Source organism: Bacillus mobilis, from assembly GCF_001884045.1.
Lineage (GTDB): Bacteria > Bacillota > Bacilli > Bacillales > Bacillaceae_G > Bacillus_A > Bacillus_A mobilis.
The window spans coordinates 57672-115342 of record NZ_MACF01000071.1 but is presented as its reverse complement, the minus strand read 5'-3'; the positions used below and the strand labels follow the sequence as shown (position 1 = coordinate 115342).

Genomic DNA, 57671 nt, shown 5'->3' with positions numbered 1-57671 from the left:
TGGCTTCATGCCGCACCTTTTTTATTCGTGCTTTAGAGTATCTTTTGTAATATAGGGATGCTTTTGTAGAGCACTTCGTTATGTGAAGCATGCACAACATATTTATTTCCCTCCAGAAGAAAAACGCTATGTAGAACAGCGTTACCATCACCATGTTTTGTCAGTATATCACCGACGACTTTGCCGTCTGTCCATTTCAGTTTGGAATATGAAGGGACAACTTGTAAATATTGAATGGTTTCCTCTCCATCCTCGGTAATGAGTATAGTTTCAATATTTCTTTTTTGTATCATAAATCTATTTTCATTTAATGCATCGAGGAAAGGTTTTTTCGTGTTCATCCTACTATAAGGAAGAAATGTAATCGAAGAGCCGAATCTTGTAAATAAATAATTTCCGTAATCTTTACACGGAATAACATCTTGTAATCCTGGAAAGTAAAGATGTATCGCCTCAACTGTATTCATGTTATGTAAGGTGCCTAAATAGTGAATGTATTGTTCCATATAAAAATGGACGATATTTATTTTAGAAGAGGCATGGACAGGAAGACTGCCCTCAGTCCAATAACTATAATTTGCTGGAGACCCAGCGTTTGGTGTACAGAGTATAATAAGCTGATTCACATCATTTTTATATTCGTCACTTTGAACGTAAGTACGTCCAAGAAGTCCGCCCATACTATGGCATATTAGATTTAGTTTATCGCAACCTGTAATTTTTTTCGCATAGGCAATCGTTTGTAATAAATATTTTTGTGTAGAAAAAACAATGCGCTGCTGCCAATCATAAAAACAGATGAACAAGTCTTTATTTCGTTTGTAACCCATACTTTCTAACATCATGATGAATGGCTCATAAACAAACGCAGCAAGTCCAAAGCCCCAATTACCGGTACCTGGAATAATATTATTACTCATAGAACCGAAAAGCCCTGGGATAAAAACAATAGGGATTTTTCCTTTTCTCATATTCTTCTCTCCTTTATCTGTGTAACATCGATAAAAAATTAAGAAATACATTTCGTATGAAAACATATTTAAATGAAACACTACGGAGTAGAAAGTAATTTGAGCGGAAGGAAATCAAAATGATAAAAAAAATATTGCGAGTTACTTCTATTATTATTGCGATTGTTATTTTTATATTAATTTGTATGCATATTGACGTTACGCTCGGAAGAAAAATGGAAGCCGGGAAAAACATGCCGACAGAGTATGCACCTCATCATAGTGACTTTCAATTATATGTAGAAGGGAAGTCATTTTATAAACAGTTATTTACTGATATAAAAGAAGCGAAACAATCTATTTACTCGTACTTTTTTATTTTGTCGGATGATAAAAGTAGTCATACTTTTTTAAACTTATTAAAAGAGAAGGCAAAAGAAGGAGTAAACGTTTATTTATCAGTTGATCGCATTAATGATTTATCATTCGAAAGAAAGGTGATAAATGAATTGCGGGAAAGTGGTGTACATTTTACATATAGTAGAAAACCTGAATTACCATTCGGATTTTATTCACTTCACCATCGCAATCATCGCCGTATTACGACGATTGATGGGGAGATTGGCTATACAGGTGGTTTTAATATAGGAGATGAGTACTTAGGAAAAGATAAGCGATTTGGATATTGGCGTGACTATCATGTGCGTCTTAAAGGAGAAGGAGCAAAAGATTTAGAAGAGCAATTCGCTTTAGATTGGAAACGAGATACGAAAGAACATATAAAAAGAAGTACGAATAAAGCGAGTAAAGGGAATACACTACATACGATGGTTAGCTACAATGGACATTACGTCGTTGAAAAATATATAGAGTTAATAACTCAGGCGAAGCATTCAATTGTCATTACAACACCTTATTTTATAGCGACAAATAAAGAATTAATGAATGCTTTAATGGAAGCGCAAAAACGTGGTGTTACAGTAAAAATACTTTGGTCATATAAACCAGATATTCCTCTTATTAAAGAGGCGGCGTATCCGTATATTCGTCAAGCTGTTAATAATGGAATTAAAGTATATGGTTATAAAAAAGGGATGTTTCATGGGAAGCTAATGTTAATTGATAATGAACTAACTGTTATCGGTACAACAAATTTTACTTCACGAAGTTTCAATATAAATGATGAAATGAACTTGTATATTCATGGTGGTTCAATTGTAGGGCAAGTTAATGAGGTGTTAACGGAGGATTTTCATGATTCAAAAGAAATGACGAAAGAATTTTTTGAGAAGTTATCGTTTTGGGAGCGTTGTAAGGAAAAGTTGGGGGGATTGGCTGATTTCTATTTATAAAGGTTAATGAAAAAGGTGTCTTTTATAGACACCTTTTTTTATGGTAAATAGTTAGTTTTCATGCACAAGCAATGAAGCATCATCATTAATCAAAGTCCCCACATGCTCACCTAAGCAAATTCGTTTCATTACTCCAGGTTCATCAAAGTTAAAGACGTGAGCGGGTAAATTATAATCCCGGGCAAGTAATAAAGCGGCTTGATCCATGACTTGAATGTTTTGCCTAACCACATCGTTATAGTTTAGTTTTCTGTACATTTTCGCTGATTTATTATGTTTTGGATCACTAGTAAAGACGCCATCTACGCCTTGTTTTGCGACTAATATTGCGTCACTATTCATTTCAATGGCTCTTTGAACACTTGGATAATCTGTCGTAACGAACGGTTGCCCGTTACCGCCGCCAAAAATGACAACATAACCGTTATCTAAATGATGTACTGCTCTGAGGCGAATATAAGGCTCTGCTACTGCATTAAACGGGATGGAAGTCATAACGCGTACTTCTCTATCTGTTTTACTTGTTAAAACGCCGCGAAGCATTAAGCTATTAATGATTGTACCTAACGTACCGATATTATCAGCTTCTACACGGTCAATTCCCCATTCTTCAGCTAGATGACCTCTGAAAATGTTACCGCCGCCGATGACAATGGATACTTCGATACCTAAGTCAATAATGGATATAATTTCGTTTGCGATATGTTCTAATCGTTTGGAGTTAAAGCTATTTCCGGATTGATCAGCAAGTGCGCCGCCGCTTAATTTAATTAAGACTCTTTTGTATGGCTTCATAACAATTCCCCCTATATAGATCGCAATAAAAAAGGAACAAAGGCAAATGCCTTTGTTCCTTTTTAAGAAAATGAAAAAGAAAAGAAGAAGATAGGTCGAATTTTTGTACATAATTTTTCATACCATCCACTCCTTTTCGCTTCGATTTGTTGTAAGTATATATCTTTTTGATTATACGAAACAATCTGATTACTTATCAAGTATATTTTATTTCTTTTTCATGAAAAGGTGTCAATGAAAAAGAGAAGAAAAATTTTTGAATTTTTTGTGACGAACTTGTAGGTTTTTGTATGATTTTGTAGGTTCGCCTATATGATGTGTGTGTAAGCTTTTATAAATACGAAATGAAAGCGTTCGCATAAAGGGGATGAACATAAATGAAAAAATTCGGATTGGCAACACAAATTTTTGTTGCACTTGTTTTAGGGATTGTAGTAGGGGCAATCTTCTATGGTAATAAAACGGCGATTTCTTATATCACACCAATTGGGGATATATTTATTCACTTAATTAAAATGATTGTAGTACCGATTGTTATTTCAGCATTAATTGTTGCGGTAGCTGGTGTAGGAGATATGAAGAAGCTTGGGAAACTGGGCGGGAAGACGATTCTTTATTTCGAAATCATTACGACGATTGCTATTTTAATGGGATTACTTGCAGCGAATATATTCCAGCCAGGTACTGGCGTTGATATGAGTAATTTACAGCAAAGTGATATTTCTTCTTATAAACAAACAGCAGATGCAACAGAGAAGAAAGGCTTTGCAGAAACGATTGTTCATATTGTACCGAAAAATGTATTTGAATCGATTTCACAAGGTGACTTATTACCGATTATTTTCTTCTCCGTATTATTCGGTTTAGGAGTTGCGGCAATTGGAGACAAAGGAAAGCCTGTCTTTAACTTCTTTGAAGGTGTACTCGAAGCGATGTTTTGGGTTACAAATCAAGTTATGAAATTTGCACCATTTGGTGTATTCGCATTAATTGCGGTTACGGTTGCAAAATTTGGTGTAGCAACACTACTTCCTTTAGGAAAACTAGTGCTAGCTGTATACGTAACTGTTATACTATTCGTTGTGATTGTATTAGGTATTAATGCACGAATGGTTGGCGTAAACATTTTTACATTAATGAGAATTTTAAAAGAAGAACTTATTCTTTCATTTACGACAGCAAGTTCAGAAGCTGTTTTACCTAATATAATGAGAAAAATGGAAGAGTTCGGTTGTCCAAAGGCAGTTGCCTCTTTCGTAATTCCGACAGGTTATACATTTAACTTGACTGGATCGGCTATTTATCAAGCGTTAGCGGCATTGTTTGTTGCACAAATGTACGGTGTGCACATGTCACTGACAGAGCAAATTACGTTATTATTCGTTCTCATGTTAACATCCAAGGGTATGGCGGGAGTTCCAGGTGCATCATTCGTTGTTGTATTAGCAACGTTAGGTTCAATGGGATTACCACTAGAAGGTATCGCGTTAATTGCGGGAATTGACCGCATTTTAGATATGATTCGCTCATCTGTCAATGTATTAGGAAATGCATTAGCGGCCATTGTTATGTCGAAGTGGGAAGGCGAATTCGATAATGAGAAAGCAAAACAATATGTAGAAACAGTCAAAGAAACAAAAGCAGCATAAGAAATCGTTAAGGAGTGAATAATCATGGCAACATTAACTGAAGTTAAAAATGGTGTTCGAATTGAAAAAGATTTTTTAGGTGAAAAAGAAGTACCAAACTATGCATACTATGGCGTACAGACTATGCGTGCAGTAGAAAACTTCCCAATTACAGGATACAAAATCCATGAAGGCTTAATTAAAGCATTCGCAATTGTAAAAAAAGCTGCAGCGCTTGCTAATACAGATGTAGGAAGATTGGAATTGAACAAGGGCGGCGCGATCGCAGAAGCCGCTCAAGAAATTCTTGATGGAAAATGGCATGATCATTTCATCGTAGATCCAATCCAAGGCGGAGCAGGTACTTCAATGAACATGAATGCAAATGAAGTTATGGCCAATCGTGCTCTTGAATTATTAGGAATGGAAAAGGGAGACTATCATTATATTAGTCCAAATAGTCATGTAAACATGGCGCAATCAACAAACGATGCATTTCCAACGGCGATTCATATTGCAACATTAAACGCATTAGAAGGTTTATTACAAACGATGGGTTATATGCACGATGTATTTGAATTAAAAGCAGAACAGTTCGATCATGTTATTAAAATGGGTCGTACACATTTACAAGACGCTGTGCCAATTCGTCTTGGTCAAGAATTTAAAGCATACTCTCGCGTACTTGAACGTGATATGAAACGTATCAAGCAATCACGTCAACATCTATATGAAGTAAATATGGGAGCAACTGCAGTTGGTACAGGATTAAATGCAGATCCAGAATATATTGAAGCAGTTGTAAAACATTTAGCTGCAATCAGTGAATTACCACTTGTTGGTGCAGAAGACTTAGTAGATGCAACGCAAAATACGGATGCATATACAGAAGTATCAGCAGCACTTAAAGTGTGTATGATGAATATGTCTAAAATTGCAAATGACCTTCGCTTAATGGCATCAGGTCCACGCGTTGGTTTAGCGGAAATTATGCTACCAGCTCGTCAACCAGGTTCATCAATTATGCCAGGGAAAGTAAATCCTGTTATGCCAGAAGTAATTAACCAAATTGCGTTCCAAGTAATTGGTAACGACCATACAATTTGCCTTGCTTCAGAAGCAGGACAACTAGAATTAAACGTTATGGAACCAGTACTTGTATTCAACTTACTTCAATCTATTAGCATTATGAATAACGGTTTCCGTGCCTTTACAGATAATTGCTTAAAAGGAATTGAAGCGAATGAAGATCGCCTAAAAGAGTATGTTGAGAAGAGTGTAGGAATTATTACAGCCGTGAACCCTCATATCGGTTATGAAGCAGCAGCTCGCGTTGCGAAAGAAGCAATCGCGACAGGGCAATCCGTTCGAGAACTTTGTGTGAAAAATGGTGTATTGTCGCAAGAAGATTTAGAGTTAATTCTAGATCCATTCGAAATGACACACCCAGGGATTGCAGGAGCAACTCTTTTAAAGAAAAATTAAAAGAAGAGGGGGGACAAGCCCCTCTTCTTTTGTTTACAATATAGAAATGCTATATATGAATAGAGGTAGGGATGTTATGAGTAAGTTTACAGTAGCTTCTAATGGTTCATTAGAAACGACATTAAGAGGAGTAGAAGTATTATCAACACCACTTTTAAATAAAGGGGTCGCTTTCACGCAAGAAGAGAGAGAAGAATTAGGTTTAAAAGGGTTATTACCGCCAGCAGTTTTAACATTAGAAGAACAAGCACGCCGAGCATACGAGCAATTTTGTTCTCAGCCGGATGATTTATTAAAGAATGTATACTTAACAGCGTTGCATGATCGAAATGAAGTATTATTTTATCGTATATTAACAAACCATTTACGTGAAATGTTACCGATCGTATATACACCAACTGTTGGTGTAGCGATTCAAAGATATAGTCATGAATACCGTAAACCACGTGGTGTGTATTTATCAATTAACGATCCGTCAGGTATTGAAGAAGCATTCGCAAATATCGGTGCAACAGCTGAAAACATTGATTTAGTCGTTGTAACAGATGGGGAAGGCATACTTGGAATTGGTGACTGGGGCGTTGGTGGTATTAACATCGCAATCGGAAAATTAGCTGTTTATACGGCCGCGGTTGGAATCGATCCTAGTCGTGTATTACCGGTAATTCTAGACGTAGGTACAAATCGTGAAGAACTATTAAACAATCCATTTTATATTGGAAATCGTCACCCTCGTATAACTGGTGAAGCTTACGATGAGTTTATTGATACGTTTGTACAAGCGGTAAATAAGCAATTCCCGAAAGCACTATTACATTGGGAAGATTTTAGTTCTCGAAATGCACGAAAAATTTTAGATAAATATCGTCATGATATTTGTACATTTAATGATGATATTCAAGGTACAGGTGCAGTTTCCCTTGCTGCTGTATTATCGGCAGTGAAAGCTTCAGGTGTACCGTTAAGTGAACACCGCGTTGTTGTATTTGGTGCTGGGACGGCTGGAATCGGTATCGCAGATCAAGTTAGAGATGCAATGGTCCGCGAAGGCGTATCAGAAGAAGAATCATATAAGCGTTTCTGGTGTATTGATCGTAACGGGTTAGTTACAGATGATATGGAAGATCTTCTTGATTTCCAAATGCCGTATGCACGAAAAGAAGCAGAAGTAAGTGAGTGGAAACAAAATGATGTGATCGGACTTGCTGAAGTTGTGAAACATGTAAAACCAACAATTTTAATCGGTACATCAACGGTTGCAGGCGCATTTAAAGAAGAGATTATTAAAGAAATGGCTTCTCACGTAGAAAGACCAATCATTTTACCAATGTCGAATCCGACGCCACTTGCTGAAGCAAAACCAGTAGATTTAATCGAGTGGACAGAAGGAAGAGCATTAGTAGCAACAGGAAGTCCATTTGAACCAGTTACATATAACGGTGTAACGTATGTAATTGGACAATCAAATAATGCACTTATTTTCCCAGGGCTTGGTCTTGGAACAATTGTTGTACGTGCAAGCGTCATGACGGATGGAATGTTCGCAGCAGCTGCTGAAGCAGTTGCAAGCATGGTAGACACAAGTCAGCCAGGAGCACCTATTTTGCCAGAAGTTGAAGAGTTACGTAATATCTCGGAAATGGTTGCAATTGAAGTAGCGAAAGTTGCCGTTGCAGAAGGTGTTGCCAGAGAGAATTTAAGTGATAACGATATTAAGATTGCAGTGAAAGAAGCAATCTGGGAACCAGAGTATCGCCAAATAAAAGCGGTAGAAAAGGTTAGAATATAGAAATAAAGCCCGTTTATTATATAAGCGGGCTTTCACTTTTACTACTGACAAAAAGTATAGGAAGTGGCATCTTTGAATTGGAATCAGTTATGGAAGAAAGATATATCCCTTTTAATTATATTAATGGTAGTTGTTCCGATTGCTGGAGAGCTTAATTTTCATCCTTTTAATGATACGTTTCGTGTTAGCTTTGGGACACCACTTTTCTTCTTTTTATTACTATTTTTAAGAAGAATCCCAGCAGCGGCTGCAGGTATTCTTGTCGGTATATGTGTCGTTTTATTCCGCGTATGTCTTGACTGGGTTATGCAAGGGTCATTTCATATGACAGAATCATTTTATTTGCGTTATCCTGTGTTCTTTTATTATTTTATTTATGGAAGTCTTTTTTCATTTTGTAGGGTGAATAAGTTTCATCAGAAACCAATCGTTATTGGTTGCCTTGGAATTACAATTGAAATTATCGCAAGTATGTCAGAACTAGCGATTTATCATATGGTCGTGCTCGGTACAACGATAACAGTTTCTGAAGTAAATAAACTTATCATTATTGCTATTTTCCGCAGTTTCTTTGCACTAGGCTTTTTAAATATGATGATTTTATATGAAACGAAATTAAAAGAATCGCAAGTTCGAAAAGAAAATGAAAAAATGTTCATGCACCTTTCAAATTTATATGTAGAATCAGTTCATTTGAAGAAAACGTTACAAAATGCAGAATTGATTACACAAGAAGCATATCAACTATATCGAAATTTACAGGAGAAAAATGATTCTAGCAGTAAAACAGCATTGAAAATAGCAGGAGAAGTGCACGAAATAAAAAAGGATAATCAAAGAATTTTTGCAGGATTATCCAAACTGTTATTAGATAAAAATGTGGCGGAGTATGTAGAAGGTCATGAGCTTACAGAAATGATTGTAAGAATAAATGAAAAGTACGCTGGAATGCTAGAGAAAGATATATGTTTTTCTAAACATATAGAAGGTGAACACGCTGCATATCACGTGTATACAGTGCTATCAATCTTTAATAATTTAGTTGCCAATGCAGTGGAAGCAATTGAAGATAGAGGTCTCATTCATATTAAGTTATATAAACATGATCAACATGTAATCTTTGAAGTAATTGATGATGGCCCTGGTATAGCACAAAAGTATAAGAAATTAGTATTTAAGCCCGGGTTTACTTCCAAGTATGATCAAACAGGAACACCGTCAACAGGTATTGGACTTTCTTACATACACGAAATGGTAACAGAGCTCGGCGGAGAAGTAAGGTTAGAAGACAATGAAAATGAAAAAGGATGTAAGTTTATCGTTTGTTTACCGGAGGGCAGTTTAAAGTGGGAAGGGGAATAGGTTTGTTTTATTCTATTGTAGATGATGATGAAGTTTTCCGTTCGATGCTTTCGCAAATTATTGAGGATGGCGATCTTGGGGAAGTAATTGGAGAATCGGAAGATGGAGCTTTTGTAGAAGTAGAACAGCTAAATTATAAAAAAGTGGATATTTTGTTTATTGATTTACTCATGCCAATGAGAGATGGCATTGAAACAGTTCGCCATATAGCGCCTTCATTCAACGGGAAAATTATTATGATTTCCCAAGTTGAATCGAAACAGCTCATTGGTGAGGCATATACACTTGGTGTGGAATATTATATTACGAAACCACTAAACAAAATTGAAGTTGAATCTGTCGTACGAAAAGTAATGGAACGGATTCGCTTGGAGCGTTCCATACATGATATTCAAAAATCATTGAATAACGTGTTTCAGTGGGAGCAGCCGCAAATGCGCAATGAACCGGTGCAAGAAGCAAAAAAGATAGCAGATTCCGGACGCTTCTTACTAGCAGAACTCGGTATTGCGGGAGAGAACGGAAGTAAAGATTTACTTAGTATGCTGGAATATTTATACGGACAAGAAAAGGCGCAAACATTTGAATTTGGATTTCCTGCGTTAAAAGACATTTTTCACCAAATTACATTAAAAAAATTAGATCATATAGCTTCAGATGTAGATATAGATAAGGAGAGAAAAGCATCTGAACAACGTGTAAGAAGAGCGATTTATCAATCATTGAATCATTTAGCTTCACTCGGACTAACAGACTTTTCAAATCCAAAATTTGAAAGCTATGCCCCGAAATTTTTTGATTTCACTGTAGTGAGAAAACGAATGACAGAAATGACAAAGGATGAAATAGCGACTTCTGGACATATACGAATTAATACGAAAAAATTTATTCAAGTGTTGTATTTTGAGGCGAAAAGGTTGATGGAGATAGAGTGAAGAAGGTGCTTATAAATAAGCATCTTTTTTGTTCAATCAACATTTTATATTTTCTCGTTAAGCATGTAAAATGTTAAGTAAGAGAAAATGGTTTTACATTAAGGAAGTGTCAAAACAATGAGTTTTACATTAAATAAATCGATTATTAAAGAAGTGTGCGGAGAGACCTCGTATAAAAGAGGCGAAGCTTATTATAAATCAAATAAAGTAATCGTGAATCATTATGATGAAACGAAAGAAATTTGTGAGGCAACGGTAAAAGGGAACGAAGATTTCCATGTTACAGTAGAAAAGGCTCAAAAAGGTGATGTAGTTGCGAGATGTAGTTGTCCTTCGTTAGCGTCTTTTCAAACGTACTGTCAACATGTTGCAGCCGTACTAATACAAATAAATTATAACCAGCAAACGGGCGGCATGGTCTCTGTTAGTAATGAAAATATGAGCGGAAATGATCAATTAACGAGCGGGATGTTTCAGTTGTTTGCAGACAAACCACTGCGGCCAAAAAGTAAACAACACCGTTTTGATACACGTGAAATATTAGATGTTGCGTTTATATGTTCACCAGTGGCTACGAAAAGCGGTGGGGCCCTTCTTGGAATTCAGTTAAAACTTGCGAAAACATACTTTATAAAGCATATTAGAGACTTTCTTTCTAAAGTGGAGAAAAGAGAGACTTTTCATTGTTCTAATGAATTTACATACACACCAGATGTACATAGCTTCAGGCAAGAAACGGATGCGGTTATTCAGCAGCTGATTAAAATGTATCATAATGAAAAAATGTATGAAGATGCGCTAGAAGTACATACGAAACAAGATGAAAGTATGATATTCATACCGCCAGCTTCGTGGAAAGATATGCTCTCTTCACTTACTAAAGTTGAGTATGTACAGCTGAAACAAAATGAGCAGCTGTTTCATGGCTTGCAAATGTCAAACGGTTTATTGCCATTACATTTTGAATTTACGAAAGGAAATAATGGTGGATTCACACTTCGTATAGACGGCTTAAATCGTGTTCAAGTTATGGACATGTATAACAACGCTCTTTATGATGGGAAACTATATCATTTGCCTATGGAAGATTGTATGCGACTTATCGAACTACAAAAGATGATGAGTCGCTCAAATAGTAATCAGTTTTATATTCCTGAAAATAAGATGGAACATTTTGTAGCGAAAGTTGTACCAGGATTAATGAAACTTGGAACGGTACGCATTGATGAAGTCATATCAGATCGTGTTGAAACACCGTCGCTAAAAGCAAAACTATATTTAGATCGAGTGAAAAATCGCTTGTTAGCAGGTCTTGAATTTCATTATGGCAATGTTGTGATCAATCCGCTAGAAGAAGACGGGCAGCCGTCTGTTTTTAATCGGGATGAGAAAAAGGAAAAAGAGATTTTAGATATTATGAGTGAAAGTGCCTTCGCGAAAACAGAAGGTGGATACTTTATGCATAATGAAGAAGCGGAGTATAACTTTTTATATCATATCGTTCCAACGTTAAAAGGTTTAGTTGATATTTACGCGACAACAGCAATCAAATTACGCATTCATAAAGGGGATACAGCTCCTCTTATTAGGGTAAGAAGAAAAGAAAGAATTGATTGGTTATCATTTCGTTTTGATATAAAAGGAATACCGGAAGCGGAAATTAAAGGTGTATTAGTCGCTCTTGAAGAGAAACGCAAATATTACCGATTAGCGAATGGTTCTTTATTATCACTAGAGAGCAAAGAGTTTAATGAAATTAATCAGTTTGTAAAAGAATCAGGTATTCGAAAAGAATTTTTACATGGGGAAGAAGTGAATGTTCCGCTTATTCGGAGTGTAAAATGGATGAACGGACTTCACGAGGGTCATGTTTTAAGTTTAGATGAGTCTGTTCAAGATTTAGTTGAAAGCATTCAAAATCCGAAAAAATTAAAGTTTACAGTACCACAAACTTTACATGCTGTAATGAGAGAGTATCAAGTATACGGATTCGAGTGGATGAAAACACTTGCCTATTATCGTTTTGGCGGTATTTTAGCAGACGATATGGGACTTGGGAAAACGTTGCAAAGTATTGCTTTTATAGATTCTGTTTTGCCTGAAATTCGGGAGAAGAAGCTACCTATATTAGTCGTTTCACCGTCCTCGCTCGTCTACAATTGGTTTAGTGAATTGAAAAAATTCGCCCCGCATATTAGAGCGGTTATTGCAGATGGAACTCAAACAGAACGACGGGAAATTTTAAAGGACGTAGCGGAATTTGATGTCGTAATTACGTCATATCCGTTACTGAGAAGAGATATAAGATCGTATGCGAGGCCGTTTCATACACTATTTCTTGATGAAGCACAGGCGTTTAAAAATCCTACAACGCAAACCGCAAGAGCAGTGAAAACTATTCAAGCTGAGCATCGTTTCGGACTAACGGGAACGCCTGTAGAAAATTCATTAGAAGAGCTATGGTCGATCTTCCATGTCGTCTTTCCGGAATTATTACCGGGAAGAAAAGAATTCGGTGATTTAAGGCGAGAAGATATAGCAAAGCGCGTAAAACCTTTCGTATTAAGACGACTAAAAGAAGATGTATTACAGGAGCTTCCAGATAAAATAGAGCACTTACAGTCATCGGAGTTATTACCAGATCAAAAGAGACTATATGCTGCTTATTTAGCGAAATTAAGGGAAGAAACGTTAAAGCATTTAGATAAAGATACGTTACGTAAAAATAAAATTAGAATTTTAGCTGGCTTAACGAGATTACGACAAATTTGTAATCATCCCGCTTTATTCGTTGATGATTATAAGGGGAGTTCAGCTAAATTTGAGCAATTGCTAGAGATACTAGAGGAATGCAGAAGTACTGGTAAGAGAATTTTAATCTTTTCTCAATTTACGAAGATGCTGTCTATTATTGGTCGTGAGTTAAACCGTCAAGCTGTTCCATACTTTTATTTAGACGGAAATACACCTTCGCAAGAACGTGTAGAGCTATGTGACCGGTTTAACGAAGGAGAAGGGGATCTATTTCTCATTTCTTTAAAAGCTGGTGGTACGGGTCTTAATTTAACGGGTGCCGATACGGTTATATTGTACGATTTATGGTGGAATCCAGCTGTTGAACAACAAGCAGCAGATAGAGCATATCGAATGGGACAAAAAAATACGGTACAAGTTATTAAGTTAGTGGCTCATGGAACAATTGAGGAAAAAATGCATGAACTGCAAGAGAGTAAGAAAAATTTAATCGCTGAAGTGATTGAGCCGGGAGAAGAGAAATTGTCCTCAATTACTGAGGAAGAAATTCGAGATATTTTAATGATTTAATAAAGCTATGCCTTCAAATGTATGAGGGCATAGCTTTATTGTTGTAATAATTATATTTTGTTTTGTACAAAGTAAAGAAATCAAATGTTATTTAGATTACTTCTTTGTGCCTTTACTTTTGTATGGCTTGGCAGCTGCCTTTTTCTTTGCACTTGATTGCCAACGGTTCCACCCTTTACTTCCTGTACCTTGTCCTACACCTTTTTTTGGTTTTGCTTTCGTTTTACTCATATGATCACTCCGTTATATAAAAATCTTATTTGATAATAGTCAATGATTTAGAAAATACTCTTTATAAATGACTATGTTTACTTTAAGTAAAAATAAACTGCTTGAATGCTATAGTATAACATGAATTTGCAAGTAAACTGAAAGGAATTATAAAGAAAATGAAAATAATACGAAATACTGCGGATTCTATATTTCGAACGATTACATTACTTGTTGTGTATATGTTAGTCTCGCTTAGTGAAACATTTTTTGGATTGACGAGACAGAAAAAGTAAAGATGTTAAATTAGCAACAATCAATAAAGCCGTAAAATAAAGAATTGAAAAATATTTTTAAATTTTTGTTGACTTTCTTTATTTTTTGTATAGAATAATCATTAATAAAATGTTTCAGAGATGTGACAACAAAACGACTATGAAAGGACGAGTAGTAGTAGGATGTAGTCTAAGCGAGTCAGGGGTGGTGTGAGCCTGATACGAAGCCTATTATGAAGAACCTCCTGGAGTTGCTAACCGAAATCCTTTACAGGAAAGTAGACTTAGCCGGGTACTTCGCCGTTACAAGAAGAACAGTATCGAGATATTTCATCTCCGTATTGTATAAGTGAGCAACCTCTGTTGCTAATTTGGGTGGTACCGCGGAACCAAAGCCTTTCGTCCCAGTTTTTTGGGAAAGAAGGGCTTTTTTTGTTGGCTTCTTTTCACAACATCCAAACATTTTAGGAGGAAACCACCATGTATCAATCATTAATGACAGTAAGAGAGACTCAAATCGCAATTAAGGAAGTTAAAACATTTTTCGAGGATCAATTAGCAAAACGCCTTGAACTATTCCGCGTATCTGCACCATTATTCGTAACGAAAAAATCAGGATTAAATGATCATCTAAACGGTGTAGAACGTCCAATTGAATTTGATATGTTACACTCAGGAGAAGAATTAGAAATTGTTCATTCACTAGCGAAATGGAAAAGATTTGCATTACATGAATATGGATATGAAGCTGGTGAAGGTTTATATACAAACATGAACGCGATTCGTCGTGATGAAGAACTTGATGCAACACATTCCATTTACGTTGACCAATGGGATTGGGAAAAAATCGTTCAAAAAGAATGGCGTACTGTAGATTACTTACAAAAAACAGTACAAACAATTTATGGAATATTCAAAGATTTAGAATACCACTTATTTGAAAAGTATCCGTTCCTTGGAAAGTATTTACCAGAAGAAATTGTTTTCATCACTTCCCAAGAACTAGAAGATAAATATCCAGAATTAACACCGAAAGATCGTGAACATGCAATTGCAAAGGAACACGGTGCAGTCTTCATTATCGGAATTGGTGATGCACTTCGTTCAGGTGAAAAGCATGATGGGCGCGCAGCTGATTATGATGATTGGAAATTAAACGGTGACATTTTATTCTGGCACCCAGTATTACAATCTTCATTCGAATTATCATCAATGGGAATTCGTGTTGATAGCAAATCACTTGATGAGCAATTAACGAAAACAGGTGAAGATTTCAAACGTGAGTACGATTTCCATAAAGGTATTTTAGAAGACGTACTACCATTAACAATTGGCGGTGGTATTGGACAATCAAGAATGTGCATGTACTTCTTACGAAAAGCACATATCGGTGAAGTTCAATCTTCTGTATGGCCTGACGATTTACGTGAAGCTTGCAAGAAAGAAAACATTCATCTGTTTTAATAGAAGAGAGAGGATAACTCAAAGAGTTATTCTCTCTTTTTTATTGTGTAAACGAATGGTTTACAGTGGATTGTACCAATAGTTTCTTTCTTTTTTATCTCCTATTATGTCATAATTTGTTAAAGGAGGGGACGTTATGAGCTTAGGACAACAACTTAAAAGATTACGAGAGTCAAAAGGGTTTTCACAAGAAGATGTTGCTAAAAAGATTGGTGTTACGAGGCAGGCGGTGTATAAATGGGAAAATGATAAAAGTTACCCTGATATTGAAAATTTGATTTTATTGAGCGAAATGTATAATGTTACGCTCGATGAGTTAATAAAAGGGAACCAAAATTTAAAAGAGAAAATACATATTGATGAAGATGAAGATTTTGAGAAAGAGAATGTGTTTGGTTTTTATATTGGGTTTGGTTTGCTAATTGTGAGTGCTTTCGTTGATTATGAAGGAATGCAAGAGATCTTATTAGGAATTGCACTATTCATGATGGTTTTTTATTCTGACGTAAAGAAAGTTATGTTGAATGAGTTCAAATCGTTTTTCAAAAGAAAAGATATATATGATAAGAAGTGAGAAGAGTCAGTTATATTTCCTAGGAAAGATTATAACATGCAATTGAATTGTTTTATAATAATTTTAAGATGTTAATAGTATGTTAAAAAGTCCAAATAAGCATAACCCCGTTCTAAAGCTAGGACGGGGTTCAAAATCTAATTTCTATTAAGCGTAAAGTTCTTTCAAATATTTTTAATTCAGTAAAACATTACTTATTTGTTACCGAGTTCTTCCGCTAAACCAATTAAAATTCCTTCAGTTCCACGAATGTAGCAAAGTCGATACGAATTCTCGTACTGAACTACTTCACCAACGAGCTGAGCACCATGCTTCTTAGTAAGTCTAGATACCATTTCGTCAATGTCTTCAACGGTGAACATGACGCGCAAATAACCGAGGGCATTTACAGGAGCTGTCCGGTGATCTGCAATAGTAGGTGGTGTGAGAAATCGCGAAAGTTCAATTCGGCTATGGCCATCTGGGGTTACCATCATAGCAATCTCCACGCACTGAGAACCGAGTCCGGTTACGCGACCAGCCCATTCCCCTTCGACGGTAGCGCGCCCTTCGAGTTTTAATCCAATCTCTTCGAAGAAAGAGATTGCGTTATCAAGAGATTCTACAACGATGCTGACATTGTCCATTCTTAGTAACTTGTTGTTTGGCATAGTCTTTATCTCCTTATATGTATAATTTTATTTGTTAATTCTCCTCATAATTATACTAAAATCTCTTCTAAACAAAAAACTCATTGTTAATACACAATTATTCGTAAACCCTATATTATTGAAATATACGTGAACTATATTTCGTCAATTTGCTATTTGATAAAAGAAGTTTGACTTTCCTACAAAATATTCCTATCCTAAACGCTATTATCTAGAATGAAGTATATTGAACTAACAGCATAAATTTAAATAAATCAGCTTAAATTAACAATATTTTAACTTTAAATTCAAAACAAAAAGGGGATCTCTGTTAATATATAACAAAAGGGAGGGACTACCAAGGTGACTAGAAATGAAAAGGGAATTTTATTACTGAATAGTGACAAAAACTTTAATTCATTACTTGAAATAATTGAATCCGTACCTAGTAGAAAAAGGGACATTTCCATTGAAAATCAAGAAAGGGATAAGAGTTTCCGTGATGTATTAATGCATCTGTATGAATGGCATGCAATGCTGGAGAGATGGTATAGAGAAGGAATGAATGGGGATAATCCATTTATACCAGCACCTGGTTATAAATGGCGTACTATAGGGTTACTCAATATGCGAATTTGGGAAAACTATCAAAATGTAACATTAAATCAAGCAATAAAAAAATTGAAGTTAAGTCATGAACGAGTGATGGAACTAATTAAATCACATACCAATGAACAAATCATGACAAAAAAACAATATAAATGGACAAAAACAAGTAATTTATATAGCTATTTTGCAGCGAACACTTCTAATCATTACATTTGGGCTATAAAAAAATGTGAAATTATTGCAAAGTCTATAAAAGAAGTGGAAGAGGAACAGAAACAGAAACAGTTTGTAAAATAATGTACTCAAACTAACTGTGTGTTTCTTTAATTACAATTTTCCACGATCGGACGCAATCTTTTAATAAGCAGTAAAGGAGTTATGCATATTATTCATGACTAATATGCATAACTCCTTATTTTTATGATTGATTTTTATAAGGTAACTTAAATAGCTTTCTATTAATATAGGAAGGAAATAGATTCATATAATTTGTTTTAAATTTTACTAGTGGAAATTAACTCATCTGCACTAAAGGCTCAATTTTCGCCATAAATGATTGATGCAGCGCCTCGACACCTGTTACTAAATGAAGGCGGTCAATAACGACAGACACTTTAATTTCTGATGTACTTACCATTTTAATATGAATATCTTCTTCTTTTAAAGTAGTGAACATATTCGCAGCAACACCCGGATTAGAGACCATACCAGATCCTACAATTGATACTTTTGCTAAATGATTTTCATATTCTACAGATTCATATTGTAACGTTTCTTGATGTTGTTCTAATACCTCTAATGTTTCTTTTAAATCATTAGAATGGATTGAGAAGGAGAGGTGAACAGTTCCTTCATTTGTAATACTTTGAATGATGATATCTACATTAATATGTGCCGCTGCTAATGTAGAGAAAACTGTTGAAAGTGAACCGTGTTCCAATCCTTTCATTGTGACGCGTGTAATATTATCTTCAAATGCAATACCTTTAACGATTGATTGTTGTTCCATGTTACATTCTCCTTTTACAATTGTTCCATTTTCTTTTTCCATACTTGAGCGAACTTCTAAAACTACATTATGATTTTTAGCAAACTCAACAGCACGCGGGTGTAATACACCAGCACCGAGGTTTGCAAGTTCTAACATTTCGTCATAAGAAATTTCATCTAATTTATAAGCGTTTTTTACAACTCGTGGATCCGTCGTATATACGCCGGTCACATCTGTGTAAATATCACATTTTTTTGCTTTCAGTGCAGCAGCTAATGCAACAGCTGTTGTATCAGAACCACCGCGTCCAAGCGTTGTAATTTCATGGTTGTCACTAACTCCTTGGAAGCCAGCTACAATAACAATCGTACCTTCAGTAAGATAAGATTGAATTCGATCTGTATGAATGTCAGTAATCCGTGCACTACTATGTACAGATTCTGTCGTAATACCAGCTTGCCATCCTGTTAATGAAATCGCGTTATAACCTTTTGCTTGTAGTGCCATCGTTAATAATGAAATAGTTACTTGTTCTCCTGTAGATAGAAGCATATCCATTTCGCGTTTACTCGGATTTTCTGAAATCGCGTTAGCGAGTGCGACAAGTTCATCTGTGCTTTTTCCCATTGCTGAAACGACAGAGACGATACTATGTCCTTGTTCATATTCTTCAATAATTAAATTTGCTACATGTTGAATACGCTCAACACTTCCGACAGAAGTGCCACCAAATTTTTGTACAATCGTTTCCATTACGAATTCCTTCTTTCATCCATTTTTAAGAATAGATTAGGACATATATAAATCCCAATATTCCTGTAGTTACCAGAGAAAAACAAAAAACACCATCTCAAATAAGTGAGGATGGTGCTGTTACAGGAAAAGGGAAACAGAAAACGGAGCTAATAAAAAAACCGCCAAAAAAGGAATATCATAAGAATGATATCTCTTTTTTGTAGATAGCTCTTCATACATACACTTCTGTACATATGACAGTTCTGTTTCTATTCGAAAACAGCCCCAATCGATAAATGCAGAGAAAATTATCGATTTCGGCAATACTTCCTTTCATCTAATTTCATAGACATCTCTGTGTCTCCATTAGAATAATCATAAGTATCGCAACCTCTATCTCACGTTTTAGGCGAGAGTGTTTGATTTATGAAGTTGTTGGTAACATTTGTTTTATAATAATTTAAATTTTTCGGGGAATCAAGTGTTTTGTATAAATTTTAAAAATTCTTTCTTTCTACAGGGAAGTTTGTGAAAAATGTAGCAAAATGAATTCGTTGCATGTACATTAAAAGTATAGTGCATTGGAGGTAGAAGAATGAAGGGAAAAAAGCCTATTTATGTTTCGGCAGAAATGAACACAACAATGGAGAAATTATGGGAATATACGCAAGAACCAGATATACATACAGAATGGGATGCTCGCTTTACTGAAATTTCGTATTTAGAGAAAAAAGAAGGAGAACCGCAGAAGTTTTTATATAAAACAAAAATCGGATTTGGACTTGAAATAGCTGGTGAAGGGGAATCGATAGGTGAAATAAGAAAAGAAACAGGTGAACGGATTTCTTCTTTAAAATTTTGGACAGACAATCAATTATCAATTATTCAAATAGGGCGTGGTTATTGGAAGTATACACCGTGTGAAGAACACATTCATTTTGAGACACAATATGATTATGATACGAGGTTTGGTCGTATAGGGAATGTAATAGATGTCTATATGTTTCGGCCGTTATTGGGCTGGGCGACTGCATGGAGTTTTGATGCTTTAAAATTATGGTTAGAAAAGGGATTGCACCCTAGATTACTAATTAGAAGAACAATGACATATTGGCTCGTATGTTTTTTAATTGCATTTGTATGGATGTATCAAGGAATAGTGCCGAAACTAGTGTTTACTCATTCAGAAGAAGTAAAAATGCTGTCTGTGATGATTGGTTCAACTGAACATAGTATTTTTGTACTTAAAATAATTGGATTACTAGAAATTATTTTTGGTGTCATATGGTTGTTGCCATTTCAAAAGCGAAAAGTATTTATCGTACATATTTTTATGTTAATAGCCTTAACGATAGCAGCAGGATTTACGAATATTGTAAGCTTTACAGAGCCGTTTAATCCAATTACATTAAACGTTTTACTAATGGGGTTATCAATTGTCGGTTATATAAATAGCACGAATTTACCAAGTGCAAAAAATTGCAAAAGGAAGAGAAAGGGATAATGTATGGCTAATATGTATGAAAGAATATTAGGGGATTCTTATAAAAAACTTCATCCGAAATTACAGAAACGCTATGAAATTACGGATGAAAATAGCTTTACTGGAGAAGGGAGGATGGATGAAATTTATGGAGGTTCTATTTTCGTGAAATTAATATTGAAAATAGCATCGAAGTTTAGAATGTTTTTCTCTGAGCGGGGGAAGGAAGTGCCATTTACAATACATAATACCGCTGAGCGAGATGAACATGGAAATGAACTTGTGCGGTGGAATCGTACTTTTTATTTTCATAATAAGAAAAGATACTTTAACGCTATTATGCAGATGGATGAAGAGAATAATGAAATTGTAGATTATTTTGGTGAGCCGCACATACTTGTTTCTACATTGAATTTTCATATTGATGAGGTGGGGGCAATGCATATTTCTTCAAAGAAACAATGGTTTTACATGTTTGGAAGAAAAGTCCCGTTACCTAGATTTTTATACGGAGAGGCCAAAATTGTAGAAAGTTATGATGAAACACTACAATGTTTTCGAATTCATGTACAAGTACGCAATCCGTTAATTGGTTCATTATTTTCATATAAGGGAACATTTGTGGAGAGGAAATAAATGATATGAAAAATATAATAGTTGGGCTTGCTTGTTATATTATTTTTTTAATATGTGAGTGGTCAAATATAAACCCAGTGGAAGCAATTATATTATTATCTATTTTGTTATGTATACCGATGTCATTTTGCATCATTGATAAGAAAACAAGAAATGGATCATATGTATCCTTTTATAAACTAGTATCACTTTTATATCCAATCGCAGCAATTAGTGCAATGCTAGCTTTCGTAACAAATCACTATTTCTTTGCGTTACTTTGGTTTGTATATACAGGAATTGTTGCGTTATTTGGGATAAGTAGATTACTAGAAAGAGGATGGAAACCGTTAGAGGAGACAGCTATCGATAGTGCGTTTATGTATTTGTTTTTAGGTGGTTTCTGGTTTTTTGCTTCTGTAGCAAAGCTTTCCATTATGCACTTTAGTTCCGACATTGTTTTGCTTACAGCTGCACACTTTCATTATTCGGCATTTCTATTGCCGTTATCAGCTGGTTTAATTGGGAGAAAAAGAGAAAAGAGAAGTAAAATATATGATGCTATTATGTTTATCATCGTCATTTCACCTATGACAGTTGCAATAGGAATTACGTACTCAAGAGTATTTGAATTTTTTGCAGTGTTCCTATATTTATGCGCTATTTATGGTTATGGGATCTATGTTTGGCGCACGAAATTTAATGCTATTAGTGCAAAGGTTCTCCTGGTCATATCGTCTAGCACGCTCATGGTAACAATTATGTTTTCACTTATATATTCATATGGGAATTTGAAACATGTAATGACGATTACAATTTCTCAAATGGTTTGGATTCACGGTGTGGTCAATGGAATTGGAGTAGCGTTACCAGCATTTGTTGGTTGGATGATTGAAAAGAGTGCTCCGAATTATAAATATTACGGGAAACCAATGAGCAGCTTAAGAGGAAATACGACAGTTGGAGAAGCGTTTTTACATAACAGGAATTTAATAGATAGCAAGGAATATAAAGGCTTAGTTGATAAAATGAATGAGTTTCATAGTGATGCATTTGACGTGAACAAGATTCCTTTAAGTATTATTCGTTTCTATGAAAATACAAAAGAGTATGAATTACAATCGCATATTAAGTGGGCTCGTTGGTTCCGCCCGGTTGCATTTTGCTATGAGAAAATGAGTCAGCGTGTAGGACAAATACATTTAGGAATGGGCGGCAAGTGGGAAACGATGCATGGCTCTATCATCGGGGTAATAGATGAGAAGGATGGAAGAGAGAATGTAAGGGCTTGGATAAGAAAAAATGAAGCAGAAGAATCTATTTTTGTAGCTCTTTACTCAAAACATACACATGAGAATGAGACATATATGAATATTGCATTGCCTTTACCATATTCGAATATGACGGGGGTTTTAAAATTATGTAATATGAGTAATGATTTAATCATTACTAGTAATCTGAGAAAAAATGGTAAGGGAGATGAGGGGATTTATTTACATACTCGCTACTTTACAATCCGTTTACCGTTAGCAGAGACATTTATTATTAAAGAGGGCGCAAATCAAATGTTAGAAGCTAACCATAAAATGTGGATATTCGGAATCAAGTTTTTAGAAATTGATTATGAGATTAAGAGATTAGAGGAGAAGTAAGAAAAGCTTGGAGAGATTCCAAGCTTTTTATGTATGGGTAATCGTCATAGTAACTTGTTTATTTAAGTCTCGGTCCCAAACACGTTGAATTTCAAACGTACCTTTTTCAAAAAATAATGGGAATCTTTCTTTAAACCAATCTTGCATAGGAAGATTTAGTGCTGTGCCGATTGGTACCCATAATAATTCGCCTTCAGGAGGATTCAAAAGGAGTTCACCTTCAAATGAATTTGTCCAATAGTTAAATACCATATATCGAACGTTTTCTTTCGGATTTACGTATTCATCTAGTCCCTTAAAAGTTAAATTTGACACAAGTAATCCAGTTTCTTCTTCTACTTCTCGCTGAGCAGCTTGAACGATACTTTCTGGAAAATCTACTTTTCCGCCAGGCGCTATGAAACCAGGGAAGCCTAGATGATCGGGGCGCTGTATTAGTAATACTTCGTTTTTTCGCTGAATCATACACATTGTATACATACGGTGCTCTATATCTTTCCAATTGTTGCTCATATGAATCTCTCCTCTTATAAAACCTTATAGTTTTTAACTATAGTTATATATGACAAAAAATACAATAATAATACAAAATTATACAAATTTCAATTGACTATTACTAATTTTCAGAACTATAATTAGTCTGTTATATAAATACATTGTACTTGAGAGGGGAATATATTCTATGAAAAATAGAATAATCGCAGCAGGAGTAATCGCAGCTAGTATATTATCTTATTCATCTAGTAGCTTCGCACAAACAAAAAAATTTCCAGATGTCATAGCTAAACATTGGGCAGAAGATTCTATTTACTATTTAGTAGAGAAAGGTGCAGTTACAGGTAACGATAAAGGAATGTTCGAGCCTGGAAAAGAAATCTCTCGTGCAGAAGCAGCTACAATGATGGCTAAAATCTTAAACTTACCAATCGATAAAAATGCTAAACCATCTTTCGGTGATTCTCAAAACGATTGGTACACTCCATTCATCGCAGCTGTAGAAAAAGCTGGTGTTGTTAAAGGGAAAGGTCCAGGCGTCTTTGACCCAACTGGGAAAATTGACCGAGTTTCAATGGCCTCTCTTCTTGTAGAAGCTTACAAATTAGATTCTAAAGTAAATGGTACTCCAGCAACTAAATTCAAAGATTTAGAAACATTAAACTGGGGTAAAGAAAAAGCTAACATCTTAGTTGAATTAGGCATCTCTCTTGGTACTGGTGAGAAGTGGGAGCCTAAGAAAACTGTAACGAAAGCAGAAGCAGCACAGTTTATTGCAAAGGCTGATTCACTTAAAGTAGGCAATCCTTTAGTAGAAAAGGTAGTTATTATTGATCCTGGTCATGGAGGATTTGATCCAGGGAATCCAGGGCAAGGTGTAGAGGAAAGTAAAATTGTATTTGATACATCTTTAAGATTACAGAAGTTGCTAGAAAAAAATACACCTTTAAGACCTTTGTTAACACGTGAAGAGAACGGAAATCCAGGAAGTAACAGGAATGAATCTCTTGCGAATCGAGTGAAATTTGGTCAAGAGAACAATGCAGATATATTTGTAAGCATTCATGCAAATTCTTCTGAAAATCATGATGGTCATGGAACGGAAACATATTATTATAAAAAATCCAAGCGTGGAGAAGAGACACAGATTGAAAAGGATAGTGAAGTATTAGCGAAGAAAATTCAAACACGAGTAGTAGAAGCACTACATACAAGAGATAGAACTATAAAAGACAATCACTCACTTTATGTAGTGAATAATAATACAGTACCAGCAGTTTTAACAGAGCTTGCCTTTATTGATAATGGTAAATTAGCTAATGAATCAGGAAGACAAATTGCTGCTGAGGCAGTTTATGCTGGGATTTTGGATTATTATGAGTGGAAAGGTTTCGATGTTTCAAAATATCGTTTAGCTAAATAAGAATGTTGATTGCTAAGTCCATCGTCTATATAGAGGTGGGCTTTTTGTGTAAAATTTTGTAATTTTATATCAGGATAAAAAGATATATCGTATTATGCTGATTATGAATAAAATAATGGTAGATTAGTTTATTTTTATCACGTATACTTTTACTGTTGACTAATTAAGAGTTTGTTAGTTTAATAGGGAAAATTATACGATAAAGGGAGGCAAGTTAACACGGGACAAGCATATAGAAAACGTGTTAAACAATTTATGAAAAAAGTTATTTCTAATGTGTTAGCAGTGACAGTCGCACTTCAAGTAGTGATGGCTCCAGCAACTTCGTTTGCATCTACAAAAGAATTTCCAGACGTTCCGAAAAATCATTGGGCACTTGAAGCGATTACTGATTTAGCGTCAAAAGGGGTTATTGCAGGTTACGATAATGGTAAATTTGGCTTTGGAGATGTTGTAACTCGTGAGCAAGTAGCAGCATTAATGTATCGTGCATTAAAACCAGAATTAAAGAGTGATTATAAAAATCCATACGCTGATATTAGCGCAGGAACGACGATGTTCCCAAAAGAAATTTTGGCATTAACAGATATGGGGATTTTCATAGGTGATGGTAAAGGGACGTTTAGACCGAAAGAATCATTAACTCGTGCTGAAATGTCTGTTATTTTGCAAAGAGCATTTAAATTAGAAGTAAAAGCACCACATACATTTAATGATATAGACGCAACATATTGGTGGGCAAAAGAAGCAATTAGTGCATTGCAATCAAATGGTGTATCAGTAGGGAATGGACTTGGAGGATTTGATCCATCAAGTGTATTAACACGTGAGAGCTATGCACAATTATTATATAAAGCGATGCAAATTAAAAAGGATGTTCCTGTTGAACAGCCTTCATATATTAATCTAGATGTTACGTTACCAGCGAACGTAACGGCACTAGAGATTGATAATTTTATTAAAAAATGGCATCCTGACAGTCCTCTTATTGGAACTGGAAAAGACTTTGTTCAAGCACAAAATGAGTATGGTGTGAGCGCGCTATATTTAGCTGCGCATGCAATCTTAGAATCTGCGTATGGTAAATCAGAAATTGCATATCGTAAACATAATTTATTTGGCTTAAGAGCATATGATCGCGACCCATTTGCATATGCAAAATATTTACCATCATATAAGGAAAGTATTTCGTACAATGCTGATTATGTAAGGAAGAACTACTTAGAAGAAGGTGCAAATTATTTCAGCGGTTACACATTACCTGCTATGAATGAAAAGTATGCAACAGATAAAGAATGGGCGGGCAAAATCGCTAATATAATGGAGCGTATTAAACCGTTTAACAAGAAAGATTATGAAAATGTAAAACGATTACCGAAAAATGCTAATACATTAAATGTAGAGGCATTAGGAAAAGAAATTCCATATAAAGATTATGCAAAAGATGCAACAGCTACTGTTCAATTAGTAGGCTCTTACTATCAAGTACCATATCCATTTGGTTATACAATTAAGAGTGTACCAAATGTTACACAAAATGAAGTTGGAAAATTAGAAAATGGTAAGAAAGTAAATGTATATCGTGAAGATCCAAACGGTTGGGTAGAATTTTCATTTGAAAATGCTCAAGAAAAGTATTGGACATTGAAGAAGAACTTAAAATTATAAAATAAAAAAGGTGTTTTCATTTATGAAAACACCTTTTTTATGTTTTTGCCAATAATTTAACAGTTTCATATATAATTAAAAGTATTGAAGATTGAATTTTCTGTTTTATATTTAGTGTTAACTTAATTTGAAAAGAGGAGAGAAGTATGCAAGGAGAAATACGAACAGAGAAACATGTAAGTTATGTCGGTAAATTGTTATTGCCAGTTAAAGCGTCACCACATTTTAAATTTTTATGGATTGGGCAATTACTTTCGACTTTAGGCAGTTCGATAACGATGGTTATTTTGCCAGTCGTTGTGTATTCATTAACTGGTTCAACAGTTGTAATGGGAATGACTATGGCAATGTACATGCTTCCTAATATTCTTGCGTTACCGTTTGCTGGATTAGTAGTAGATCGAATTGATCGAGTGAAATTAATGTTACTTACAGATATAATCCGTTGCACATTAATGCTATTATTTGCAATGCTTATATTTATGGATGTTTTAACAATTCCACTTCTATATGTACTCGTAGCATTATATGGGCTTATGGAAGGGATATTTCAGCCAGCATATGCGGCTGTAAGGGCGAAAGTATTTGTACCGGAAATTCGAAATGCAGCTAATGCATTAACGCAAATGAGTAATCAAGGTATACGACTAATTGGACCGGCTCTTGGAGGATTGATTGTTTCAGTTGCATCTGCCGGAATAGGATTTGGACTGGATGCAGTAACGTATTTGCTATCATTTTTATGTTTATTATTTTTAAGAGAAATAAAGTTTAAAAAAGTAAAACCCATTGAAAAGAGACAAATCGATTACAAACAAGAGTTTATGGAAGGTGTTTTCGTTTTAAAAAATCATCCGTGGCTATGGATTACAATTTTAGTTTTTTCTTTCATTAATATTTGTTATGCAGGAATTATCGTCGTATTAATTCCGTGGTTATTTAATGTTCATCATCATTTTGAAGCATACGTGTATGGATTAGGAATGGCATCTTCTGGTGTTGGAGCTGTAATTTCCGCGCTAATATTTGGCGGGAGGGAACGGTGGCATAAGCGGGGATTACTTGCCTATGGTGGTGTATTAATAAGTGGTTGTGCGCTTTTAATAATGCCGTTTATTGCTTGGGCACCTGCATTAATTGGATTAATGGCAATTGAAGGGTTCGGTATGATGATATTTGGACTCATTTGGGAAACAAGTTTACAAGAGCTTGTGCCAGAAGAAGCATTTGGAAGGGTGGCAAGCCTTGATATGCTAGGTTCATTTGCTTTATTGCCACTAGGTTATGTAGTTGTAGGATGGTTAGCTACTGTCATAGGTGGCGAGATAACGATTATAACACTAGCTATATTAGTACTTGTAACAATTGGAATAGCGTTATGTGTGCCAAGTATTCGACGATTTGATTGATGATATAAGGGAAAGGAGAATAACTTATATGATTATAGAAAACTTGAACGACATAGTAGCAAAGGAATTGGACAGCGAATACACTTTGCAGGAAAAGATCTTTGAAGCAAAAAATTTCACAGTCTATATCGTTATCCGTAGAGAACATACGCTAACATATAATCAACTAGTATTATTAAAACATCTTTGTAACGAAAAGCCTTCTGTACATATTTGGCATAAGAAAATTAGCACCGAAGCAACAGAACTGGAAATCACAAAAGAGGTAACAGAAGCGATTCAATATGGTTTTGTAAATGAAGAGTAAGCCATAATCAAATTAGGGCTTACTCTTCATGGAATACAAATGTTTGTTTCATTTGTTTCCCTTCATTTACCGGATGACCGTTGTAAGAGAAATTGTTTTCTTCCCAAGTGATGACGACTTTGAAATTATGGCTGTGAAAGTCTAAAGGGAATAAGATGTAGTCAAAGCTTGTCTGACTTTTTGAAACGTTGTTATGTAATGTAGTAGGGTTAAAAGTAGCTTTAGAGGTAGGGGTGTTATCAACGATTTCTACAGCTACGTTTGATACATCATTACCGATGTTTTTTACAAGTAAACGATATGTACCATATACACCTTGTTTTGGCTGCACTGCTTGCTTGTTTGCGTTATGGGATTTATCAATTTCGATATACCACTGTTTTGACTTTGATTCAATTGGTAGTGATTGAAATGTGTATGCACTAGCTTGTATTGGCAATGCTAAACAGATTAGTGCAAAGAGAGAAAATATTTTTCTTTTCATTTTTAGAGAGCCACCATTCTGTAACGGATTTATTTATTATTATCTTCTCTTTATGTGAGTATATACCATATAATGTAAGGTGATATTTGTGACAATCATGAATATAATTTATATTTTAAATGCAAAAATTGCTTTTAACATTCAGTTAAACACATCTTATATGGTAGGTGCGGGGGGAATACCGTTATATTAACGGCTGTATTCTTTATGAAAGCTGTGAAAAATAAAAATGAGAATATTGAAGTAGATGTGCAATTAGAGAAGGAAGCTGTGTAGAGATTTTTCTACACAGTTTTTTCTAATTTGAAAAAATTCCCAAAAATATGTTAAAATAACATTGTTATACAACAAGGGGGATTTGTTTTATGGAAAATGGACATCTTGCTAAAGTAGATGTAATGAAAAGAATTGAATCGAAATCTAAGTACAATAAGAAACTTGAAAAATATCAAAGGCGCTTATTAGCGTTACAGCAAATTGTAAAAGAAGAAAAAATTGCAGTTATGCTCGTTATGGAAGGCTGGGATGCTGCTGGAAAAGGTGGAGCGATTAAGCGAGTAACAGAGCACCTTGATCCACGCGGGTTCCAAGTAAATCCAATTGGAGCACCAGCGCCTCATGAAAAACGGTACCATTACTTGCAACGTTTCTGGCGGAAATTACCTCAGTACGGGCAAATTACTATTTTTGATCGCTCATGGTACGGCCGTGTGTTAGTTGAGCGTGTTGAAGGTTTTGCTACAAAGGAAGAGTGGACGAGAGCGTATGATGAGATTAATGATTTTGAAAAACTATTAACAGATGATCATTATATAATCGGGAAGTTCTTCTATCATATTAGTAAAGAGGAACAATTAAAGAGGTTTAAAGATAGAGAGAACAACCCTTTGAAAAAATGGAAAATTACAGACGAAGATTGGCGCAACCGTGAAAAATGGGATGAGTATGTTGAAGCGATGGAAGACATGTTTGAAAAAACAAATAAGCCAAATGCGAAATGGCAAATTATCGCGAGTAACGATAAATTATACGCTCGTTTGAAAACGTTGAAAGTGATTATTTCATTAATTGAGGATTACCTTTTAGAACATAATATAGAATTACCTTCGTATTATTATGAAATAAAAGAAGGTAAGACAGAAGGATTTGAGGCGAATCAAGATGTAGTTGTAAAATAGTACAAAGTTTACATATGAAATATAAAGTAGAGTTACCCTGTAATTTTAGATAACAAAATTACAGGGTATTTTTATTTAGAAACATTTTACAATTAACAAAAAAAGTTATATAATCAATAATCATATTAACATTGTTAATATGATTATTGATTATATAATATGTGGGGGTCTTATTTTGAAGGGAAGAGATGTTGTTTTAGGTTTGTTAATGGGAAAAGAAATGTCTGGTTATGATATTAAAATTGTGTTTGAAGACGTATTTACTCACTTTTTTGATGGGAGTTTTGGAATGATTTATCCAACGTTACGACAGTTGGAAAAAGAGGGGAAAATAAAAAAAGAGGTTATTATGCAAGAAGGAAAACCGAATAAAAAAATGTACTTTATTACAGATGAAGGACGTGAAGAATTTTATCAATACATGCAAACAGATGTAGAGAAAGATGTTTTACGTTCAGATTTTTTAATGAGGATGTATTTCGGTAATTATAGCGATGACAAGGCGATAAAAAAATGGATTGAGGACGAGATTGAAAGGAAAGAGGTATACATTGCGGATCTTCGTTTGAAATATGAAAAGTGGAGAGAGGGTATTACTTTTGTTGAGGAAATTTCACTCGATGTAGGTATCGCATCGTATAGTGCTCAAGTAGAGATGTTGAAAAGAAAACTAGAGCAACTAGAAGCAAAAGAACACAATAAAATGGAAGAATGAAAAATCCGTTCATAATAAATAAAGGGGTAGATGAACATGGAGCAATCAAAGGGTATTAAGGTTGTCTTTTTAATGTGTCTAGGTATATTTCTTTGTATGATTGATACGACAATTATGAATATAGCTTTACCCGCGATACAAACGAGTGTAAATACGTCATTAGAAAAGATGTCTTGGGTATTAAATGTATATACGATGACGATTGCGGTACTCGCCATTCCGTTAGGGCGGATAGCTGATATTTTTGGGAAAGCAAAGATGTATATTCTTGGTTTGATAATTTTTGGCGGTGGATCCGTACTTTGTGCTTTTGCTAATACGGGCGATTTCCTTATCTTTTCTCGCTTTATACAAAGTGTAGGTGCAGCGATTTTATTTCCGACTAGTATGGTAATTGGTGTATCAGCAATGCCATTAGCTAAGAGGCATGTTGCACTTGCAATTTTAGGAGTATCACAAGGGTTATCAGCCGCGATGGGACCAGTAATAGGTGGAATTATTACACAAAATTTCGGTTGGAGATGGGTGTTCTTCGTTAATGTTCCAATTTGTATTCTTGGAGTCATTTTATGCTGCATTATGTTACAAATAAAAAATGAAGAACGTATTATTTCAAAAATAGATTGGGTAGGACTACTATTAAGTAGCGCAGCAATTTTTTCTTTTACTCTCATATTAGTAAAAGGCAATGCATGGGGATGGCAAAGTAATATAGCTTTGTCTTGTTATGCAATTAGCACTATTTCTCTTATTCTATTTGTTCTAGTGGAACGAAAGATTCATAATCCAATGGTAAATTTAAATTTATTTAAAGATCGTATATTTGTTGGAGCATCTATCGTTGTAATATTAAGTAATTTGTTTTTAATTGGAGTAACTGTATTACTTCCAACGTTCTTGACGAAAATACAAGGTCGAACGGAAATCGAAGCAGCTTTTTTAGTGACACCTATTTCAGCAATGATATTTTTTGTTTCACCAGTTGCAGCAACATTAATTAAAAAGCTTGGCAAAGTAACTATTATTTTGTCAGGCTTTCTTATTATGGGTGTATCTTATTATTGGTTGCAAATGATTGATGTTAATTCAACAAATATAGAAATAATTATTCCATGTATGATATTAGGTGTTGGGTATGGTTTAGTAGTAGGTCCAATTACAGTTTTAAGTGCTTCTTCGTTTGAAGGGGAATTATTAACTGCTTCTCAAAGTGTTGTCTCGATGTTACGACAAGTTGGAATTGTATTAGCAGTTGCAATATTTGTATCTAACTTAACGCACAACATAACTGTAAATAAAGAGAATGTATATCGTTATGCAGAAGAAAAAGTGCGTAATATTCATGTGAGTAGTGCCCAGCAAGCTGAGATATTGCAAATATCAAAAGGAAAAATAGAGAAACAAAGTATAGAAACAAATGCAGAAAAACATCAAAATGAAACATTTGTAGAGTTAAATAAAGAGAAAAAAGATGAATTAATCCGCCAAAAAGTGAATGAAGTATTAAATGATGTTCCGGTAGAATATAGAGATATAAAAAGAGAAGAAGTTATGAATCAAGTGACAAAGGAAGTTGAAAAACAAGAGGAAAGTATAAAAAAAGAAGTACTTGTATTTTCGAATGATGTAAATCACTATGCTCGAAATCAAATGGCTATGAGTTTTACAGATCTATATAAAGCAAGTGTGCCGATTATATTCATGTGTGCTTTAGTAAGTTTGTTATTTTTGGAAGGAAAGGCTTGGAGTAAAAGGAGAAGGGGAAGAGCGGTTGGGGGACTGTAAGGGAAATAAGTTAAAGATCAGTTATATTCAAATGATGGAACGCTAGTTATGAAAAAAATAGTATAGTTATTTTGGGAACTCTTCGGTAATGGTTGAAACATAAGCCGTAGGGTTCTTTACATGTATAAATAAATGTTCGTATTTTAAATTTGGGGATTTTGTTGTTCTATAGTACATTAACAAGAGGTATAAGTTTTATAGAAAGGGTGAGAAAATGATAGATACAGCAGATGCTTCAATAAGTAATCATATATATACAGAAGAAGAGCAACAAAAATTATACAAAAGAACATTAATAATCGTAAGTATTTCACAAATGTTCGGCGGAGCAGGGTTAGCTGCTGGCATTACAGTAGGTGCACTCCTTGCGCAGCAAATGCTTGGGACAGATGCATATGCAGGATTGCCGGCAGCTATGTTTACAATGGGATCTGCGGTAGCAGCTTTCTTTGTTGGGAAGTTATCACAAAAACATGGTCGCCGCATAGGACTTGCAGGAGGTTTTATAGTAGGTGGACTAGGGGCTATTGGAGTTGTGGTGGCAGCTTTAACAAATAGTATTATTCTTTTGCTAGTTTCTTTACTTATATATGGTGCGGGAACAGCTACGAATTTACAAGCGCGTTATGCTGGAACAGATTTAGCGAATAAGAAGCAAAGAGCAACTGCTATTAGTATTACGATGGTAATGACGACTTTTGGTGCAGTCGCAGGTCCAAATTTAGTAGGAGTAATGGGAAGATTCGCTCATTCAATTGAAATTCCTGAACTTGCTGGTCCGTTCATATTATCAGCAGCTGCATTTATACTGGCGGGTATTGTCCTATTTGTTATGCTTCGTCCGGATCCGTTACTTATTGCTAATATGATAGAAACATATAAACAAGAGCATACATATAAAGGGCAAGCAGTAACAGAAGAAGCGATAGAAAACAAACGAGGTATTACTGTTGGAGCTATCGTAATGATACTTACTCAAATCGTGATGGTTGCGATTATGACGATGACGCCAGTTCATATGGGGCATCACGGTCACGGTTTAAGTGCAGTAGGACTTGTGATTGGTTTTCATGTAGGTGCAATGTATCTTCCCTCTCTCGTTACGGGAATGTTAATTGATAAAATTGGCAGAACGACGATGAGTATAGCTGGTGGAGTAATTTTACTTGCAGCGGGTGTCATAGCTGCAATCGCGCCAAGTGATTCGTTAATACTATTAATTGTTGCTTTGTCTTTACTTGGATTAGGATGGAACCTTGGTTTAATAAGTGGTACGGCTCAAATTGTTGATGCAACTATACCTTCCACACGTGCAAAAACGCAAGGGAAGATAGATGTGTTAATTGCGCTAGCTGGAGCTTCAGGCGGAGCGATGTCAGGTATGGTAGTAGCAAATTCAAGTTATGCGGCATTGTCATTAGCTGGAGGAGTTTTAGCTTTCATGCTGATTCCTGTTGTGATATGGGCTCGGACAGGTAAAGTGAAACTTTAATTAGTGGGGGGGTTCTTCATCCCCCAACTAATTATTAGTTGAACCAATCGGACTTTTATGGGCAGTTGATCCACCACCTAAATTCGTTGCTTTCGCTGAATTTTGAGGTGGGGGTCTTACTGCCCATTAAAGCGGGATAAATAAAATTAAGATAATAAAAGCTGCGTTCAAAGGGAGGTAACCAATCTTTGAATGCAGCTTTTTTGTAGTTAGTTGTATAAAAGAAAAATGTTAGTTTAAATCCCACTTCACAATAAGGCCTAAATGCGTAAGACCACCGCCAAATCCGTATAGTAAAAGTGTGTCTCCGTTATTTAATTTTCGTTCTTTTCTAGCTAAATCTAGAGCGAGTGGAATAGAGACGGAAGACGTATTCCCCATATATTCCACGCTCGTTAATGTTTTTTGTGTTGGGATTTGAGATTTTTCACAAATAGATTCAATCATTCTTAAGTTAGCACTATGAGGAATAAACCAGTCTATATCATTTATTTTCATATTTGCGGTATGTAGTAGTTCTTTTATTCCTGCTGGTACTATGCGAGTTGCCCATTTATATACTTCTCTCCCATTTTGAACGATTTTTTCATTTGTTTGCAGTGGTGTACCATTCATAGTAGTAGATAAGTTTGTTCGGTATAGATGAATGCCACCGTGCCCATTTGTTCCCATATGAGCAGCAATAAAGCTCGGTTTGTTTTCATCTCTTTCTAATAAAATAGCTCCAGCACCATCGCCAAATAAAATGCAGGTCGTTCTATCGGTGTAATCAGTAACTTTAGATAATGTCTCTGTTGCTACGACTAGTACTTTTTCATGTGATCCAGAAGTAATCAAGTTATTCCCAACGTGCAATCCATATGTGAAACCAGCGCAAGTTGCATTTAAATCAAATGCAATTGTACGAGGTATGCTGAAGTATTGTTGTATTTGACATGCGACACTCGGAAAAACATAGTCAGCGGTTGTTGTAGCGACGATGATACAGTCTATATCTTCTAAATTCTTTTTAAAAGTTGTACATAAATTTTCAATTGCTTTAATGGCTAAGTGTGAGGAGTATTCGTCTTCGCTCGCGATTCGTCTTTCCTTCATTCCTGTTCTTTGTACAATCCATTCATCGTTCGTATCAATCATTTTTTCTAAATCGTTATTAGATAATATTTGATTTGGAACATAAGTACCAATTGCAGTAATACGAGATTTAGAATGCATAGGAACATCTCCTAACTTGTTTTTATAACCTGATACTAATATCAGGTTATAAAAATGTCAATAAAGACTTTTATTGTATTGAAACGAAAAAGCTTAACTTACTATGAAGGAGTTTGGCGAGTGTTGTAAAAAATAATATACGATAAGTTTTTAAAATTGATAATGAAGAGAGTTGGGCTCTTTGAAAAGAATTTTGTATATATTGCCTGTTGTCATTATTTGTAGCTTTATTCTTATTATTTTTCCAGGGAAATCTTATGCTTGTGATTGTATTAACGTATCAGCAGAAGATGCATTTCGAAAAAACGATGTAGTATTTGAGGGGAAGGTAATTGAGGTTGGAAGGAAAGAAGGGGTTGGGATTGAAGTATTATTTGAAGTGAAGGGAATTTGGAAAGGGACAACGTCTTCGCAAATTATTGTGTATACAAATGGTGGGGATTGTGTGTTTCACTTTGTAGAGGGAGGAGAGTACTTAGTATATTCTTCTCAAAGAGGATCTGAAAAACAATTACACACACATAGTTGCAGTAGAACGAAGAGATTAGATGAGGCAGGGGCGGACAAAGTGGCTTTAAGTCAAATTGCAAAAGAATCTGTTCCGACGAAGAAAGTCGATTTAAAAGATGACATGTTGAACGGTTTCAGTTGGTGGCAAGTTGTTACTCTTTCTGTAGGTCTGTTACTAATAGTAGTTCTTGTGATTTTTATTGTAAGAAGAACGCGCAAAAAATGACGATTAAAGTAAATATATAAGGATTTTCTTTCTGTTTCTATAGGTTGTTTAATCTTGTGAAAGCGAATTACTTATGCTACACTTTATGTAACTTAAAATGAACGGAGGGGCTTCCTTTGATCTTAATCAGATTACGTCTCAATACTTTGTGCCAATAATTGAATAGCGCTCAAAGGCTCTGTCTGTGTACAGAGTGAACGGGATTGGTCTGCCTATTTTAAAGGAACCCTTTATTAAGCTTATATGTGAAAAAGAGGGAGGGACGAATACGCCCTCTTTTTGTTTTGCCTTTATTAATAGAATGGGATCGTATAGGTGAACACTTATTGTGGATACGTATATGATCTTGGGACTTAATGACTATGAGATAGGATGAAAGTATAACTTTCTTCTATTTCTTTGGTGAACCCTTATCCGTTTACGAAAACACAGGCAGTGACCTGTGTTTTTTATTTTACGTAATCGAAATGGAGGAATAAATATATGGAAGAATTATTACAAAGAGCAGTTTTAGTTGGAGTAAATTTAGGTAATGAAGATGACTTTGCGTATTCGATGGAAGAGTTAACGAATCTTGCAGAAGCTTGTGATGTAGAGGTAATCGGGCAAGTGACGCAAAATTTACAACGAGTAAATCCGTCCCATTATATCGGAAAAGGAAAGATTGAAGAAGTAGCAGCCTATGTAAATGAAGTAGATGCGAATATGGTAATCTTTAATGATGAATTATCTCCTTCTCAAATTCGAAATTTAGAAGCGGATTTAGATTGCAAAGTAATTGACCGTACCATATTAATTTTAGATATTTTTGCGCAACGTGCGAAAACGAAAGAAGCGCAGTTGCAAGTTGAGGTAGCGCATCTTCAGTATATGATGCCTCGTTTAATCGGGCTTCGTGAATCATTAGGAAGACAGAGCGGCGGAGTTGGTACGAAAAATAAAGGTGTCGGTGAGAAGAAATTAGAGTTAGATCGTCGTAAAATTGAAGAACAGATTTCAGTTTTAAATAAAGACCTAGAAGCACTTGTTGCCCAGCGTCAAACGCAGCGAAAGCAGCGTAAGAAAAATGAAGTTCCTGTTGTAGCTTTAGTAGGTTATACGAACGCAGGAAAATCAACGACGATGAATGCGATGCTTGAAATTTATAATGGTACAGAAGAAAAACAAGTATTTGAAAAAGATATGTTATTCGCGACGTTAGAAACATCTGTACGAAATATTGATTTGCCAGATAACAAATCATTTTTATTAACAGATACAGTTGGATTTGTAAGCAAATTACCGCATCACCTTGTGAAAGCGTTCCGTTCAACGTTAGAAGAAGTAGCGGAAGCGGACTTACTTATTCACGTTGTAGATTACGCAAATCCAAATTATGAACAATTAATTGATATTACAAATGAAACGTTAAAGAAAATTGGAGTAGAAAATATTCCAACCATTTATGCTTATAACAAATCAGATATGGTAGATGTTGAAATTCCGAAAGTACAAGAAGAACGCGTTTATTTATCGGCGAAGAAACATATTGGAATAGAAGAGCTTGTCGAAATGATTCGCTCACACATTTATAAAGAGTATACGAAGTGTGAAATGTTAATTCCATATGACCAAGGGCAGGTAGTTTCCTATTTCAATAATCATGCGCACGTTTTATCTACGAGTTATGAAAACGAAGGTACGAAACTAGAAGTAGAATGTAAGACGAGTGATTACGAAAAGTATAAGCGTTTTGCGATTTAAGAAAAAGGCGATCCTAATATATGTTAGGATCGCCTTTTTCTTATTCTGTAATAGAAGCCCATTTATAAGAATAAATTCCTGCAAATGGACGAATAACAACACCTTTTACTGTTGGACGTTCTAAATATACAAGTCCTGATTGGAAGATTGGAGCGATAGCTGCATCATCTTCCAGTAATATTTTCTCAGCATCTTGGAACGCTTTCCAACGTGCTGGTAAATCAGTTGCTAAAGTAGAGCTAGTTTTCTCAATTAATTCGTCGTATTTTTTGTTTGAATAACTCATCTTATTAAACGGTCCGTCAGTGACAAACATATTTAAGAATGTTGTAGGATCAGGATAATCCGGTCCCCATGTAGAAAGTGAAATGTCATAGTCACCATTTCCTTCACGGTCTAAAAATGCTTTTACTGGAAGGGGCTGTAATGTGATTTTTAATCCTGGTAAGTTTTTCTCCAGTTCACCTTTTAAAAACTCACTAATTTTCTTATCGTTAGATTCATCAGTTGTTATGATTGAAAGAGAAGCGTTTTGTAAATTTGTTTCTTTTTTCGCAGTTTCCCATAGTGTTTTAGCTTCTTTCACATTTGTTTCTACTTTTACATTACTTGTACTACGAAAATCTTTATTATCAGGTCCTTTTACAAATCCTTTCGGAACGAATGCATTCGCAGGTATAGAACCATTATTTAAAATTGTTGTTGCGATTCCTTGTTTATCAAAAGCAAGCGAAATAGCTTTTCGAGCGTTTTTGTTTGCTAATAAAGGATTCTTTTGGCTAAATCGGAAAAATGTCATAGAAGGACGTTCCATTTTTTTTAAGCTCGGATCTTTTTGATATTTATCAACAAACTCTGAATTAATCGTAATTCGGTCTACTTGTTTGCTTTCAAATAAATTAACGGCTGTGGAAGTATCTTTTACGATATTTACATTAATTTCATTTAGCTTCACATTTTTATTATCCCAGTAGTTCGGATTTTTTGTCATTTTATAACTTGTATCATGTTTCCATTCACTTAATTGAAACGGCCCGTTATAAACAACATTTGCAGCTTCAAGTCCGTAATTTTTCCCTTGCGCTTCTACAACCTTTTGGTTTTGAGGATAAAATGTTGCAAATCCCATTAACCCTAAAAAGTATGGAACAGGGTGTTCTAACTGTACTTCAAGCGTTTTATTATCAATCGCTTTTACACCAAATGAATCAATTGGTAATTCTTTTTTATTTATTTTTTCTGCATTTTTAATATCGAACATAATATGTGCGTATTCAGAAGCAGTTTCTGGATTTACGGCACGTTTCCATGCATATTCAAAATCATGGGCAGTAACTGGATCACCATTTGACCATTTTGAATCGTGCAATGTAAACGTATATGTTTTTCCGTCTTCGCTCAGTTTGTATGATTCAGCTGCCGCAGGAACAGGTTTATTGTCAGGACCAGGCATATATAATCCTTCCATTACGTTGTTTAATGCAGCGTAAGAAAACCCATCGGTTGCGATAGACGAATCAAGTGTAGAAATTTCCCCAGCTTCTACTATATTTAATACTTGTTTTGAAGATTCTTTTTTCTTTTCCCCGGTAGTTGTTGCCTCTTGTTTTTGACCACATGCTGCTAAAAACATAGATAATGTGATTGAGAGTGCAACGATTCCTTTAGTTTTTTTCTTCATAGTTGTCATCCTTTCCTTCATCTCTGTCCTAGTATAAAAGAAAATATAGAAAATTTCTATAAATAAATCCGATAAAACGTATAGAAAAAATATATTATGTAAGAAGTGATATTTCTGGAAAAAGAAATGAAACCAGTATAGAATAGAAATGTTTCAAAAGTCAGAATTTATTACACCTACTGTAATAAATATATATTTTGTACAGGAAGGAGAGATTCATATATGCAGGCAGTTTCGAAAAAAAATACAATGGAAACACCGACGATATATCGAATACTATTTGCGATTAGTTTCGGTCATTTTTTAAATGACTCGATGCAAGCAGTTGTGCCGGCATTGTTTCCTATTTTGGAAAAAACGATGAATTTATCCTATATGCAAGTAGGATGGATTGCGTTTGCATTAAATATGACGTCATCGATTATGCAACCGGTTTTTGGTATGTATTCGGATAAGAAGCCATCACCATTTTTATTACCGCTCGGTATGTTTTCGAGTATGCTTGGGATGATTGGACTGGCGTTTGCACCGAATTTTATTATTGTTATTATTTCTGTTTTATTTATCGGATTAGGTTCCGCAGTCTTCCATCCAGAAGGTGCTCGTGTTGCTTATATGGCGGCAGGGGCAAAACGAGGTTTAGCACAAGCGATTTATCAAGTGGGAGGAAATACAGGGAATTCTCTAGCGCCTATTTTTACAGCGTTAATTTTCGTTCCGCTCGGCCAAATTGGCTCCTTAGGTTTTACAGCTTTTGCAGCGGTAGGAATTGTATTATTAATATTTGTATCAAATTGGTATAGGAATGAATTAGCTACTGGTGCTGTAAGAAGAAAGAAGAGGGCTGCGCTTGAGGCTGAAAATGCGATTGTAAGTACACATATTAAATTTGTTATTATACTTCTTGTTTTTCTTACTTTTGTACGTTCTTGGTACGGTGCTGGTATCGGGAATTTTTATCAATTTTACTTAATTGAGCACTACGGTTTATCGATAAAAAATGCCCAGTATTTCGTATTCGCATTTATGATTGCCGGTGTATTAGGAACTTTCTTTGGTGGACCGTTAGCAGATCGATTTGGAAAGAAAACAATTATTGTATTTTCAATGTTAGGTTCGGCGCCACTTGCCCTTTTATTACCTCACGTTTCGCTCGTGTGGGTCGTACCGCTATTTTTATGTATCGGTTTTATTAGTTCAAGTAGTTTTAGTGTAATTGTTGTTTATGCGCAAGAGCTTGTTCCTGGAAAAGTAGGGATGGTATCTGGATTAATTGTAGGGCTTGCGTTTGGACTCGGCGCTTTAGGTTCTGTAGTTCTTGGGAAATTGGCTGACATATATAGTCTACAATTCATTATGTTACTATGTAGTTGTCTACCATTAATTGGACTTACTTCTTGTTTACTACCAAGTGATAAGAAAACGATAGAATAGGGGATGCACTATGAAATTATGTGAAAATGTTACAGAATTAATAGGAGATACACCTGTCGTCCGATTATCTAAATTTATTCCAGAAGACGCAGCAGATGTGTATGTAAAACTAGAAATGTTTAATCCGTCACGCAGTGTGAAAGATCGTGCTGCCTATAATTTATTGCACGTTGCAGAAGAGAATGGTCTTATCAAACCAGGAGATACAATTATTGAGCCAACAAGTGGTAATACAGGAATCGGTTTAGCGATGAATGCAGCTGCTAAAGGATATAAAGCAATTTTAATTATGCCAGACAATATGTCAAAAGAGCGTATAAATTTATTGAAAGCATACGGCGCAGAAGTAGTTTTAACACCAGCAGAACAAAGAATGCCAGGAGCAATTGCGAAGGCGTTAGAACTGCAAAAGCAAATACCAAATAGTTTTATTCCGCAACAATTTGAAAATCCAGCAAACCCAAATATTCATCGTTATACGACTGCACTTGAAATTTATGAACAAATGGATGGTGAGCTGGATGCATTTGTAGCAACAGCTGGAACTGGTGGGACGATTACAGGGACTGGGGAAACGCTAAAAGAGAAACTACCAAACTTATATATTGCAGTAGTAGAACCGAAAGGATCTCCCGTTTTATCAGGTGGTGTTCCAGGTCCTCATAAACTAGTAGGAACAAGTCCAGGGTTTATCCCGAAAAACTTAAATACAGAAGTGTATAACGAAATTATTCAAATCGCAGACGAAGAGGCTTTAACGACAATGAGAAAATTAGCTAGACAAGAAGGATTATTAGTTGGGCCATCGTCTGGAGCATCTGTTTACGCAGCAATTATGATAGCGAAACGATTAGGCGTTGGTAAAAGAGTTTTATGTATTGCACCTGATACAGGTGAGCGTTATTTGAGTATGGGATTATTTGAATAAAAATGATAGAAACCCCTTAATGGTGAAATAGCGCTATTAAGGGGTTTGTTATAGGTTATTAAGAGAGGAGAAACACAATGAAACTATTAAAACCGACAAATGAATATAGCGAACTAATTATGGAGTATCGGGATGCATTTTTACATGCGGATGAGCAACCACATGGCAGTAGTTCTGTACAAAATTTTGATTCACTTGATGGATGGTTTGAAAAAGTGAGTATACAAGAAGTGGGAGAAAACTTACAAGGTAATCGAGTACCGTCTAGCCAATTTTTAAGTGTTGAAAAAGGGGAACTTATAGGTTTTGTGAATATTAGAAAACGATTAAACGAAGAATTATTGCGGGAAAGTGGTCATATTGGATATAGTGTTCATCCGAATAAACGTCGCCAAGGTTACGCGACGAAACAATTGAAACTCGCATTATATGAAGCGCAAAAGTTAGGGTTGCAGAAAGTGTTAATAACCTGCGATAAAGCTAATATTGCTTCGGCTAAAACGATTCAAAAGGTTGGCGGTGTTTTAGAAAATGAAGTAGTTTCTTCTCATACTGGGGAAATTGTTCAGCGTTATTGGGTAGAAATATGATGTAGTGGGAATTTGAAAAGGGAATGCAATGCGTAATATCGAAATAGATAAATGAAAAAGTAAGGATGTACTGCAATTGTAGGGGGGGAAATGAAGTGCGATTAAAAGAGAAAGCAATAGAAATGTCGGAGATTTATAGGAGAAACCCGAAGATCGAAGCTATTATTTTAGCAGGTTCAGTAGCTAGAAAGTTAGAAGATGAACATTCAGATATAGAATTACATATATTGTGGTCAACGCCACCAGAGGATAAGGATCGTAAAGGGCCTATTAATCATATTGGTGGAACAATTTTGTCATATCATCCTTACGAGGAAGAAGAATGGTCGGAAACATATTTGACAAAAGAGGGAATTAAATTAGAAATTAGTAACTTTTTAACAGAAACAGTAAAGAAAGTTATTTCGGATGTGGTGGATCAATATGATATAAGTTATGAAAAACAATGTATCGTATCATCCGTTCATGACGGTGCTAGTTTGTATGGAGACGAGAAAGTGAATGAATTAAAAGATAGAGTGGTACCATATCCAGAAGACCTTGCGAAACAGATGATTTCAGAAAATCTTTGGTTAAGCAATCGATGGCATAATCGAGAGGCGCTTTTAAAACGAAAAGACTGGCTTATGTTATATGATGTTATTTGTGAAGTACAAAGAAATATATTTGGGGTCTTATTTGGTTTAAACCGAATGTATGTGCATCACCCGGCGTTTAAATGGATGCCGAATAATGTGGAACGAATGAGTATTAAGCCTGAAAACTTATATGAGCGTATGGCGAATACGTTAATAGGGAAACCGGAGTATAGTGTACAGGAGTTAGAGGTGTTAATCGAAGAGTTATTACATTTAGTAGAACAACATGCTCCAGAATTACATATTGCTGAACAACAAAAACATATTCAATATGCGAAGTAGAAAAGAAGGGATGTAACAATGCGTTACATCCCTTCTTTTTATTTGACTAATTTACCTAGTACGGGTAATCGCTGAATCCTATCACCGAGAATATGTGAAGCAAGTCCGCTCGTTAGGACGAATAAAAGGTAAACAATTCCTCCTGCAGCGCCGCATATAACAACAATGAGAAGTGATTCCATATAAGATTGTCCAGGGATTAACCATTTTAAAATAGCTTTTAATGCAATTACAACAGCAGACATTGCTGCGGAGTAAATTGTAATAAGAAGTACTGTTTTTGCTGTTTCACTAATATTAAATTTCGCAAACTTAATGATGCAGTACAACATAATAACATTGGAAACGAGGTATCCAAGAATTGTTCCAAGTACAGCACCGTGTCCACCAAATAAATGTAAGAGCGGTGTATTTACTAAAACTTTAACGAGAATACCGACTGAGAAAGCAATCATCGTTTTTCTTTGATAATCGATTCCTTGTAAAATAGCTGCTGAAACTGTGAAAATCGCACTTAATATAGCAGAAGGTGCAAATGAAATTAAATATTGTGATCCACCAAGTGCAATTTCAGGATTTACATAAACCATACGGAATGCATCATAAGCAATACTAGCAAGACCGAATGCAGCTGGGATAGTGAAGAATAACAAGACTTGAAATATCTTTGCAATTTGTTCTTGTAATTCTTCTAGTTTCCCGCTTGTATAAGATTTCGTTATTGCCGGAATGATCGTTAACGAGAATCCAGTAGCAAGTGAAGCTGGAATCATAATTAACTTTTGGGCATAATTCGTTATATAAGCGAAAACTGCATTCGCTGTTTCTAAAGGCTCTCCCATCGCTCTAAGGACATCAGCTACAGTATATTGATCTACTAACGTATAGAGCGGAATTGCAATGCCGACAAATACAATTGGGATTGCATATCGTAGTAATTCCATATAAATATTTTTTAATGGGATATTCGATGCCCTTGACTTTAATTCTCCTTCGGGAGGCTTTAATCTATTATATTTTTTCCAGTACACCATTAAAATCGAAACGCTGGCAAGTGCTCCGATAACAGCGCCAAACGTAGCAACTGCAACAGAAGAGGCGACTGAACCTCCTAATAGTTTTGAGACGATAAAACTACCAACTAAAATGAAAACAACGCGCGCAATTTGTTCTACGACTTGAGAAACGGCACTTGGTTTCATATGTTGAAAACCTTGGAAATAACCACGTGTAACACTCATAGCTGGTACGATAATAAGTGCGAAACTTAATGCTCGCATCGTAAGTGTTACGTCAGCAATAAATTGTGGATCTGGCGTTTTTGAGCGAATAATAAATTGTGATATGTACGGTGCTCCAATAAATAAAGTTAAAAATCCTAAAAAGCCCATAAACAACATTAATTTTACGCTAGAGTTGTATAATTTTTTGCTTGTACTATAATCACCAAGCGCATTATGCTTTGCAACAAATTTGGAAACGGCAATAGGAATACCAGCTGTTGAGAAGCTTAATAAAATACCGTACCAAGAGTATGCATATCCATATAAAGCGACACCTTGTGTTCCGACTAATAGTTGAAAAGGGAAGAAGTATATAAAACCTAATATACGTGAAATCATTGTTGCACCACTTAATAAAGCAGTACCTTTTAAAACTTTTGAAGTAGACAAAATTCTTTCCTCCTACTCGTGCTGTCTTGCATGCATCGTATACTACTATAAACCCGTTAGCGAAGTTAATACAGTATAAACCATAAATGTTCTAATACTATTCATTTAAAAGTCATATTTCGAATTTTATAAAAGAAAGTACTCATAAAAATTCAAAATATAAGTTGACACTATTTTTAATGTGTGATAAAAATGATAGTAATCAATTCGGAAAATAATATTTGGGCAATGAAAGGGTATAGTAGTGAATATCTCCCTATTTCAGAGAGCTGATGGTTGGTGTGAATCAGTATATAGATTATTCATGAAGTTCGTCCTGGAGCATCTTTCATAAATCTCACATTATGAGGAAATGAAAGACGGTAGTTTATACCGTTATCAAATAAAGTGGTGAAGATTGTTTCACAACTAGGGTGGTACCGCGATATTTATCGTCCCTACGTATTTACGTAGGGACGTTTTTTATTTAGGTCCTAACTTTGTTGTGGCTTCATAACTAGGGTGGTACCGCGATAATTTATCGTCCCTACGTATTTGCGTAGGGGCGTTTTTTATTTAGGTTCTAACTTTGTTGTGGCTTCATAACTAGGGTGGTACCGCGATATTTTTGTCGTCCCTACGTATTTACGTAGGGGCGTTTTTTATTAGTAGGGAGGGAGTGAACGTATTAGAAAAGAGTATCGATAGAACAATATAAATACCGAATTGTAACAAAGAAAAAGAGATAGAGAGGAGATTAATAAATGAATTCACAGCAATGGACATCGAAATTAGGTTTCGTATTAGCTGCAGCAGGTTCAGCAATTGGTCTAGGGGCGATTTGGAAATTCCCGTATATGGCCGGAATTGGAGGGGGCGGCGCGTTCTTCCTTATTTTCATCGGTTTCACATTATTAATTGGTTTACCGCTATTATTAGCTGAATTCGTAATCGGAAGAAGTACACAAAAAGAGGCTGTTGATGCATATAGAGAAATCGCACCAAAAACATTATGGCCATGGTTAGGGAAATTAGGAATTGTAACTTGTTTCATACTACTTTCTTTCTACAGTGTTGTAGGCGGATGGATTTTATTATACTTATGGAATGCAATTACAGGTAGACTTTGGGAAGGAAATGGAGCATACGAAGCTACGTTTGGTGAAATCATTTCCAATCCGTATTTAGCAGTTGGATCACAGCTATTATTCATCCTTATTACTATTTTCATCGTAAGTAAAGGTGTACAAAATGGTGTTGAAAAAGTAAATAAATATTTCATGCCAGCACTATTCGTTTTATTCTTTGTATTAATCGTTCGTGCACTTACATTAGACGGTGCTGGAGAAGGGGTTCGTTTCTTCTTACAACCTGATTTCTCAAACGTAACATCAGAAGTCATTTTATACGCTATGGGGCAATCGTTCTTCTCCCTATCTGTCGGTGTAGCTGTTATGGTAACGTATAGCTCTTACTTACCGAAAGAAGAAAGTTTACCGCGTTCAGCATTTTCTATCGTAGCTTTAACGCTTGTGATTACATTACTTGCAGGACTTGCGATTTTCCCAGTTGTGTTCGCATTTGGAATGGAACCATCACAAGGACCGGGACTATTATTCATCGTACTGCCAGCTATTTTCAGTAAAATGGCATTCGGGAAATTATTCTTCATCGTTTTCTTATTACTATTCTTCTTTGCTACTATTACATCGGCAATTTCGATGTTAGAAATTAGCGTTGCATCTTTAACTGCAAAAGGTAAAGGGAAACGTGAAAAAATGGCATTAATCGTTGGATTGTTAATCTTCGTTGTTGGAGTACCATCAGCGTTATCATTCGGTATATTAAGTGATCTGAAGATTTTTGGAAAGACAGTCTTTGATTTAGCGGATTATGCAGTTAGTAATGTACTAATGCCACTTGGTGTTTTATTAGTTTCTATCTTCGTTCCTTTAAAAATGAAGAAAGATGTATTAATGAAAGAGCTTGGTGTAAGTAAAAATAAGGGCTATAAATTATTCGTATTATGGTTATTCTTACTTCGCTTTATCGCACCAATTGCGATTATTATCGTATTCTTAAATGTACTTGGCATTATTTAAAAAGAAAGGTAGCGTATCGATTTATGATACGCTACCTTTTTATTTTGCTCTTTTTTGCAGTTCGTTTACTGTTACAAACTGATAGCCCTTTTTAGATAAAGAGTCTAAAATACCTTCGATGGTCTGTAAATTTTCATTAGACTTATCATACATAGGGTGCAGTAAAATGATAGAACCTGGTTTTACATTTTTATTAACATACTCAATTTTATCAGCAGCAGATTTATAAAAAGTATCAGGTTCAAGGTCCCATGTGATTGTTTCGATATTATTTTTATTTAAATAATAGGGCAGACCAATTAGCTTTTTTCCGTTAGGTGGTCTAAAATCAATTTCGCCTGTATATCCTGTTTGGCGGATTAATGCATTCGTTTTTTCTATTTCTTCTTTAATAAAAGAAGGTGTTTTAAAAACCATTCTGTTATGAGAGTATGTATGGTTTCCAATTTGGTGTCCAGATTGTACGATATCTTCTCCTAACGATAGGTTTTTCTCTAATTCATTGCCGATTAAAAAGAATGTAGCTTTTGCATTGTATGTATCTAGTAGCGGTAATATTTGTTTTACATTGTTCGTAGGGCCATCATCAAAAGTTAAAGCAATCACTTTTTCATTTGTCTCTACTCGATTTGTTAAATCTCCAAACAATTGAAAACTTCTTGCGTTCATCAATTTGTATGTTCCAAATAATGCTACAGTAATAATGAATAATGTAACGATTGTAATGATTATTTTCTTTTTCATAAAGCAACCTCACTATACTTTTGGATTGGACTAAAAAGTATTATATCAAACTAAGTAATTTCATGCTTGAAAAAGGATGTGGATGCAAGGGGAAGGAATTTATCATATAATAAATTAAAAAAGTTATATTAGGAGGTGTTTAAATGGCGATTATAATTCAATTGCCGGACACTGCAACGTCTCATGCAAAGCCAAGTATGGAAATGGCGATACTTTGCGTGAGGTAGACAAGTAATATACAATCGCCTAAATGAGCTCGTATCATTTTTTATATTTGGCTTTGCACCTTATTGAAATGAACCATAAAAAATAAGGGGCGAGCAGAAATGAAATACGTTAAAGCTGCGACGGTTTTACCAGAAAGTTTAATTACTGAGATTCAAAAGTATATACAAGGTGAAACAATTTACATTCCAAAACAAGAAACGAAACATTATAAATGGGGTACACGATCTGGAGGAAGAAAACATTTAGATGAAAGAAACAAAGCGATTAAAGAAGCATTTAAAAGCGGAATTTCCATTCATCAACTTGCAGAGGAGCATTTTCTTTCTGGCGAAACGATTAAAAAGATCGTGTATTCTAAATGAAAATAAAAGGGTCTAGTTCAAATATTATTTTGAGCTAGACTCTTTTTTTACTTTGTATTTATTGGATATGAATGGGCAAGATAATAGCAATATTGTGCCGTTGTTTTATTAAATAGTATACATAGTATTTGAGTGGAAAGTAGAAAGGTGAACATATATGAATCATATTGGACAAATAACGATAGAGCTTTTAGTTGGCTTTTTTGTTCTATTAATTGCTACAAAAATACTAGGGAAAACACAAATATCTCAGCTAACCCCCTTTGATTTTATTTCTGCTATCGTCCTTGGTGAGCTCGTTGGAAATTCAATATATGATCCTAAAATTAAAGTGTGGTCTATTTTATATTCAGTATTTGTATGGGTAATTTTAATTTATTCAATAGAAGTAATAACACAAAAAATAAGAGGAACAAGAAGGTTTTTTGAAGGATATCCTTCCATTATTATCCGTAATGGAAAGATTGACCGAGAACAATTAAGTTCAAATCATTTGGATATTAATCAACTACAACAAATGCTTAGGCAACAAAAAGACATATTTTCAATCAGAGAAGTTGAATATATGATTTTGGAACCTAATGGGAACATAAGTGTTCTGAAAAAGAGTAAATACGAATCTCCCACTATAAATGATTTAAGTTTAAAGCATAAGCCTGTATATTTACCAATTTCATTAATTAGTGATGGAAAAGTAGTTAAAGATAATTTGAGGGAAGCAGGGTTTGATGAAGGGTGGCTGTATAAACAAATAAAGCAAAAAGGCATTACTAAATTTGAAGACGTATTATATGCAGAATGGAAAACAGATGATGGTTTCTTTTGTCAGGAAATGAAGCGGTAGCATATAATCGAAGTATGTAATATTCATTTCTAAGTTATCTTTTACATATCAAAAAACGTAATCATTGTATACAATAAAACTAGATCAACAATTTGTATGGAGTGATAAAGATGGAAGCTTTTATTAGAAGTGATCAATATAATTTTATAAAATCACAAGCTTATATTTTAGCAAATGGGCATGCAACGGCAAATGATAGAGGTGTCATTCAAGCGTTAAAATCACTTGCGATTGAAAAGATAATACATGTATTTGAGAATTTAACGGATGAACAGAAAGAGTTAATTGATACGGTATTAACAGTTCAAAATAGAGAAGATGCAGAATCGTTTTTAATGAAAATAAATCCGTATGTCATTCCGTTTCAGGAAGTTACAGCGCAAACATTAAAAAAATTATTTCCTAAAGCGAAAAAATTAAAACTTCCTGATATGGAAGAACTGGATATGAAAGAATTATCTTATTTAAGCTGGATTGATAAAGGGTCAAGCAGGAAATTTATTATAGCAAAAAATGATAAAAATAAGTTTGTTGGTCTGCAAGGTACGTTCCAAAGTTTAAATAAAAAAAGCATTTGTTCATTATGTCATGGACATGAAGAAGTAGGAATGTTTTTAGTTGAAATTAAAGGTGATGTACAAGGAACATTCGTGAAAAAGGGAAACTATATTTGCAAAGATGGAGTAGCTTGTAATCAGAATATGAAATCACTTGATAAATTACAGGATTTTATTGAGCGATTAAAGAAATAAAATGGAAGACCTCTAGTGCTTAAGCTAGAGGTCTTTTATTTTGAGAATGGTAATAGATTTCCTTTTTGAGAGATATAATGTATAAATAAAACATAGGAGTGCTGAAGAAATGCTAAAAAAGTTTTTGCTTTCTTTACCGGATGTTTTACTTGTATGTATTGTTATCTATTTAACATACACAACTACTCTTAGTTTTGGACAGATGTTAGTAATTTCAATTGCAATCGGAATCATTGGTGGTCTTGTTATAAGAATTTGTAAAGATGTATTCACGTATATAAGGTGGACAATTAAACAGAGGAAATCTTGAATATGTTGTATTGCTATTAGGAGGAGATGAAATGACTAAGAAAAAGAGTAGAGTGAAAAACGAGATAGCACTTTGGACATTAACAGCGGTTGTTCTCATCATTGTATGGTACTTTTTTCAAAGATAAAAATGCATCGCACTTAAAAAGTACGATGCATTTTTATTATTTTTTTTGCCAATTTTCTTTTATAAAGTCGTCACGGCCAGATTCTTTTTGCTCAGTAGCATATTTCTCTGGGTTCTTTTTATAGAAATGTTGATGGTATTCTTCAGCCTCATAAAAAGGTGCAGCCGAGCGGATTTCAGTTACGATTGGGTCTTTAAACATACCGCTTTCTGCAAGAGCTTGTTTTGATTTTTCAGCAAGCTCTTTTTGCGTTTCATTATGATAAAAAATAGCAGTGCGATAAGATGGACCACGGTCAAAGAATTGTCCGCCATCATCAGTTGGATCGATTTGTGGCCAATATAAATCTAGTAATTTTGCATATGGAAAAATAGAAGGGTCGAATGTGATTTGTACAACTTCTAAATGACCAGATGTACCGGCTTTTACTTGTTCATATGTTGGGTTTTCTACATGACCACCTGCATAGCCAGAAAGTACTTTATGAATACCAGGTAGTTCATCAAATGGCTTTACCATGCACCAAAAGCAACCGCCTGCAAAGGTTGCGAGTTCGTATGTTTTTTCGGACATTGTTGTAATCCTCCTAAATATATATGTTTTATATAGTATTATACAATCTTTTTTATTGCGCAATAAAAAAGATTTAGAAGTAAAGAAAAATTGAAATATATTTCTTTATAAAGTCTTTAAAATTCCTTCAAAGTTTCTTTTTTTCTGAGTGTTATGATGTAAATCGAAGTGAATATGTGAGGTGATAGGCAATGAATCCACGTATGAAAATTAATTGTTTACAACAAAAAATGAAAGAGAGACTAATATGAAAAAAGAATTTATACAAAGCGATTTAAGAAATATATTGATTGCGGCATGCTTACTATTAGGGTTAGTTATTTTTGGATATTTTTTAATAAATAATTACCCAGGTACAAATGAAAAAAAGAAGTTAACAGATGCAACATCTACTTCAGAATCAATTACATCTATTGCTGAGTCAGATGCCAAAAAAAGGGTTACAAAAACTTTTAATATTACGGCGAAAGTAGCAAGCATAGATTTGGGAAATGGGAAAAAGGTAGATGCGTGGACATTTGATGGAACATCACCGGGTACTCAAATTCGAGTTAAACAAGGTGAACGTATTGTTGTAAATTTGAAAAATGAATTGCCAGAACCAGTTACAATCCATTGGCACGGATTAGATGTCCCGGCGGCGGTAGATGGTGTTCCAGGTGTTACGCAAAATGCTATAAAACCAGGGGAAACATATACATATGCATTTAATGCTGAACAGGTAGGGACATATTGGTATCATTCTCATCAAAAAAGTGCGATACAAACGGAGCGGGGACTATTTGGAACTATTGTGATTGAACCGAATAAACCAGCTGTAAAATATGAAAAGGATTATACAGTGGCAATTCATGAATGGAAAACAGGAGATATAAAAGCCCGTAATCATAATAGCGAACAAGATAAAGATTGGAATAGCTATCCTAGCAACCATATTCGAAATGAAAAGGCGCAAAATTTAGAAGGACCGTTAATGATGCCAAGTAATGATCAACTTAAAGATTTATCTGATGGAGATGATTACGATGTATTTACATTAAATGATACGAGTGAGGGGCTACGATTGGATGCAAAACCAGGTGAAACAGTACGCCTTCGCATAATTAATGCTGGGAATAATACGCATTTAATGACATTAGTTGGGGCGCCATTTCAAATTATTGCATTAGATGGTCGTGATATAAAAGCTGGGGACGAGCTAGATAAAGCAATTCTTCCGATGGGAGCTGCACAACGTTATGACCTTGTTTTTAAAATGCCGGAAACAACGAGTGTAAAACTTATTAATGTGGATCCATCTAAGAAAATGAATAGAATGTTAACGGCGACTATTGGGAACGGTTCTTTGCCGAAAAAACCTATTGATATAAAGAGTTATCCATGGTTTGACTTTACGAAATATGGAGAAAAAGAAGTTGGCAAGTTTACGATAGATTCAAAGTTTACAAAGGTCTATGATATGGATTTGGCAGAAGGTGTGAAAGATGTAAATGGACAAGAAAAATGGGTGTATACGATTAATGGAAAGACATCACCTGATATTCCACCCATTAAAGTAGAGAAAGGAGATAAAGTTAAGATTCGCTTTAAAAATAAGGGGGAAGAAATTCATCCAATGCATTTGCATGGACATACATTCCAGGTTATTTCTAAAAATGGTAAACCAATGGAGGGAAGTCCGATTTACTTAGATACAGTTAATGTTTTTCCGGGAGAAGAATATGAAATTGCTTTAGAGGCAAATAATAGTGGACTATGGATGGTTCATTGTCATCATCTCGTTCATGCGGAAAAAGGAATGCATACGATGATGAATTATGAGGGGGTAACTACTCCATTTTCTACCGGAGATCACTCAGGTAATCATCCAGAATAATAATACGGAGGTTTTCATGCTTTATAGAATGATAGTATTTATTTTAACAAGTGTAAGTATATTTTTATTTTCTCATAGTAGTGTATTTGCTCATACAGGTGTTATAGGAATCACCCCTAAAGAGGGTGAGGTTCTTACAGTACAACCGGAACAGATTATTCTTGAATTTAGTGAACCAGTTACAGGAAATGTAGTCAATATTGAACTGCTAGATCCAAGTGCAAAGAGAGTGCAAGTATCAAAGGTTGAAATATTAGATAACCCAACAAAAATAAAAGTGAAGATACCAAACTTAAATAATGGTACATACACAGTAAGGTGGTCTATGATATCTGCAGACGGACATCCGAGTGAAGGAGGCTATCCCTTTTCAATTGGAGAAGACGTACAAACTAATGCAGTGGTAGAGGGAAATGTGAGTGGGAATGGCTCAGTATTTTCAGATGTTATGATAGTAACACTACGCTATATTGTAGAGGGAATGATTTTAATTGGAGCAGGAGTAAAGTGGCTCGATATGTTTGTAAAACGTTATAGATTACCTTCCATATTGCAAAGAATGAAGAATATGAAAAAGATTTTCTTCTTTATACTTGTAGTAGGATTAATAGCCGAATTAATAGTATATAAGTCAATTATGCCGAAGGGGAGTTTACTTATTCATTCGCCATTTTCAGTTATTATTATGATTCAACTGCTATTATTAGTTCTTATGTCTTTGCAACATATGGGGAACGAATGGTATGCGCTAATTTGGGGATTTCTTGTTGCGAGTTTTTCTTTCACAGGCCATGTATGGATTACTAATCCAAATTGGGCAGCAGTTATAATTAGAATGATCCACGTTATGAGTATTGCAGTGTGGCTAGGAGCACTTATTTATTTAGCTCTTGTTATAGCGTGGACAACATTATACAAAATTACATTTGATCAAAAGCGTTTTCGTAAACATTTTAGTATTATTGCTGGTACTTCATTTATTCTAGCATTTCTTTCTGGGGAATTAATTGTGTTTTTACAGACGAGGAATTGGGTACTTTTTAATTTTAATTCAATATGGACGAACCTTTTAAATATAAAGATTCTTACTGTATGTATAATTACAATTGTAGCATGGAGACAAACGAAAACATGGGGTAAAGATATTGGAACAGTTAATCGCCGTTTATTGCTCTTAGAAATTGTTCTAGCTATACTCGTATTATTAGCTGGTATTTGGATGAGTCAAGTTTCGTTTCCACTGAATTCTGTAATAAGCTAAAAATATAATGTTCATAGGAGTTCTGTAATGTCAATCCGTATTAGATTGCTGTTGTCGTATGTTGCGATGGTAATTATTCCAATCGTTTTTTGCGGTATAGCAGTTATGTTAATTAGTGTTACTTTATTTGGTGATATTCGTATTGCAAAAGCAATCATTGGTCTTAATCAAAATAGTCATTCTCTCATTGATAAAGAGCAGGAGGGTGCTATTCGTACAAAAGAAGATGAAGATGATATTTTTAGTAGGTTGAAAATTCTTTCATCGTATGCTCCAGATAAATTGGAAGATATAAATTTTTTAAAGGAAACTGATAAAGAATTAAACGATAATCAAGCAGGATTACTAATTCGAAAAAATGATGAGCTTACATATTCATCTCCATATTTTAAAATCTCTTCGTTTGATAAATACCTACCCGCATTTGAAACGGAAGGACAAAGAAAAGGAATGGATGTGAAAATAGAGGGTAATTCTTTTTACTATAAGCAATTTAATTACTACGATGAAGAGAAGGATAAGGTTAGTATTTTTGTATTTGAGTATGTAAATCCTTTAGAAGAAATGATTAGAGAATTTTTCCCGTATTTCGTATTCTCTTTAATACTTGGGTTAATTATTACGAATGGAATATTAACATATTTTATATCAAGGAGTATTATAAAACCATTGCATTCATTAAAGCAGGCAACGGAAAGAATTCAAAAGGGTGATTTAGATTTTCAAGTAAAGCCACTTGCGAAAGATGAAATAGGTGAATTAAGTTTATCGTTTGAAGAGATGCGTGGCAGATTGAAGGAATCGGTCGAGTTGCAAATGCAATATGAAAAAAATCGTAAAGAGTTGCTTTCAAATATTTCTCATGATTTACGGACGCCAATAACGGCTATTAAAGGTTATGTACAAGGAATTAAAGAAGGTATCGCTCGAACTCCAGAACAATTAGATAAATATTTAACGATTATTTATCATAAAGTGTTTGATATGGATCAATTAATTGACGAGCTTTTTCTCTTTTCAAAACTTGATTTAAAAGAGGAACCGTTTCAATTTGAAGAGGTTGAAATTAATCAATACTTATCTGATTGTATAGAAGAACTACAGCTTGAATTACAGGATAAGGGAATTGTAGTGAGATGGGATGCTCAAAAGGATACTTCTATTTTGGTAAAAGGTGATCGTGAAAAATTACGTCGTGTTATTACAAATATCATTTGGAATAGTGTTAAGTATATGGATAAAGAAGAAGGATATATAGGAATTCGCATGACCGAATCTATTGATTATGTAACGATTTACATAAAAGATAATGGGGTAGGGATAGAAGAGAAGGCGTTGCCTCATATATTTGAAAGGTTCTATCGTGCAGATCATTCTAGAAATTCTAAAACAGGTGGAAGCGGACTTGGTTTGTCAATTGCACATCAGATTATCACACAACATGGTGGTGATATTTGGGTAGAAAGTAAAAAAGGTAAAGGAACGACGCTGGCATTTACATTACAAAAAATCAATTAGAAAAAGGAGAGCATCTTGAAAAGGATTTTAATTATTGAAGATGAAGCTATTATAGCAGAGTTAGAAAAGGATTATTTAGAGGTTGCTGGGTATACAGTAGATATTGATTACTCTGGCGAAAAAGGTTTACAAAGAGTTCTTCTGGAGGATTATGACTTGTTAATTTTAGACATAATGTTACCAGGAATAGATGGATATGAAATTTGTAAACAAGTTCGATTGGAAAAGGACATACCAATACTTATGGTGTCCGCAAAACAAGAGGAAATCGATAAAATTAAAGGGTTAGGTTTTGGAGCAGATGATTATATTATAAAACCGTTTAGCCCGAGTGAAATGGTGGCACGTGTAAATGCTCATCTAGCTCGTTATGATCGTTTAACAGGAAAGCGAGAACTAATAAAAGATGAAATTCGTATTCGAGGATTGTTTATTGATAAATCGGCCCGACGTGTATTTGTAAATGGAACTGAGGTCATGTTAACAGGAAAAGAATTTGATTTATTAACTTGTATGGCAGAAAATCCAAATCAAGTATTTAGTAAAGATCGTCTTTTTGAAACTGTATGGGGGATGGATGTAATTGGTGATGCAGCAACGGTTGCTGTACATGTGAAAAATATTCGTCACAAAATTGAACTCGATCCATTCGATAAATCATATATCGAGACAATTTGGGGAGTAGGCTATCGTTTTACACAGTGAAAAAGGCCAGCAAAGGTGCTGGCCTTTTTTTGTGTAAGTAGATTAAGAAATTACAAGCAAGATCCTCCGCTAACATCAATTAATTGTCCAGTAACCCAGCGGCTGTCTGGAGAAGCGAGAAATGCCGCGGTATCGGCAATATCTTCTACTTCACCTAAGCGATTAAAAGCGGAAATGGTAGTAGCGTACTGTTTCATCATTGGGTCGCTCAAGAGTTCCGCATTCATATCTGTTTTAATAAATCCAGGAAGTATTGCATTCACTGTTATTCCTCGTGCTCCGAGCTGTTTTGCTAGTGTGAAAGTCATTGTATTAATAGCGCCTTTCGTCATACTATATGCAACGAAATCAGGTAAAGAAATACGAGTGGCAGCGGATGAAATATTAATAATTCGGCTATTGTCACGTAAACGAGATAAAGCTTGTTGGATGATAAAGAATGGTGCTTTTGCATTAACTGAAACCATTCTATCAAAAAATTGTTCAGTCGTTTCTTCAATAAAAGCACCAGGACCAATTCCAGCGTTGTTTATTAAAATATCAAATTTAGTACTACCAGTTCTTTTTTGTAATTCGCTATCTAAAGAACTATAAAGGGTTTCTACACCATGTAAAGATTCAAGGTTTGCACCGATAGAAAAAGCAGATCCGCCATTTGATTGAATTTCATAAACAGTTTCTTCAGCATCTTCTTTTCGATCTCCGTAATGAATAGCAACTAATGCACCGTCGTTTGCTAAACGTTTTGCGATAGCACGTCCAATTCCTCGGCTTGCTCCTGTAACTAATGCCACTTTTCCTTTTAACATAGTTTTCTCATCTCCTCATAAAATTTTATATGTTATTAAGTTGTTTTTTTATGTAGTAATGCGAACATACTTAAGTAATATATGAGTATGTGTAAGAAGTTCATTCCGATTTTGTTTTGAGAAAAAATAAATAGACTTCTCTTGAATTGATCAAATTTAATTTTTTTCGGAAAAACATGTTGACAATGAAAAGAACAACGTCCTATAATACGTTTAACAAATAAAAGTGAATTAAGAATTTTCTAACTTTATATGTTGTATATGCAAAGAAGAGGAAAGTAGATGGTTATGATCGTTTCAGAGAGCTGCTCCTAGGCTGTGAGAGTAGTAACAATCGAATCATTGAAGATCACCTCGGAGCATCGCTTGCGAAAGGGAAACTGAGTAGAGGGCGACGGCATCGTCTCCGGTAAAAGGACGGGGGTCTAATTGGACCTACAAAGCTTATATTTCGCGAGAAGTATAAGGAAGCTGAGTGGTACCGCGAAACTCTCGCCTCAGCAATCAAAGCTACTAAATTGTAGTAGTTGATTGCTGAGGCGAGAGTTTTTATTTTAAAAATAGAATAAGAGAATGCGTAGAAGCGGAGAGTAAATGATAAAAATTGTTTCAGAGAGCTGCCTAGAAGCTGTGAGGGTAGTAACAATTTCATCATTGAAGATCACCACGGAGCACTACTTTTGAAAACTAGTAAAAAGTAGCGGAGTTGTTTCCGATAGAAAAACAAAAAGTCTAATTGGACTTGCAG

At 34.9% G+C, this 57671-nt stretch carries 49 protein-coding genes, 1 pseudogene, 1 riboswitch and 4 other annotated features (1 of these 55 only partly in view); of the genes and pseudogenes, 37 read left to right on the top strand and 13 right to left on the bottom strand.

The window, feature by feature from the left end:
• Positions 1 to 32: 32 nt before the first annotated feature.
• Positions 33 to 971: an esterase/lipase family protein gene (locus BAQ44_RS12475; protein WP_071721855.1), complete on the bottom strand. Its 939-nt coding sequence runs from the start codon at positions 969 to 971 to the stop codon at positions 33 to 35.
• Between the two features lie 119 nt (positions 972 to 1090).
• On the opposite strand from BAQ44_RS12475, the gene cls reads away from it, so the two are divergent.
• Positions 1091 to 2302, top strand: coding sequence for a cardiolipin synthase (cls, locus tag BAQ44_RS12470; RefSeq protein WP_071721854.1), 1212 nt, complete (start codon positions 1091 to 1093; stop codon positions 2300 to 2302).
• A gap of 51 nt (positions 2303 to 2353) precedes the next feature.
• Here the strand turns inward: cls and pyrH are convergent, their stop codons facing one another.
• Positions 2354 to 3097 carry a UMP kinase gene (pyrH, locus tag BAQ44_RS12465; protein ID WP_000806134.1) on the bottom strand — a complete coding sequence of 248 codons (744 nt, stop codon included), beginning with the start codon at positions 3095 to 3097 and terminating at the stop codon, positions 2354 to 2356.
• A gap of 377 nt (positions 3098 to 3474) precedes the next feature.
• On the opposite strand from pyrH, the gene BAQ44_RS12460 reads away from it, so the two are divergent.
• The 6 genes from BAQ44_RS12460 to BAQ44_RS12435 all read left to right on the top strand — a co-directional run bounded on the left by BAQ44_RS12460 (position 3475) and on the right by BAQ44_RS12435 (position 13620).
• The gene (locus BAQ44_RS12460) at positions 3475 to 4746 is read left to right on the top strand and encodes a cation:dicarboxylate symporter family transporter (RefSeq protein ID WP_071721853.1); all 1272 of its coding nucleotides are present in this window, start codon (positions 3475 to 3477) and stop codon (positions 4744 to 4746) included.
• A gap of 24 nt (positions 4747 to 4770) precedes the next feature.
• Positions 4771 to 6210, top strand: coding sequence for an aspartate ammonia-lyase (gene aspA / locus BAQ44_RS12455; protein WP_061676611.1), 1440 nt, complete (start codon positions 4771 to 4773; stop codon positions 6208 to 6210).
• Between the two features lie 76 nt (positions 6211 to 6286).
• Positions 6287 to 7999 (top strand): oxaloacetate-decarboxylating malate dehydrogenase, encoded by a 1713-nt coding sequence (malS, locus tag BAQ44_RS12450; RefSeq protein WP_071721946.1) that lies wholly within the window; start codon positions 6287 to 6289, stop codon positions 7997 to 7999.
• A 63-nt stretch (positions 8000 to 8062) separates the two neighbouring features.
• A complete protein-coding gene (locus BAQ44_RS12445; RefSeq protein WP_211274090.1) occupies positions 8063 to 9361 on the top strand; it encodes a sensor histidine kinase in 1299 nt (432 codons plus the stop codon).
• A gap of 2 nt (positions 9362 to 9363) precedes the next feature.
• The gene (locus BAQ44_RS12440) at positions 9364 to 10296 is read left to right on the top strand and encodes a response regulator (protein WP_071721851.1); all 933 of its coding nucleotides are present in this window, start codon (positions 9364 to 9366) and stop codon (positions 10294 to 10296) included.
• Between the two features lie 117 nt (positions 10297 to 10413).
• On the top strand, positions 10414 to 13620 hold the full coding sequence (locus tag BAQ44_RS12435; protein ID WP_071721850.1) for a DEAD/DEAH box helicase: 3207 nt from the start codon (positions 10414 to 10416) through the stop codon (positions 13618 to 13620).
• A gap of 96 nt (positions 13621 to 13716) precedes the next feature.
• Here BAQ44_RS12435 and BAQ44_RS12430 read toward each other — a convergent pair whose 3' ends face one another.
• The gene (locus BAQ44_RS12430) at positions 13717 to 13851 is read right to left on the bottom strand and encodes a DUF3934 domain-containing protein (RefSeq protein ID WP_000047588.1); all 135 of its coding nucleotides are present in this window, start codon (positions 13849 to 13851) and stop codon (positions 13717 to 13719) included.
• 405 nt (positions 13852 to 14256) lie between these two features.
• Positions 14257 to 14515: a binding site (T-box leader), on the top strand.
• 70 nt (positions 14516 to 14585) lie between these two features.
• Between BAQ44_RS12430 and asnA the strand changes: the two genes are divergently transcribed.
• Positions 14586 to 15569: an aspartate--ammonia ligase gene (gene asnA, locus BAQ44_RS12420; protein ID WP_071721848.1), complete on the top strand. Its 984-nt coding sequence runs from the start codon at positions 14586 to 14588 to the stop codon at positions 15567 to 15569.
• Positions 15570 to 15705: 136 nt separating this feature from the next.
• Entirely contained in the window at positions 15706 to 16143 is a 438-nt protein-coding gene (locus BAQ44_RS12415; protein ID WP_071721847.1) for a helix-turn-helix domain-containing protein, read from the top strand.
• 194 nt (positions 16144 to 16337) lie between these two features.
• Here the strand turns inward: BAQ44_RS12415 and BAQ44_RS12410 are convergent, their stop codons facing one another.
• Positions 16338 to 16793 carry a VOC family protein gene (locus BAQ44_RS12410; protein ID WP_071721846.1) on the bottom strand — a complete coding sequence of 152 codons (456 nt, stop codon included), beginning with the start codon at positions 16791 to 16793 and terminating at the stop codon, positions 16338 to 16340.
• A 342-nt stretch (positions 16794 to 17135) separates the two neighbouring features.
• Between BAQ44_RS12410 and BAQ44_RS12405 the strand changes: the two genes are divergently transcribed.
• On the top strand, positions 17136 to 17678 hold the full coding sequence (locus BAQ44_RS12405) for a ClbS/DfsB family four-helix bundle protein (RefSeq protein ID WP_071721845.1): 543 nt from the start codon (positions 17136 to 17138) through the stop codon (positions 17676 to 17678).
• Between the two features lie 217 nt (positions 17679 to 17895).
• Here BAQ44_RS12405 and BAQ44_RS12400 read toward each other — a convergent pair whose 3' ends face one another.
• A complete protein-coding gene (locus BAQ44_RS12400; protein WP_071721844.1) occupies positions 17896 to 19125 on the bottom strand; it encodes an aspartate kinase in 1230 nt (409 codons plus the stop codon).
• 199 nt (positions 19126 to 19324) lie between these two features.
• Positions 19325 to 19511, bottom strand: a riboswitch (Lysine riboswitch).
• A gap of 191 nt (positions 19512 to 19702) precedes the next feature.
• Here BAQ44_RS12400 and BAQ44_RS12390 point away from each other — a divergent pair.
• From BAQ44_RS12390 to BAQ44_RS12380, 3 genes are read left to right on the top strand one after another with little or no spacing between them, the layout of a single operon-like run.
• Positions 19703 to 20611: a DoxX-like family protein gene (locus BAQ44_RS12390; RefSeq protein ID WP_071721842.1), complete on the top strand. Its 909-nt coding sequence runs from the start codon at positions 19703 to 19705 to the stop codon at positions 20609 to 20611.
• Between the two features lie 3 nt (positions 20612 to 20614).
• A complete protein-coding gene (locus BAQ44_RS12385; protein WP_071721841.1) occupies positions 20615 to 21226 on the top strand; it encodes a DUF4166 domain-containing protein in 612 nt (203 codons plus the stop codon).
• 5 nt (positions 21227 to 21231) lie between these two features.
• Positions 21232 to 22857 (top strand): YndJ family protein, encoded by a 1626-nt coding sequence (locus BAQ44_RS12380; protein ID WP_071721840.1) that lies wholly within the window; start codon positions 21232 to 21234, stop codon positions 22855 to 22857.
• Positions 22858 to 22884: 27 nt separating this feature from the next.
• Here the strand turns inward: BAQ44_RS12380 and BAQ44_RS12375 are convergent, their stop codons facing one another.
• Positions 22885 to 23370 (bottom strand): 8-oxo-dGTP diphosphatase, encoded by a 486-nt coding sequence (locus BAQ44_RS12375; RefSeq protein ID WP_071721839.1) that lies wholly within the window; start codon positions 23368 to 23370, stop codon positions 22885 to 22887.
• Positions 23371 to 23539: 169 nt separating this feature from the next.
• Between BAQ44_RS12375 and BAQ44_RS12370 the strand changes: the two genes are divergently transcribed.
• The 4 genes from BAQ44_RS12370 to BAQ44_RS12355 all read left to right on the top strand — a co-directional run bounded on the left by BAQ44_RS12370 (position 23540) and on the right by BAQ44_RS12355 (position 28159).
• A complete protein-coding gene (locus BAQ44_RS12370) occupies positions 23540 to 24775 on the top strand; it encodes an N-acetylmuramoyl-L-alanine amidase (RefSeq protein ID WP_071721838.1) in 1236 nt (411 codons plus the stop codon).
• 255 nt (positions 24776 to 25030) lie between these two features.
• Positions 25031 to 26443, top strand: coding sequence for an S-layer homology domain-containing protein (locus BAQ44_RS12365; RefSeq protein WP_071721837.1), 1413 nt, complete (start codon positions 25031 to 25033; stop codon positions 26441 to 26443).
• Positions 26444 to 26589: 146 nt separating this feature from the next.
• On the top strand, positions 26590 to 27852 hold the full coding sequence (locus BAQ44_RS12360; RefSeq protein ID WP_071721836.1) for an MFS transporter: 1263 nt from the start codon (positions 26590 to 26592) through the stop codon (positions 27850 to 27852).
• A gap of 28 nt (positions 27853 to 27880) precedes the next feature.
• Complete coding sequence (locus BAQ44_RS12355; protein WP_063263604.1) at positions 27881 to 28159, top strand: hypothetical protein; 279 nt, start codon at positions 27881 to 27883, stop codon at positions 28157 to 28159.
• Positions 28160 to 28178: 19 nt separating this feature from the next.
• Here the strand turns inward: BAQ44_RS12355 and BAQ44_RS12350 are convergent, their stop codons facing one another.
• Positions 28179 to 28643: a YozF family protein gene (locus tag BAQ44_RS12350; RefSeq protein ID WP_063263603.1), complete on the bottom strand. Its 465-nt coding sequence runs from the start codon at positions 28641 to 28643 to the stop codon at positions 28179 to 28181.
• 82 nt (positions 28644 to 28725) lie between these two features.
• On the opposite strand from BAQ44_RS12350, the pseudogene BAQ44_RS12345 reads away from it, so the two are divergent.
• The 5 genes and pseudogenes from BAQ44_RS12345 to BAQ44_RS12325 all read left to right on the top strand — a co-directional run.
• Positions 28726 to 28919, top strand: a pseudogene (locus BAQ44_RS12345) (carbon starvation CstA family protein); the annotation flags it as partial.
• A gap of 89 nt (positions 28920 to 29008) precedes the next feature.
• Positions 29009 to 29821 carry a polyphosphate kinase 2 family protein gene (locus BAQ44_RS12340; protein ID WP_071721835.1) on the top strand — a complete coding sequence of 271 codons (813 nt, stop codon included), beginning with the start codon at positions 29009 to 29011 and terminating at the stop codon, positions 29819 to 29821.
• A gap of 175 nt (positions 29822 to 29996) precedes the next feature.
• The gene (locus BAQ44_RS12335; protein WP_071721834.1) at positions 29997 to 30536 is read left to right on the top strand and encodes a PadR family transcriptional regulator; all 540 of its coding nucleotides are present in this window, start codon (positions 29997 to 29999) and stop codon (positions 30534 to 30536) included.
• A gap of 36 nt (positions 30537 to 30572) precedes the next feature.
• Positions 30573 to 32321, top strand: coding sequence for an MFS transporter (locus BAQ44_RS12330; protein WP_063263600.1), 1749 nt, complete (start codon positions 30573 to 30575; stop codon positions 32319 to 32321).
• Positions 32322 to 32535: 214 nt separating this feature from the next.
• Positions 32536 to 33813, top strand: a complete 1278-nt coding sequence (locus BAQ44_RS12325) for an MFS transporter (protein WP_071721833.1) — start codon at positions 32536 to 32538, stop codon at positions 33811 to 33813.
• A gap of 231 nt (positions 33814 to 34044) precedes the next feature.
• Here the strand turns inward: BAQ44_RS12325 and BAQ44_RS12320 are convergent, their stop codons facing one another.
• Positions 34045 to 35028: a ketoacyl-ACP synthase III gene (locus tag BAQ44_RS12320; RefSeq protein WP_071721832.1), complete on the bottom strand. Its 984-nt coding sequence runs from the start codon at positions 35026 to 35028 to the stop codon at positions 34045 to 34047.
• A gap of 181 nt (positions 35029 to 35209) precedes the next feature.
• On the opposite strand from BAQ44_RS12320, the gene BAQ44_RS12315 reads away from it, so the two are divergent.
• Together BAQ44_RS12315 and hflX are read left to right on the top strand one after the other, a co-directional pair.
• Positions 35210 to 35764: a cobalamin biosynthesis protein CbiN gene (locus tag BAQ44_RS12315; protein ID WP_071721831.1), complete on the top strand. Its 555-nt coding sequence runs from the start codon at positions 35210 to 35212 to the stop codon at positions 35762 to 35764.
• 483 nt (positions 35765 to 36247) lie between these two features.
• Entirely contained in the window at positions 36248 to 37507 is a 1260-nt protein-coding gene (gene hflX / locus BAQ44_RS12310) for a GTPase HflX (protein WP_000391884.1), read from the top strand.
• A gap of 40 nt (positions 37508 to 37547) precedes the next feature.
• Here the strand turns inward: hflX and BAQ44_RS12305 are convergent, their stop codons facing one another.
• Positions 37548 to 39188 (bottom strand): peptide ABC transporter substrate-binding protein, encoded by a 1641-nt coding sequence (locus tag BAQ44_RS12305; RefSeq protein ID WP_071721830.1) that lies wholly within the window; start codon positions 39186 to 39188, stop codon positions 37548 to 37550.
• Between the two features lie 222 nt (positions 39189 to 39410).
• On the opposite strand from BAQ44_RS12305, the gene BAQ44_RS12300 reads away from it, so the two are divergent.
• The 4 genes from BAQ44_RS12300 to BAQ44_RS12285 all read left to right on the top strand — a co-directional run bounded on the left by BAQ44_RS12300 (position 39411) and on the right by BAQ44_RS12285 (position 43060).
• A complete protein-coding gene (locus BAQ44_RS12300) occupies positions 39411 to 40622 on the top strand; it encodes an MFS transporter (protein WP_071721829.1) in 1212 nt (403 codons plus the stop codon).
• Positions 40623 to 40632: 10 nt separating this feature from the next.
• Positions 40633 to 41550, top strand: a complete 918-nt coding sequence (cysK, locus tag BAQ44_RS12295) for a cysteine synthase A (RefSeq protein WP_071721828.1) — start codon at positions 40633 to 40635, stop codon at positions 41548 to 41550.
• A 77-nt stretch (positions 41551 to 41627) separates the two neighbouring features.
• The gene (locus tag BAQ44_RS12290; protein ID WP_071721827.1) at positions 41628 to 42140 is read left to right on the top strand and encodes a GNAT family N-acetyltransferase; all 513 of its coding nucleotides are present in this window, start codon (positions 41628 to 41630) and stop codon (positions 42138 to 42140) included.
• A gap of 95 nt (positions 42141 to 42235) precedes the next feature.
• Positions 42236 to 43060: a DUF4037 domain-containing protein gene (locus tag BAQ44_RS12285; protein ID WP_071721826.1), complete on the top strand. Its 825-nt coding sequence runs from the start codon at positions 42236 to 42238 to the stop codon at positions 43058 to 43060.
• 38 nt (positions 43061 to 43098) lie between these two features.
• Here the strand turns inward: BAQ44_RS12285 and BAQ44_RS12280 are convergent, their stop codons facing one another.
• Complete coding sequence (locus BAQ44_RS12280) at positions 43099 to 44733, bottom strand: putative polysaccharide biosynthesis protein (RefSeq protein ID WP_000107878.1); 1635 nt, start codon at positions 44731 to 44733, stop codon at positions 43099 to 43101.
• 219 nt (positions 44734 to 44952) lie between these two features.
• Positions 44953 to 45175 (top strand) — a binding site (T-box leader).
• Between the two features lie 301 nt (positions 45176 to 45476).
• Between BAQ44_RS12280 and BAQ44_RS12275 the strand changes: the two genes are divergently transcribed.
• Positions 45477 to 46814 (top strand): sodium-dependent transporter, encoded by a 1338-nt coding sequence (locus tag BAQ44_RS12275; protein ID WP_001088193.1) that lies wholly within the window; start codon positions 45477 to 45479, stop codon positions 46812 to 46814.
• A 39-nt stretch (positions 46815 to 46853) separates the two neighbouring features.
• On the opposite strand, the gene BAQ44_RS12270 is transcribed toward BAQ44_RS12275, so the two are convergent.
• Positions 46854 to 47558 (bottom strand): polysaccharide deacetylase family protein, encoded by a 705-nt coding sequence (locus BAQ44_RS12270; RefSeq protein WP_063263101.1) that lies wholly within the window; start codon positions 47556 to 47558, stop codon positions 46854 to 46856.
• Between the two features lie 326 nt (positions 47559 to 47884).
• On the opposite strand from BAQ44_RS12270, the gene BAQ44_RS12265 reads away from it, so the two are divergent.
• From BAQ44_RS12265 to BAQ44_RS12250, 4 genes are all read left to right on the top strand, one after another.
• Positions 47885 to 48148 carry a CD3324 family protein gene (locus tag BAQ44_RS12265; RefSeq protein WP_071721825.1) on the top strand — a complete coding sequence of 88 codons (264 nt, stop codon included), beginning with the start codon at positions 47885 to 47887 and terminating at the stop codon, positions 48146 to 48148.
• A 157-nt stretch (positions 48149 to 48305) separates the two neighbouring features.
• Positions 48306 to 48992, top strand: coding sequence for a DUF421 domain-containing protein (locus BAQ44_RS12260; protein WP_071721824.1), 687 nt, complete (start codon positions 48306 to 48308; stop codon positions 48990 to 48992).
• Between the two features lie 110 nt (positions 48993 to 49102).
• Complete coding sequence (locus BAQ44_RS12255; RefSeq protein WP_071721823.1) at positions 49103 to 49744, top strand: FusB/FusC family EF-G-binding protein; 642 nt, start codon at positions 49103 to 49105, stop codon at positions 49742 to 49744.
• Positions 49745 to 49853: 109 nt separating this feature from the next.
• Complete coding sequence (locus tag BAQ44_RS12250) at positions 49854 to 50054, top strand: hypothetical protein (protein WP_071721822.1); 201 nt, start codon at positions 49854 to 49856, stop codon at positions 50052 to 50054.
• Between the two features lie 163 nt (positions 50055 to 50217).
• On the opposite strand, the gene msrA is transcribed toward BAQ44_RS12250, so the two are convergent.
• Complete coding sequence (msrA, locus tag BAQ44_RS12245) at positions 50218 to 50754, bottom strand: peptide-methionine (S)-S-oxide reductase MsrA (RefSeq protein ID WP_071721821.1); 537 nt, start codon at positions 50752 to 50754, stop codon at positions 50218 to 50220.
• A gap of 247 nt (positions 50755 to 51001) precedes the next feature.
• On the opposite strand from msrA, the gene BAQ44_RS12240 reads away from it, so the two are divergent.
• The 4 genes from BAQ44_RS12240 to BAQ44_RS12225 are packed head-to-tail and all read left to right on the top strand — an operon-like array spanning position 51002 to position 56114.
• Positions 51002 to 52630 (top strand): multicopper oxidase family protein, encoded by a 1629-nt coding sequence (locus BAQ44_RS12240; protein ID WP_071721820.1) that lies wholly within the window; start codon positions 51002 to 51004, stop codon positions 52628 to 52630.
• A gap of 16 nt (positions 52631 to 52646) precedes the next feature.
• Positions 52647 to 53891 (top strand): copper resistance CopC/CopD family protein, encoded by a 1245-nt coding sequence (locus BAQ44_RS12235; protein ID WP_071721819.1) that lies wholly within the window; start codon positions 52647 to 52649, stop codon positions 53889 to 53891.
• A gap of 27 nt (positions 53892 to 53918) precedes the next feature.
• Entirely contained in the window at positions 53919 to 55409 is a 1491-nt protein-coding gene (locus tag BAQ44_RS12230; RefSeq protein WP_071721818.1) for a sensor histidine kinase, read from the top strand.
• Between the two features lie 15 nt (positions 55410 to 55424).
• On the top strand, positions 55425 to 56114 hold the full coding sequence (locus BAQ44_RS12225) for a response regulator transcription factor (RefSeq protein WP_061676648.1): 690 nt from the start codon (positions 55425 to 55427) through the stop codon (positions 56112 to 56114).
• Between the two features lie 50 nt (positions 56115 to 56164).
• Here the strand turns inward: BAQ44_RS12225 and BAQ44_RS12220 are convergent, their stop codons facing one another.
• The gene (locus BAQ44_RS12220; protein WP_071721817.1) at positions 56165 to 56923 is read right to left on the bottom strand and encodes an SDR family oxidoreductase; all 759 of its coding nucleotides are present in this window, start codon (positions 56921 to 56923) and stop codon (positions 56165 to 56167) included.
• 257 nt (positions 56924 to 57180) lie between these two features.
• Positions 57181 to 57426: a binding site (T-box leader), on the top strand.
• 66 nt (positions 57427 to 57492) lie between these two features.
• Positions 57493 to 57671, top strand: a binding site (T-box leader) (it continues 62 nt past the right edge of the window).

Bases quoted from the DNA above. Each gene is read 5' to 3' on its own strand.
- BAQ44_RS12475 (WP_071721855.1), bottom strand. From the start codon at position 971: ATGAGAAAAGGAAAAATCCCTATTGTTTTTATCCCAGGGCTTTTCGGT.
- cls (WP_071721854.1), top strand. From the start codon at position 1,091: ATGATAAAAAAAATATTGCGAGTTACTTCTATTATTATTGCGATTGTT.
- pyrH (WP_000806134.1), bottom strand. From the start codon at position 3,097: ATGAAGCCATACAAAAGAGTCTTAATTAAATTAAGCGGCGGCGCACTT.
- BAQ44_RS12460 (WP_071721853.1), top strand. From the start codon at position 3,475: ATGAAAAAATTCGGATTGGCAACACAAATTTTTGTTGCACTTGTTTTA.
- aspA (WP_061676611.1), top strand. From the start codon at position 4,771: ATGGCAACATTAACTGAAGTTAAAAATGGTGTTCGAATTGAAAAAGAT.
- malS (WP_071721946.1), top strand. From the start codon at position 6,287: ATGAGTAAGTTTACAGTAGCTTCTAATGGTTCATTAGAAACGACATTA.
- BAQ44_RS12435 (WP_071721850.1), top strand. From the start codon at position 10,414: ATGAGTTTTACATTAAATAAATCGATTATTAAAGAAGTGTGCGGAGAG.
- BAQ44_RS12430 (WP_000047588.1), bottom strand. From the start codon at position 13,851: ATGAGTAAAACGAAAGCAAAACCAAAAAAAGGTGTAGGACAAGGTACA.
- asnA (WP_071721848.1), top strand. From the start codon at position 14,586: ATGTATCAATCATTAATGACAGTAAGAGAGACTCAAATCGCAATTAAG.
- BAQ44_RS12415 (WP_071721847.1), top strand. From the start codon at position 15,706: ATGAGCTTAGGACAACAACTTAAAAGATTACGAGAGTCAAAAGGGTTT.
- BAQ44_RS12410 (WP_071721846.1), bottom strand. From the start codon at position 16,793: ATGCCAAACAACAAGTTACTAAGAATGGACAATGTCAGCATCGTTGTA.
- BAQ44_RS12400 (WP_071721844.1), bottom strand. From the start codon at position 19,125: ATGGAAACGATTGTACAAAAATTTGGTGGCACTTCTGTCGGAAGTGTT.
- BAQ44_RS12390 (WP_071721842.1), top strand. From the start codon at position 19,703: ATGAAGGGAAAAAAGCCTATTTATGTTTCGGCAGAAATGAACACAACA.
- BAQ44_RS12385 (WP_071721841.1), top strand. From the start codon at position 20,615: ATGGCTAATATGTATGAAAGAATATTAGGGGATTCTTATAAAAAACTT.
- BAQ44_RS12380 (WP_071721840.1), top strand. From the start codon at position 21,232: ATGAAAAATATAATAGTTGGGCTTGCTTGTTATATTATTTTTTTAATA.
- BAQ44_RS12375 (WP_071721839.1), bottom strand. From the start codon at position 23,370: ATGAGCAACAATTGGAAAGATATAGAGCACCGTATGTATACAATGTGT.
- BAQ44_RS12370 (WP_071721838.1), top strand. From the start codon at position 23,540: ATGAAAAATAGAATAATCGCAGCAGGAGTAATCGCAGCTAGTATATTA.
- BAQ44_RS12365 (WP_071721837.1), top strand. From the start codon at position 25,031: ATGAAAAAAGTTATTTCTAATGTGTTAGCAGTGACAGTCGCACTTCAA.
- BAQ44_RS12360 (WP_071721836.1), top strand. From the start codon at position 26,590: ATGCAAGGAGAAATACGAACAGAGAAACATGTAAGTTATGTCGGTAAA.
- BAQ44_RS12355 (WP_063263604.1), top strand. From the start codon at position 27,881: ATGATTATAGAAAACTTGAACGACATAGTAGCAAAGGAATTGGACAGC.
- BAQ44_RS12350 (WP_063263603.1), bottom strand. From the start codon at position 28,643: ATGAAAAGAAAAATATTTTCTCTCTTTGCACTAATCTGTTTAGCATTG.
- BAQ44_RS12340 (WP_071721835.1), top strand. From the start codon at position 29,009: ATGGAAAATGGACATCTTGCTAAAGTAGATGTAATGAAAAGAATTGAA.
- BAQ44_RS12330 (WP_063263600.1), top strand. From the start codon at position 30,573: ATGGAGCAATCAAAGGGTATTAAGGTTGTCTTTTTAATGTGTCTAGGT.
- BAQ44_RS12325 (WP_071721833.1), top strand. From the start codon at position 32,536: ATGATAGATACAGCAGATGCTTCAATAAGTAATCATATATATACAGAA.
- BAQ44_RS12320 (WP_071721832.1), bottom strand. From the start codon at position 35,028: ATGCATTCTAAATCTCGTATTACTGCAATTGGTACTTATGTTCCAAAT.
- hflX (WP_000391884.1), top strand. From the start codon at position 36,248: ATGGAAGAATTATTACAAAGAGCAGTTTTAGTTGGAGTAAATTTAGGT.
- BAQ44_RS12305 (WP_071721830.1), bottom strand. From the start codon at position 39,188: ATGAAGAAAAAAACTAAAGGAATCGTTGCACTCTCAATCACATTATCT.
- BAQ44_RS12300 (WP_071721829.1), top strand. From the start codon at position 39,411: ATGCAGGCAGTTTCGAAAAAAAATACAATGGAAACACCGACGATATAT.
- cysK (WP_071721828.1), top strand. From the start codon at position 40,633: ATGAAATTATGTGAAAATGTTACAGAATTAATAGGAGATACACCTGTC.
- BAQ44_RS12290 (WP_071721827.1), top strand. From the start codon at position 41,628: ATGAAACTATTAAAACCGACAAATGAATATAGCGAACTAATTATGGAG.
- BAQ44_RS12275 (WP_001088193.1), top strand. From the start codon at position 45,477: ATGAATTCACAGCAATGGACATCGAAATTAGGTTTCGTATTAGCTGCA.
- BAQ44_RS12270 (WP_063263101.1), bottom strand. From the start codon at position 47,558: ATGAAAAAGAAAATAATCATTACAATCGTTACATTATTCATTATTACT.
- BAQ44_RS12265 (WP_071721825.1), top strand. From the start codon at position 47,885: ATGAAATACGTTAAAGCTGCGACGGTTTTACCAGAAAGTTTAATTACT.
- BAQ44_RS12260 (WP_071721824.1), top strand. From the start codon at position 48,306: ATGAATCATATTGGACAAATAACGATAGAGCTTTTAGTTGGCTTTTTT.
- BAQ44_RS12255 (WP_071721823.1), top strand. From the start codon at position 49,103: ATGGAAGCTTTTATTAGAAGTGATCAATATAATTTTATAAAATCACAA.
- BAQ44_RS12250 (WP_071721822.1), top strand. From the start codon at position 49,854: ATGCTAAAAAAGTTTTTGCTTTCTTTACCGGATGTTTTACTTGTATGT.
- msrA (WP_071721821.1), bottom strand. From the start codon at position 50,754: ATGTCCGAAAAAACATACGAACTCGCAACCTTTGCAGGCGGTTGCTTT.
- BAQ44_RS12240 (WP_071721820.1), top strand. From the start codon at position 51,002: ATGAAAAAAGAATTTATACAAAGCGATTTAAGAAATATATTGATTGCG.
- BAQ44_RS12235 (WP_071721819.1), top strand. From the start codon at position 52,647: ATGCTTTATAGAATGATAGTATTTATTTTAACAAGTGTAAGTATATTT.
- BAQ44_RS12230 (WP_071721818.1), top strand. From the start codon at position 53,919: ATGTCAATCCGTATTAGATTGCTGTTGTCGTATGTTGCGATGGTAATT.
- BAQ44_RS12220 (WP_071721817.1), bottom strand. From the start codon at position 56,923: ATGTTAAAAGGAAAAGTGGCATTAGTTACAGGAGCAAGCCGAGGAATT.